A 56207-nucleotide genomic window follows, 5' to 3' on the forward strand; every position below is an offset into this window, starting at 1 on the left:
CGCTGGCGATGATCTTCGTGCCGCACCGCCCGACGCCGCTCACCACTCTGCCCGCCGATTACGAGATTCCCTCAGGGGCGGGGGAATATGCGATGTATCTGGGGGATTGCGCCGCATGTCATACTGCCGACGGCGGTGAGCGCTTCGCGGGAGGGCGACCGATAGACAGCCCGCTCGGCACGATCTACTCCACGAACATCACGCCCGACCCCGACACCGGTATCGGGCGCTATACGCTCGATCAGTTCCGCGCGGCGCTCTACGACGGCATCCGCGCGGATGGCGCGCATCTGTACCCCGCGATGCCCTATGAGAACTACCGCAAGCTGACGGAGGAGGATGTCCGCGCGCTCTACCACTACTTCACCGAAGAAGTGGTCCCCGTGCACCATCAGGGGCCCGAGACGAGCCTACCCTTCCCCTTCAACCAGCGTTGGGGCATCCGGGCCTGGAACTGGGTGGCGCTGGAGCAGCCCGGCTTCCGTCCCCATACGGAGGATCCACAAGTTGCCCGCGGCGCCTATCTCGTGGAGGGGCCGGGCCATTGCGGGGCCTGTCACACCCCCCGGAACCTCGTCATGGCGCAGGACGGCACGGATGCCTCGAGCGAGAGCTTCCTGCGCGGCGGAGAGATCGACGGTTGGACAGCGCCCGACCTGCGCGGAGCCAAAAGCCCCGTGGCTCTCTGGAGCGCGGAGCAGCTCAAGATGCTCTTTGCCAGCGGCCGGAGCGCCCATGCGGCGGTGACGGGAGAGATGTCGCTTGTGGTGGAAGAATCGACCCAGCACTGGACGGAAAGCGATCTGGACGCGATGGTCGCCTATCTGAAGTCCATTGCAGATCCGGCCGATCCTCGTCCCGTACGGGATCCCGCACCGACGGTCGCTCTGCTGACCCATCCGACGCGGGACATGCCCCTTGGCGCGCGGCTCTACCTAGACAATTGCGGGGCCTGCCATTTCGTCAGCGGCAAGGGCGCGGATGAGGTCTTCCCGGAGCTTGATGGCAATTTCCTGGTCAATGCGCCCTCTCCCACCGGGCTCATCGAGGTCATCCTGCACGGCTCCACCGCGCCCTCCACCGAGATCAGGCCCTATCGTCTGCGGATGCCCGACTTCGGCCATCGCCTGTCGGATGCCGAGGTGGCGGAACTCGCGACGTTCCTGCGCCAGGCCTGGACGAACGACGCCGCGCCGGTGACCGCCGCCATGGTGGCGTCGTTGCGGGAAAGCCGAACGGGAGAGGCTTCGGCCTCCAACTGAAAAAAGCCTTGAGGACATGAAAAAGCCCCCATCTGGGGGCTTTGATCTTATTGAACCTTGCTGGCGGGAGTGGAGGAGACACCTACCTGAGCCGGTCGCAGCAGACGATCATGGATCATGAAGCCTTCGCCCATGACCTGGATGATGCCGCCGGCGGCGACATTGGGGACCGGCGCCTCGAACATCGCCTGATGGATTTGCGGATCGAAGGTGTCGCCCACAGCGGGGGAAATCACCGTGATGCCGTGTTTGGAGAAGATGTTGCGCAGCTCTCGCAGCGTCAACTCCACCCCCTCGATGAAGGCGGCCGACGTCGTGCGCTGTTCATCCGTCACATGGTCGAGCGCCCGCTTCAGGCTGTCATAGACCGGCAGCATGTCACGGGCGAGCTTGGTGCCGCCGTAATGCTCCGCCTCCCGGCGATCCCTTTCAGAGCGCTTGCGGGAATTCTCCGCATCCGCCAAAGTTCGCATGAAGCGGTCGCGGAATTCGTCACGCTCGGCTTTCACCTGCTCAAGCTCTGCCTCGAAGCTGGCTTCCAGCGCCTCATCCGCGCCGTCCGTCACACCATCGATCTTTTCTTCTGCCATTCCCTATCCTTTCGCCCGGTCGGACATGAGCTTGCCGACGAGCTGCGCCGTGTAGTCCACAATCGGGACGATCCGGCCATAATTCAACCGCGTCGGGCCGATCACACCCACGGCGCCGATGATCTTACGGTCAGCGTTCATATAGGGAGACACCACGAGAGAGGAACCCGAAAGTGAGAAAAGCTTGTTCTCCGATCCGATAAAGATGCGCACGCCCTCCCCCTCCTCGGCAAGCTCCAGAAACTCGGCCAGATCGCGTTTCCGCTCCAGATCGTCGAACAGGCTGCGAATCCGTTCCAGGTCGTCTGAGTTCGACAGGAGGTTGGACTGGCCCCGCACGATCAGCCGCTCATAGCTCTCGCCATGATCGTCCCAGAGCGCGACGCCGCTTTCCACCAGCTCACGCGAAAGCGTGTCGAGTTCCTGCCGCCGCGTCTCCATCTGCTGACGAATGCTGACCCGCAATTCCGACAGCGTCCGGCCCTCCAGCAGCGCGTTCAGGAAATTGGCCGCCTCCCGCATGGAGGAAGGGGTCTGACCCGCCGGTGGGGTGAAAATGCGATTCTCCACCTGCCCGTCGGAGAACACCAGAACCACCAGCGCCCTGTCCGGTGCCAGGCTGACGAAATCGATGTGACGCACCGGCGCTTCATGCTTCGGCATCAGCACGAGGCTCGCCCCCTGCGTGATCCCCGAGAGCGCGAAACCCACCCGGTCCAGCACACTGCTGACCTCACCGGAGCCGGGGGCGAAATTCGCTTCGATCCGCTGGCGGTCCGCCGTCTCCACCGTGCCGATTTCCATGAAACCGTCCACGAACATCCGAAGGCCAAGCTGCGTGGGAATGCGCCCCGCGGAGACATGTGGACTGTCCAGAAGTCCGAGCAGCTCCAGGTCCTGCATCACGTTGCGAATGGTCGCGGCAGAGATCGGCTGACTCATGGCGCGGGTCAGCGTGCGTGACCCGATGGGCTCGCCGTTCTGCAGATACGACTCCACAACCCGCCGGAACACCTCCCGCGAGCGATCATTGAGTTGAGAGAGAATTTTCGATCCGTCCTGCATGGCACTTCCGCAGACGATTTAAGAATCGACGCGGCCGATCGTCAATCGGCGATACGTCGATCGGGGTTGCATAGTGAGGGGGGCGCCCTGTAACTGGCGCGGAAACCAGCCCGACATGAGATGACGAGAGGATTTTCCATGCGCCCCTCCGGCAGACAGGTAAGCGAATTGCGCCCGATTTCAATCGAACCGGGTTTCACGCGACATGCAGAAGGCTCCTGCCTCATCAAGGTCGGGAACACCCATGTGCTCTGCACCGCCTCTGTAGAGGACAAGCCGCCGCCCTTCCTGCGCAACACGGGACTGGGTTGGGTGACGGCGGAATACGGCATGCTCCCCCGGTCCACCCACACCCGCTCGCGCCGGGAAGCCGCGCAGGGCAAGCAGTCCGGCCGCACGCAGGAGATCCAGCGGCTGATCGGCCGGTCGCTCCGCGCAGCGGTTGACCGGGTGGCTCTGGGAGAGCGGCAGATCACGGTGGATTGCGATGTGCTTCAGGCAGATGGCGGCACCCGCTGCGCCGCAATTACCGGCGGCTGGGTCGCGCTCCGCCTCGCCGTCAACAAGCTGCTGAAGGCGGGTGTGATCACAAGCGACCCGATCATGGATCATGTCGCCGCCGTGAGCTGTGGCATCTATGCGGGTCAGGCCCTGCTGGATCTCGACTATGCGGAAGACAGCGAAGCAGGCACCGACGGGAATTTTGTGATCACGGGCAAAGGCCGCCTCGTCGAGGTTCAGATGTCGGCGGAAGGCGCCACCTTCTCTCGGGAGGAGATGTTCGGCCTGCTCGACCTCGCAGAATCCGGCGTCAAAACCCTGATAGAAGCGCAGAAAGTCGCGGTCGCATGAGGAAGTTCACCTCCGATCGCCTTCTGGTCGCCACGCATAATTCCGGCAAGCTGGAAGAAATCGCGGAACTGCTGCGCCCCTATGGCGTGGCGGTCACCGGCGCGGCGCAGATGGCCCTGCCAGTGCCCGAGGAGACGGAGGAGACTTTCGTCGGCAACGCACGGATCAAGGCCCATGCGGCGGCAAAGGCAACCGGTCTTCCGGCGCTTGCAGACGATTCCGGCGTTCAGGTTGATGGCCTCAATGGGGCGCCGGGCGTACATACAGCCGATTGGGCAGAGACGGAAAATGGCCGGGACTTCCCGATGGCGATGCGGAAGGTCCATGACCTGCTGGAGGAGCGGAATGCTCCACAGCCCTGGACGGCGCGCTTTGTCTCCACGCTCGTTCTGGCCTGGCCGGACGGGCATGACGAGGCCTTCGAGGGCGTGATGCCCGGGCAGATCGTCTGGCCCCCGCGGGGCGACAACGGCCATGGCTACGACCCCATCTTCCAACCGACGGGCCGGGACACCACATTCGCAGAGATGGAGACGTCGGAAAAGAATCGCATCAGCCATCGTGCCGAGGCGTTCCGCAAACTGGTGGAAGGGTGCTTCACATGAAAAAGCGTATCAGCAGCGGCTCCCCCTATGAGGCGGTGATCGGCTATTCGCGCGCTGTCGTGGCCGGTGACTGGTGCTTCGTTTCCGGCTGCACCGGGGCGGAGAGTGACGGACGCTTTCTGCCCGATATCGCGCGGCAGGCAGAAAACGCCCTGAACGTCATCCGGCAGGCGCTTGCCGACGCCGGGTTTGACCTCTCCGATGTCGTCCGCGTTCAATATACCGTGACCAACCGGGGGCTGGTGGATGATCTCGCTCCGGCGCTGGCTGCGGCGTTTGGTGAGATCCGCCCTGCGGCGACCATGGTCTTTGCAGACCTCATCCATCCCGAAATGCTCGTGGAGATTGAGGTCACGGCGCTGCGCGGATGAGCTTCACCGCATCGGAAGACTGGCGAAACGCGGGCTTCGGGCTGTATGTCCATTGGCCGTTCTGTCAGGCGAAATGTCCCTACTGCGACTTCAACTCCCACGTGGCGCGGGAGGTCGATCAGAAGAGATGGCTTGCCGCCTACGAAAGCGAAATCCGGCGTTTGTCGCAAGATGCCCCGGGGCGTGTCCTCAACACCGTGTTCTTCGGAGGCGGAACACCGTCGTTGATGGCACCAGAGACGGTCGCCGGTGTGCTGGAAGCGGCCCGTAGCGTCTGGCCCTTTGCCAATGACATAGAGATCACACTGGAGGCGAACCCGACTTCTGCAGAAGCCGATCGCTTCCGTGGCTACCACGAGGCCGGGGTAAACCGGCTTTCAATGGGTATCCAGTCGCTGAATGACGAGCATCTGCGCCGTCTGGGACGGCTGCACACGGCGAGCGAAGCGCGCAAGGCGTTCACCATTGCGCGGGATACCTTCGACAAGGTCAGTTTCGATCTTATCTATGCCCGTCAGGATCAGGGTCTGTCCGAGTGGCAGGCCGAACTTGGCGAGGCGCTTTCCATGGCGATTGATCACCTGTCGCTTTACCAGCTCACCATCGAGGATGGTACGGCTTTTGGGGCACGGCACGCTGCGGGCGGTCTGCGCGGCCTGCCCGATGAAGATCTCTCCGCCGATCTGTATGCCGCGACGCAGGATACCTGCGCCTCGGCCGGTCTTCCGGGCTATGAGATTTCCAATCACGCCGCAGAGGATGCGCAATCCCAGCACAACCTGATCTACTGGCGTTACGGCGACTATGCGGGTGTCGGCCCCGGCGCCCATGGCCGGTTGAGCAATCAGGCAGGCCGATTCGCCACAGACACGCCTCTCCAGCCCGGCGCGTGGCTGGAAAAGGTGGAAAGGTTTGGAAACGGTGAAGCGTCCCGCATCCCTCTGCCCGCAGAAGAACAGGCGGCCGAGTATCTGATGATGAGCCTCCGACTGGCGGAAGGGATGGACTCTCTACGCTATGAGAATCTCATGGGCAAACCGCTCGATGAGGCGGCAATCCTGTCGTTGGAGGAACTCGGATTGCTCGAACGACAGGGCGGTCGCCTGCGCGCTACGGTGCGGGGCCGAATGGTGCTGAACGGCATTATCCGCGACCTGTTGCCGGGGTAGCGATGCGCATCTTGTGGCTGATATTCGGCGGGTTGTTCGTGCTGCTGGGCTTTGTGGGCGCGGTCCTGCCGATCATGCCGACCGTTCCCTTTCTGATTGTGGCAGCCTTTTGCTTTGGCCGCTCCTCAGAGCGGATGCATGCGTGGCTGATGACTCATCGCATCTTCGGCCCGCCGCTCAGAGACTGGGAGGCGAACCGGGCTATTCGACGTCAGACGAAATGGATAGCCGTGCTGTCCATGGCGGTCGGCTTCGCCTTTGTCAGCGCCTTTGTCGGATTGCCTGCCTGGGCACTCGTGGCGCAGGGAGCAATCCTGACACTTGTCAGTATATTCATATGGACTCGGCCGGAGCCGAAGACGTAAGAATACGGCAGAGATCGTCCAGCTGCTCAAGCGAAGCGTAGCGAATGGTAAGTTGCCCGTTCCCCTGCCCCGTGCGATGGGCGATTTCGACTCGCATTCCCAAAGTTGCACCAAGATCCGTTTCCAGCGCACGAGTGTCGGCATCTTTTTCCGAACGCGGACGGGCCTCTTTGGGAGTTGCCTGTTTCTGTGCCAGCTTCTCTGTTTCGCGAACCGACAGCCCTTCAGCAATCACACGACGGCCCATCGCAATGGGATCGGCCACCGTGATCAACGCGCGGGCATGGCCAGCGCTGAGCAGACCTTCTCTCACCCATTTCAGCACTTCTTCAGGTAGTTGAAGAAGGCGCAACAGGTTCGCGATATAGCTGCGGCTCTTGCCAAGGGCTTCTGCCAGGCGCTCCTGAGTATGCCCGAAACGGTCCATGAGTTGCCGATACCCAAGAGCCTCTTCCACGGCATTCAGATCCGCGCGCTGTATATTCTCAATAATAGCGACTTCCAGAACCTCTGTGTCGCTAAAGTCCCGAATTATAACTGGAATTTCGTGAAGCTGCGCAATCTGCGCGGCTCGCCAGCGGCGCTCCCCCGCAACAATTTCATATGTGCCCCCCGGCCGCTCCCGCACGATAAGCGGCTGGATGATGCCCTTTTCCCGAATTGAGTTCGCCAGATCTTCCAGCGCCTCGCCCGAAAAATCCCGGCGAGGTTGATCCGGGTTGGGTACGATTTTCTCGACCGGAATCAATAGTTCCGCACGACGCTTCACCGATTGAGGCTCAACCTGAACATCCGCCATCAGCGCCGAAAGTCCACGACCAAGGCTACGTTTGTTTTCCTTCATGCCGCCTCCTTCAGACCCCCGCATGACGATCTGCCATTTCTTGTGCTAATGACCGATAAGCCACACTCCCGCGTGAATTGCTGTCATATGACAATACCGGCATGGCAAAAGACGGCGCTTCGCTCACCCGCACATTGCGCGGAATAATGGTTCTGAACACCAGTTCCCCAAGGTTTTCCCGCGCATCAGCTTCAACCTGCTGAGAAAGATTATTGCGTCCATCATACATCGTGAGCAATACACCTTCGATTCGCAAATCAGGATTGGCAGTTTGCCGCACCTGACGGATCGTCAGCATGAGTTGAGAAAGCCCCTCAAGCGCGTAGAACTCGCTCTGAAGAGGGACGAGGACGGAATCTGCGGCAATCATCGCGTTGACGGTCAGCAAGCTCAGCGAAGGGGGGCAGTCGATAAGAACGTAATCAAAGTCGAACTGAGGCAGACCTTCGCGAAGAGCGTCCCGCAAAAGCAGGCTTCGCTTCTCATTTGCTACGAGTTGAATATCTGCCGATGCGAGGTCCTGCGTCGCACAACAGATAGATAATCCGTCAATGCGAGTGGTCATGACGATATCACCCAGAGGCATGGCTTCGATGAGAAGGTCGTATGTCGTGAAATCCCGCGCCTCGGGCGACACACCCAATCCGGTAGAAGCGTTTCCCTGCGGATCAAGGTCAATCACCAGAACCTTTTTGCCTTGCTCCGTCAACGCTGCGGCGAGATTGATGGCAGTCGTAGTCTTTCCCACTCCACCTTTTTGGTTCGCAATGGCAATAATGTGTGCTTGGCCGGTATCAGACACGGGAAAGCCCCTTGATTTTCAGGATAACACCGTTGGGATCGGTTTCGCTCGGAAACTTTTGCACGTCAAACCGGAACTTTTCAAGGGCTTCGTGTATCTCCTGATCTACCCCCCTCCCCTTCGGGAGAAGCGCGACACCGTCTTCATACAGATGCCGCTCAACCATCGAAAGTAAGCGAGGCAAAGGGGCGAGGGCACGCGCCGAGACAACATTGGCTTTTAACGGTGGCACCGATTCTGAGCGCGTCGCTATGATATTCACTTTTACATATGCTTCTCTGGCCACTGTCGACAGAAAAGCCGCTTTGCGTTGATCGCTTTCCACTAGAGTAAAGGAACGATCCTGACCCGCGCCGAGGATCGCAACCACCATCCCCGGGAAACCGCCACCGGATCCGAGGTCAACCCAGGCCTTGAAATCGCTCGAGTACGTCAGAAGTTGCGCAGAATCACGGAAGTGACGGCTCCACAAATCATCCAGCGTGTTCATCGACACAAGGTTGATCTTGGGGTTCCACTTCCGAAGCAGTCTCTCGTAAACTTCTAAACGCTCCCGCGTTTCACGTGAAACATCGTTGAATTCAAGGCTTCTCTTCATGCAGACGCCCTATGTCGCTGGCCGCGCTTCAAGCGGAGAAGGATGAGCGCGAGCGCAGCTGGCGTCATCCCTTCAAGCCGACTTGCTTGCGCGAGTGTATCCGGCCGCGACGCTTTCAGTTTCACCTTCAATTCATTGGATAGACCGTCAAGAACATCATAATCGAAGTCGGAAGGTATTACCCACGCTTCGTCCTTCTTCAGTGCCTCCGCGACGGAAACCTGCCGATCCAGGTACTTTGCATAGAGCGCGTCCCGCTTAAGCTGCGTTTGAACGGCCAAGGAAAGCGTGCCCAACTCCGGTAGAAGAGGCAGAAGATGATGGGGTTCGACTCCAGGAAACGCCAGAAGATCGCCCCCCGTACGGCGAACTCCGTCTTGACTCACCTCGATGCCCACTGCCTGGGCTTCACGGGGGCTTGTGCGCATACATGACAGGAGTGCCCTACCCCGCTTCAGTTCGCCCATTTTTTCTTCAAAAATGGCTTGCCTAGTCTCGCTCACACAGCCCGCACCAATCCCCAGAGGCGTCAATCGCTGGTCAGCATTGTCTGCCCGGAGCGAAAGGCGAAACTCGGATCGAGATGTAAACATGCGATAAGGCTCACTGACACCCCGCGTCACAAGATCATCTATCATCACGCCGATATAGCTCTCAGTCCGACTGAATAGGATCGGATCTCGATCAAGAGCCTTCAACGCTGCATTTATGCCGGCTACCAGACCTTGAGCGCCTGCTTCCTCATACCCGGTCGTGCCATTTATCTGACCCGCGAGGTAAAGACCATCGAGTGCGCGAATTTCCAAGCTCGCTTTCAAAGCACGGGGGTCTACGTAATCATACTCGATAGCGTACGCCGGTTGAAGAATGGTCGCATTCTCCAAGCCTTCAATCGAATGAACATACTCTTCCTGAACCTCGACCGGAAGAGAAGAGGATATCCCATTGGGATAAACGGTATAGTCGTCCAACCCCTCAGGCTCTAGGAATATCTGGTGAGACGATTTGTCGGCAAATCGAACGACCTTATCCTCTATCGAAGGACAGTATCTGGGGCCAACGCCTTCGATCATCCCCCCGTACATGGCCGAGAAGGTTAAGTTTTCTCGAATGATGTCATGTGTCTTCTCATTTGTATGCGTTATTCCGCATGACACCTGCCGAACTGCGGGATGAGAGGAGCAAAAGGAAAACATCGTCGGTTCTTCATCGCCGAGTTGCCGCTCCAGAATATCCCAATTTATCGTTCGACCGTCGAGCCTTGGGGGAGTACCGGTCTTCAACCGACCCAAGTCAATTCCGAGATCAATGATCCGCTCTGCCAATGCTATTGAGGGACGAGCGCCCATTCGCCCCCCCGAATGGCGCTTATCCCCTATATGTATCACGCCGCGAAGAAAGGTCCCGGTCGTCAGGATTACTGTCTTGGAAAGTATCGTTGCTCCGTCGGCAAGCCTCACTCCACGAACCTGAACGCCTTCCACCGATATATCAGCAACCTCACCCTCAAGAATGCTTAGATTCTTTTGGCTCTCCAGTTCCTTCTTCATTCCACGTCGATAAAGCGCCCTATCGATCTGGGCGCGCGGACCTTGTACAGCCGGACCTTTGCGACGATTGAGAAGGCGGAATTGTATGCCAGCGCTATCAGCGACACGCGCCATAGCGCCGTCAAGAGCGTCTATCTCGCGGACCAAATGACCCTTGCCAAGTCCACCGATCGCGGGATTACAGGACATTACGCCGAGATCGTCTCTGCGAATAGTGATAAGAGCGGTACTCGCGCCCATCCTCGCCGCGGCGTGCGCGGCCTCTGCACCAGCATGCCCACCGCCGACGACAACGACATCGAATTGTTTCACGTGAAACACTCCTACTTACCGATGCAGAAACTTGAGAAGATCTCTCCAAGAAGATCTTCAACATCAACCCGTCCAACCAGAGATTCAAGCCTCCGAAGAGCAAAGCGGATGTGCTCAGCGACAATTTCCGCCTGACCACCTTCCAATTCCGCCGTGGCAGCGCTTAACGATAGCTCTGCGCTTTTCAGCGCTTCACGGTGTCTTTCGCGCACCATGAGTGATGCGCCAACAGCCATTCCCTCCAGGAGGTTGGCGATTTGATCGACAAGACGATCAATACCCTGCCCCGTCAATCCTGATACCGCCTCCCCATCGCCGCTGCGCAGGTCTCCTTTTCCACGCACGACGATATCATCCGGTTGTCGATCAACGCCCGGAGGAAGGACGTCATCCTCAACCAGAAAAACGCGAAGATCCGCTTTGCTTGCGCGTACCTGGGCGCGTTCAATTCCTATTGTCTCTACTATATCGCTCGTGTCCCGCAGACCAGCTGTGTCCAGCAGTGTGACCGGGAGTCCCTTAAGATCCATCCGGACTTCAATGACATCGCGAGTGGTTCCCGCAATCTCCGAGGTGATGGCTGCTTCCCGACCGGCCAAGGCGTTCAGGAGAGTAGACTTACCGGCGTTAGGTACCCCAATGATCGCTACTTCGAAGCCATCCCGGATTCTCTCGGATACCGAGGCTCCTTTGAGATCATCCCGAATATCGGATACAACGCTACCAATGAGCTCCGTGACTTCTGGACTCACGTCCACAGGAACGTCCTCGTCAGCGAAGTCTATTGTTGCTTCCATCAAGGCGGCGGCCCTGATGAGCTGCGCCCGCCATACTTCCGTTTTGGCTGATATTGCGCCTGAAAATATCCTAAGAGCTTGTTTTCTTTGAATTTCTGTTTCCGCATCGATCAAATCCGCAAGTCCTTCGACCTGCGTCAGATCCAATCGGCCATTCTCCAGAGCCCGCCTTGTAAACTCCCCCGCCTCTGCAGGGCGAAGGCCGGGCTGCTTGCTTAAGGCTGATAGAACTGCGGAAACGACGGCGATGCTGCCGTGCAGATGGAACTCTACAACCCGTTCGCCGGTGAAACTCCGCCCCGTGTCAAATACCAGCACGAGGGCTTCATCGATCAGATCGCCCGCCCACGTCAGCCGCCGAAGCGCGCTGCGCCGTGGTTCAGGCAGCGTCCCGGCAAGCGCGGCCGACGCCTCCCAGGCCAAAGGCCCGGAAATGCGTATGACCGCGACACCCGCACGTCCCCGTGCTGTCGCCAAGGCGTAGATCGTATCCATAACTCATTGATTCTAAATTATAAATCACGCGTTCATAGACTCGAAGAATTCCGAATTCGACTTTGTTTGCTTCAGCTTCGAAATCAGGAATTCAACCGCATCGGTGGTCCCCATGGGATTCAGGATGCGGCGCAGCACATAGGTTTTCTGCAGGTCGGACTTATCAACCAGCAGGTCTTCCTTCCGGGTGCCGGATTTGAGGATATCCATGGCCGGGAACACCCGCTTATCGGCAACCTTCCGGTCAAGCACGATCTCGGAGTTGCCCGTGCCTTTGAATTCTTCGAAGATCACCTCGTCCATCCGGCTGCCCGTGTCGATAAGGGCGGTTGCGATGATGGTCAGCGAGCCCCCCTCCTCGATATTTCGAGCGGCGCCGAAGAAGCGTTTCGGCCGCTGGAGCGCATTGGCATCCACGCCGCCCGTCAAGACCTTACCGGAGCTGGGAACAACGGTATTGAAGGCCCTGCCAAGACGCGTGATCGAGTCCAGCAGGATCACCACATCCCGCTTGTGCTCCACCAATCGCTTGGCCTTTTCGATAACCATTTCCGCAACGGCTACGTGACGCGTCGCAGGCTCATCGAAGGTGGATGAGATGACCTCGCCACGCACGCTCCGCTGCATGTCGGTGACCTCCTCCGGCCGCTCGTCGATCAGCAAGACGATCAGATAGCATTCCGGGTGATTACGCTCGATCGAATGGGCGATGTTCTGAAGCAGCACGGTCTTGCCCGTGCGCGGCGGAGCCACGATGAGACTCCGCTGCCCCTTCCCGATCGGCGCGACAAGGTCGATGATCCGCGCTGAACGGTCGCGGATGGTCGGATCCTCGATCTCCATCTTCAGACGCTCATCGGGATAAAGCGGTGTCAGGTTGTCGAAATGCACCTTGTGCCGTGCTTTCTCCGGGTCGTCGAAGTTGATCCGGTTGACGGCAACCAGACCAAAGTAACGCTCGTTCTCACGCGGAGCCTGGATCACACCCTCGACCGTGTCGCCGGTGCGCAGGGAATATTGGCGGATCATCTCGGGCGAGACGTAGATGTCATCCGGCCCGGATAGGTAGTTCGCTTCGGGCGAACGCAGGAATCCGAAGCCGTCCTGAAGCACTTCCAGAACGCCGTCCCCCCCGATCTCCCAGCCTTCCTCGGCATGTTCCTTGAGGATCTGGAACATCATTTCCCCCTTCCGCATGGAAGAGGCGTTCTCGATCTCCCACTCCTCCGCCATGGCGAGGAGGTCAGCGGGGCTCTTTGCCTTGAGATCGGCGAGGCTAAGACGTTCTTGGGTCATGGGGATAGGTTCTCGAAGGCGCCGGACGGCACGTTTGACAAAATTGTCTGCGGAAAACGCGAAGGACCGGACGGTCACGCAATGCGGCATATAGAGATCCGTCGCGGTCGAGTCAACGTTTTCAGTATTTCACGATGACCGAAATGACGATGACGATCATCAGCAGCGTCGGCACCTCGTTCATGATCCGATAGCTGCGCCCGCTGACGCTGTTGGTCCCTTGCACGAAGTCCTTCCGTCGTGCGGCCAGCCAGCCGTGAAAGGCGCTCATGGCCAGCACCGCACCCGCCTTCACCCAGGGCCACCCCAGCGACCAGTTAACGACCCCTGGCGTCATCACTAGGCAAAGCCCGAACAGCCATGCCGCGATCATTGCTGGGTTGATGATGGCTCGCAGCAGCCGACGCTCCATCGTCTGGAACAGCAGATCCGTCTCACCGCCCGGCGGAACGCTCTCGGTGTGATAGACGTAGAGCCGCGGCAAATAGAACAACCCGGCCATCCAGGCGATCACGCTGATGACGTGAAAAGACAATGTCCATGGATAAAGGGTGGCCAGCAGCTCGCCCATCGGAACCTCGCTCTCATACCTTCTACTCTTAAATAAGAAAATAAAGAGAAGATGAAGTTGATGTAGGGCCTTGGGATAACTGAATCCCGGACGTTGCCCCGGATCTGTTCCACAGGACGACGGATCTGTCGATAAGAGTCACGGATCCCGGAACATGATTGTGGATAACACTAAATCAACCCGCAGGATCAAGGGGATGGCTTGTGATTTTTTTGTGGATAGCTGTAGCAAGCCAAAACGAATCGCACGGATCCCGCGAGTCGTCCACCGGCCCGTGACGGATCCGTCCCACTGTGGGAAAGCGGGCTGTTGCTTGACAGCGGATCTGGATTTCGTGGATCGGTGTGGATCACCTGCATGCCTTCCACAGAACTATAACGCGGTTGTCCACAGGATAATACATGATGATGCCTCTTGTCCTCGCCTCAGTTTCGGAAATTCGCGCGACGCTTCTGCGCAACGCAGGCGTGACCTTTGAGACTGTTCCTGCCCGGATCGATGAAGTGACCATCCGGGCTGCGCTGGAGGCAGAAGGCGCGAAGCCGCGCGACGTGGCCGATGCGCTGGCGGAGTTCAAGGCGCGCAAGGTGGCCGAGAAGCGGCCCGACGCGCTGGTGATCGGCTGTGATCAGGTGCTGGAGTGCGAGGGAAGGATCTATGGCAAGCCAGAAACCCGTGATGCAGCGAAAGCACAGTTGCTGGAGCTTCGGGGAAGGCGGCACCGGCTTCTTTCGGCAGCCGTGGTATATGAAGCCGCTGCGCCTGTCTGGCGGCAGATCGGAGAGGTCAGGCTGACGATGCGGACATTCTCCGACGATTGGTTGGACGGGTATGTCGCGCGGAACTGGGAGAGCATCCGGCACGCGGTCGGAGCCTACAAGCTGGAGGAAGAGGGCGTTCGCCTCTTCTCCCGGATCGAGGGAGATTACTTTTCGGTGCTTGGTCTGCCACTTGTCGAACTTCTGAACTATCTCGCTGCGCGAAAGGTCATCCCGTCATGACGGAGGGTGGAATTCCTCTCGCCGGGGTGATCGGATCACCTGTCGAGCACAGCAAATCGCCGGTTCTGCACGGTCACTGGCTCAGGACATACGGCATCCGGGGCTTCTATATTCCCATGAATGTCGCCCAGGCCGATCTGGTCGAGGTGATCCGCAGCCTGCCGAAGGCGGGATTCGTGGGTGTGAACGTCACCATCCCGCACAAGGAAAGCGCGTTGAAGCTGGCGGATCTCGTCACCGACCGGGCGGCCTTGATCGGCGCCGCGAATACGTTGATCTTTCGTCGGGATGGCAAAATCCACGCGGATAACACCGATGGCTATGGCTTCATCGCGAACCTGCGTCAGAATGCGCCCCTCTGGGATCCGAAGGCCGGGCCGGCCGCGGTGTTCGGTGCAGGTGGTGCAGCCCGCGCCGTCATTGCCTCTTTGATCGAAGTGGGCGTGCCCGAGATCCGCCTCTCCAACCGCTCCAAGCCGCGTGCAGAGGCGCTCCGGCACGATTTCGGTACCCGGATCGTCGTTCATGACTGGGTGCAGGCAGGGGCGATGCTGGAGGATTGCCTGACCGTGGTCAACACGAGCTCGCTGGGCATGGTCGGCAAGCCGGAACTGCGGGTGCCGCTGGACGCGCTCTCACCCAGGGCGCTGGCGACAGATATCGTCTACACGCCGCTCCGGACCGGGTTCCTGCTGGAGGCAGAGGCCCGGGGGTGTACGGTGGTGGACGGGCTGGGCATGCTCCTTCATCAGGCCGTTCCGGGGTTTGAGCGCTGGTTCGGGCGACGGCCGGAGGTGGATGAGGAAACGCGGGAGGCAGTGCTGGCATCATGACGACGCCTTTCGTTCTCGGGCTGACCGGCTCCATCGGGATGGGAAAATCCACCACTGCCGCGTTTTTCGCAGACGCCGGGATTCCCGTATGGGATGCCGATGCGGCGGTACACCGTCTCTATGCGGCGGGAGGGCAGGGGGCCGAGGCTATCCGGTCACTCCATCCCACGGCGCTGGTGGATGGCGCAGTGGACCGGGACCGCCTGAAGCATTGGATTTCCGAAGACCCGCATGCGCTGGTTCAGATCGAAGCCGTCATCCATCCGCTGGTGGCGGTCGATCGTGCGCGTTTCATGGAGCAGGCGGAAGCAGCCGGCGCGGATATGGTCGTGCTGGACATTCCCCTGCTTTTCGAGACCGGCCACGACACCTGGATGGATGCCGTGGCAGTCGTCACCGTCGATCCTGCGGTTCAGCGGGATCGGGTGCTGGCTCGCGGTACGATGACGCCTGCCCAGTTCGACGCGATTCTGGAAAAACAGATGCCGGATGCACAGAAACGTGGCCGCGCGGACTACGTTATCGAGACCAATAGCCTTGAAGAAGCCCGCAATGCTGTGCTTTCCCTGATCGAGCAGATCAGGAAAAGCCAGCATGCGTGAGATCGTTCTCGATACCGAAACCACCGGTTTTGAACCGGAGCAGGGCGACCGCATCGTCGAAATCGGTGCGGTTGAGCTGTTCAATCACATGCCCACGGGGCGGACGTTCCATGTCTACATCAATCCCGAACGCTCCATGCCGCCGGAGGCGTTCGAGGTTCATGGGCTGGGCGACGATTTTCTCCGCGACAAGCCGGTCTTCCGTGAAGTGGCGCAGGACTTTCTGACGTTTGTGGGAGACGCGCGGCTTGTCATCCACAATGCCGCCTTCGACATGAAGTTTCTCAATGCGGAACTGGGGTGGCTCGGTCTGCCGAGGATACCCTTCGAACAGGCGGTGGATACGCTCGCCATCGCAAGACGGCGGTTTCCGGGGTCACCGGCCTCGCTGGATGCTCTCTGCCGCCGGTTCGGCGTGGACAATTCGGCGCGGGAAAAACACGGCGCGCTGCTGGACAGCGAGATACTCGCCGAAGTCTATCTGGAGCTGATCGGCGGGCGGCAGCCGGACTTCGCGCTTGGTGTCGCTCAGGAAACGCGGCAGAGAACGGAGATCCGTGTCTGGCGCCCGGGCCCGCGTCCCGGGGCCCTCCCTCCGCGACTGACTGCGGAAGAAAAGGAAGCCCATGCCGCCTTTGTGGCGGGCATGGGCGAGGCTGCGCTCTGGCGCCGCTATACCTGACTTCAGTTCGGCGTCATCGCCGGCGGTTGCGTCGCCCGCCGCGCCAGTTCCTGCCGGTAAAGGGCAAGGAAGTCGATGTTGTCTAGCGACAGCGGAGGGAACCCGCCGTCACGGGTCACGTCGGAGACGATGCGGCGCACGAAGGGGAACAGCATGCGCGGACATTCGATGAGCAGGAACGGATGCATCTGGTCCTCCGGCACGCCCTCGATCGCGAAGACCCCGGCGTAATCCAGCTCCAGCAGGAACAGCGGCTCGTTGTTGGATTTGTTGCGCGAGGTGATCTTGAACTTGGTTACCACCTCATAGTGGTTGGTCGTCCCGCGCTTGCGGGCATCAAGGCTCACCTGCACCTGAATGTCGGGCTGCATCTCGCCGTTCTGCGCACCCTTCTGGGCGACGACATTCTCGAACGACAGGTCGCGCGTGTACTGTGCGAGCACCTGCATCCTGACTTGCGGCGCCTCGGGGGCCCCGCCATTCGCCACTTCAGCCATCAGAACCTCCTCAAGGTCGTTTGGGTTCGTGACTATCAGGTCGCAGAGCCTGCCTCAATGCCGCGTCCAGCCGGAATTTCCATGCGTGGGATTCTTGCCGGGAGGAATTTCCTCAAACTCCGCATCGATGACGATATCCTTGGGGCTCTGCTCATTCGGACGGCGCGCGTCACCTGCCGTGCGCATCCCGAAAGTGCGCACCTGGATGCGCCGCGACGCCTCTCTCAGAATGAAGCGCCGGACCGGCGGAATGAGCAGCAGGATACCCATCGCATCGGTGAAGAAGCCGGGAAGCATCAGCAGGAATCCCGCCATCATGATCATCGCGCCATGCGCCATCGGCGCGGATGGATCGCCCAGCGTCTCCAGCCGCCGCCGCATATCGTTGAGCGCGCCCTGGCCCTGCCGCCGCACGACGGCCATGCCTGCCAGCGCGGACAGGACGATCAGGCCGAGCGTTGGCCACACGCCGATCCATCCTCCGACAAGAATGAACAGCGCAATCTCGACCAACGGAAGGAGGACAAGGGCGAGGAGCAGATACATATCCGGTTCGAGGCCTTTAAGATGGGGTTGCGGCATTTGATCCGGGGCGCTGCGGTGGACTCAGGCCCCATGCTCCCCTACATAGGTAGAACAGCCGCCGAATGCCATGTTCCGACCTCTTTTGACGCACCCCGAGGTATAAATGAGCTCCGCCGTTATCCAACTCATCGTTCTTGCCGGGATCGCCGTGTTCCTGATCCTGAGGCTGCGGAGCGTTCTGGGCAGCCGCGAAGGATTTGAAAAGCCGCCGCTTCCTGTGGGAGATGAGGCCCGCCCGACGCCCCGCCGGAATTTCGAGGTCATTGATGGTGGTCCCGATCAGGACATCACGGATCACGTGCCTGAAGGGTCTCCTGCTGCCGTCGCGCTCGCCAGTATGAAGAAGGCTGATCCCGCCTTCAACGTGGGCGAGTTCCTGCATGGGGCCCGTGCGGCCTATGAGATGATCCTCATGGCATTCGAGCGCGGCGAGATCGAAACCGTGAAACCTTACGTTTCGGATCAGGTGTACGCCACCTTCGCGGATGTGATCGAAAGCCGCAGGCGGGAGGGGCTGACCGTTCAATCCACCTTCGTCGGTATTCGCGAGCTTTCACTGGCCGACGCGACCTTCGATCAGGGGAGCGGGGAAGGGGCGGTCACCGTGCGGTTCACCGGCGAGCTGACCTCCGTCGTCCGTGATGCGGCGGGGCAGATCGTTGAGGGCAATCCGAACGAGATCCGCCGTCAGCGCGATGTCTGGACTTTCGCTCGGATCATGGGATCGAATGACCCCAACTGGCAGCTTGTCGCGACCGGAGAATGACGGAGCGCTTGGCTGGGGCAGGGGCGGGATTGTCACCCGACGCCCTGCCGGGATGGAATGATGACGATCATGAGGCGGCCCTGGCCGCCTTTTTGGTCACTTCGGCGGCGGGGCACGGTCCCGCGCGACGCTATTGGGAGCAGGGGTTCCGGGCCGTGGAGCTTGCCGGAGACTGGATGTTCACCGGCTACTATGAGCCTGAACTTCCGGCGCGCAGCCAGCCGGATGCCCGTTTCCGCTATCCGGTTCACCGCCTGCCCGAAGGTTTGTCCGCAGGGAAACCGTGGTTCAGCCGTGCGGAGATCGCTGCAGGCGACCTGCTCCGGGGGCAGGAGATAGCGTGGCTGGACGATCCGCTCGAGGCGTTTCTCCTGCAGGTGCAGGGCTCCGGGCGGCTGGTGCTGGAGAATGGCCGCGTCCTGCGCCTCGGCTACGGCGGTCGGAACGGCCATCCCTATGTTTCCATCGGCCGGCAGCTTGTTCTCAGGGGAGAGATCCCGCTGGAGGCGATGTCCACCGAAGCCATTCGCGACTGGGCGCGCCGGAACCCTGACCGGTTGTCCGACCTTCTGAATACCAACCCGTCCTACGTCTTCTTCCGCCTGCTGGACCTCCCCCCGGCGACAGGTCCGCTGGGCGCGATGGAGCGACCGCTGACGGCTGGCCGGAGCCTTGCCGTGGACCCTTCTGTCGTGCCGCTCGGCGCGGCGGTCTGGGTGCGGGTGGAGGAGGTGGCCCGCCTGATGGTGGCGCAGGACACCGGCAGCGCGATCAAGGGGCCGCGGGGTGACATCTTCTTCGGCTCGGGTGCGGAGGCAGGGCGGCGCGCGGGGCGGCTGCGGCACCCCGGGCAGGCTTTCCTGCTTCTCCCGCGGGAGGGCTGAGATGGCGCGCAAACGGCGGGATATCACCCCCGAGGAGGCGAAACTCTGGCAGAGCGTGGCGCGCTCCACCCTGCCGATGCATCGCATCGAACCCCTGCCCGAGCCCGAGGAACGTCCCGTGCGGCCCATCGTGCCCCGTGTGGAGGAGCCTCCACCAGTCGCGATACCGGCCGCGATTCAGGCGTTCCGGGTCGGGGAGAGGGCGGACGCAAGACGGCCCCATACCTTGCTTGGCTCTCTGCCGGAGCGGTTGGCCTCGGGTGGCGTCAGGATGGACCGGCGCACCTTCGACCAGATGAACCGTGGCAAGATCTCGCCCGAAGGGCGGCTCGACCTGCACGGGATGACGCTGGCAGAGGCGCATGGTGCCCTTGTCCGCTTCGTGATGGATAGCCACCGTCGGCAGCGTCGGCTGCTGCTGGTGATTACGGGAAAGGGTCGAAACCCGAGCGATGAGGGCCCTATTCCCGTCCGCGTGGGGGCGCTTCGCCATCAGGTGCCGCAGTGGCTGACGCTGCCACCGCTGGGCGGACTCGTCTTGCAGGTGACCCCGGCGCATATCCGCCATGGCGGTGCCGGGGCCTATTATGTCTATCTGCGCCGCAACCGGGCCTAGCAGGCGGCTGAAAAACCATTCCGGGTCGTCCTGAGGCGGAGATCTTCCCAACATTGTTGAAGAGTGCCCCGGACACCGCGAGTTTTGGCTCGTGACCGGAGCGATTTCCTGACCCTCAGTGCAAGCCCGGGTAGATACCCGGCTTTTTCAGCGCTATGCCAAGCGTCAGGCGGCTTTCATCACGGCTGCCTCGATCGAGGCTTCGATGATATCCAGCGCCTCATCCACCTGCGCCCAAGGCGTCGTCAGCGGCGGCAGCAAACGGATGACGTTGTAGCGCGTCCCGCAGGAGAGGAGGATCAGCCCCCGCGTCTCCGCTTCCGCCACGATCCGGCCGGTAAGTGCGGCATCGGGGGCGCGGGTCTCCCGATCCGTCACGAGTTCAAACGCGTTCATCGCCCCAAGGCCCCGCACATTGCCGATGCACTCCATGCCCTGCCGTCGGGAGATGGCCTCCAGCCGGGCGCGGATCCGCTCTCCCATCTCGGCAGCGCGGAGGCAGAGCGCCTCCTCTTCCACGATGTCGAGGACGGCGTTCGCGGCAGCCACGGCCAGAGGATTGCCCGCATAGGTGCCCCCGAGCCCGCCCGCGCCCGGCGCATCGACGATCTCTGCCCGGCCCGTGACCGCAGAGAGCGGGAACCCTCCCGCCAGCCCCTTGGCCATCGTGACGAGATCGGGCGCCACGCCCGCATGTTCAAAGCCGAACATCTTGCCGGTGCGCGCGATACCGGCCTGAACCTCATCCCCGATCAGGACGATGCCATGGCGATCACAGACCTCCCGGACCGCACGAAGGAAGCCGAAGGGCGCGATGTTGAAACCACCCTCACCCTGCACCGGCTCCACGATGATCGCGGCCACCCGCTCGGGATCGACGGAGCTGGCAAACAGCCGCTCCAGATCGGCCAGAGCCTGCGCCTCGCTGACGCCGTGGTACTCGTTGGGGAAGGGGGCGTGGACAACTTCCGCCGGCATCGCGCCGAAACCCTTCTTGTAGGGCGCGACCTTGCCCGTCAGCGCCATGCCGAGCAGCGTCCGGCCATGGAATGCGCCGGAAAAAGCGATGACACCCGACCGCCCCGTATAAGCGCGCGCCATCTTGACCGCGTTCTCCACCGCTTCCGCGCCGGTGGTGACAAGCATGGTTTTCTTGGGAAAATCGCCGGGCGCGGCAGCGTTCAGCCGCTCGGCAAGCCGAAGGTAGGATTCGTAAGGTGCGACATGGAAGCAGGTATGGGTGAAGGACTGCGCCTGCTCTGCGACGGCGGCCATGACCTTCGGATGGCGATGCCCGGTATTGTTGACGGCGATACCGGCTGCGAAGTCGATGTAGCGCCTGCCATCCGCATCCCAGAGTTCGGCGTTTTCCGCGCGCACCGCATAGATGCCACGGGTGGAGACGCCGCGGGCGACGGCGGCCTCCTTGCGGGACGAAAGCGTTCTGCTGTCAGTCATCGGCGATCTCCATGTTAGGTGGAAATATGTAAGAGCGCTTCAAATTTTGAGCAACAGATTCGTTGGTGAAATTCACAGATAGGGGGGTGTGCAGGCGGATATCACCACCGTCCGTCCGGGATGGACATTGCGGAAACGGTGGGGAAGGCGGCTGTCGAACAGGTAGGAATCGCCGGGAAGAAGGACCCGCACGTCCTCCCCCACGGTCAGTTCGAGCGCACCTTCGATCACATAGCCGCCTTCGTTTGAAAAATGCTCCAGCATTGTGTTTCCGGTATCGGCGCCCTGCTCATAGACCTCATGCAGAATCTGGAGGTTGTGCCGCCGCGCATTGCCGATCTGACGGAGGGCCATCCGCCCCGTGAACTCCGCCCCGCCCGATACGGGCAGCTTGGAGGTGAGGTCCACAAGCTCCGCATCCGTGAAGAAGGGGCCTTCCGCCTCCTGCCGCTCCGCTTCAAAGAAATCCGCCATGCTGAGGCTCAATCCGCTTAATACTTTGCGCAGAGTTGAGACGGATGGGCTGGAGCGGTTCTGCTCGATCACGGAGATCTGCGCATGCGGCACTCCAGCCCGCTCGGCCAGTTGACGTTGCGACAATCCCGCCGCACGACGCATCGCCAGCAGCCGCGCGCCGATGTCGAACTGTCTCTCCCCGTTCACGTCGCATCTCCCATATTCGTCTTGCCGGACCCTAGGCCGAACCACTCCCGGCGTCCATTAACCGCCGCTTGCCGCCTGCGTTCCCTCTGCCGGTGCAAGACGGAGAGAGCGGTTGACTTTTGCCCCGAAGTTTTATTTACGAACGGTCGTCTTTTAAAAATCTGGAACCCTATGGGCCGCAAGCAGACCATAGACCGGGCGGAAATTCTTCGTGCCGTGGAAACCGTCGTTGCCCGTGATGGCGCGGCGGGGCTGACCATCGGCGCCGTGGCCGCCGAAATGGGCATCAGCAAGGCTGGTGTCCTTTACGACTTCGGGTCGAAGGAAGGGCTGATCCTTGCCTATACCGAAAGCCGCATCGACGGCTGGCGGGAGGAGGTCCGCGAGCGTGAGATCGCCCGAGAGGGCGAGGCGAACCAGCGGCTGAACAGCATCCTCGACAAGTATCAGGCCTGCGCGGGCGTGGACGATTCCCAGATCGCGCTGGCCATTTCGGCGGCGATGGTGGCAAGCCACGGCTGTCGGGACATCGTGCGCCGTGCGCATGAAGATGACATCCAGACCATCATCTCCGAAGCGGTGCAGGATGCCGGAGACCCGGCTCCTGCCCTCATCGCCTATCTCGCACTCTGGGGGCTCAAGTCGCTTGAGTTTCAAGGCGTGTCGGGATGCGATCCCGGCCTGCGGGACAAGGTTGTCGCCGCCCTTCGCGCCCTTCCCTCTCTCTCTCTTCCCTCCCCCCTCGCATCGGAAAATACAGGCACCGAATGATCCGCTCATCCCTTGACCGCGCCTGGCGCGGAATTGCACTCGTCGCGATGCTCTGCCTGCCCCTCCCCGTGGCGGCTCAGCAGGGACAGATGCCCCCAACCTCCGTCAGCGTCATCACCATGACGCCGGAGGCCCTGCCCGTGGTCAACGAACTGCCGGGGCGCGTCTCCGCCACACGTATCGCCGAAGTGCGCCCGCGCGTTTCCGGCATCGTGGTGGACCGTGTGTTCGAACAGGGGAGCATCGTGAAGGAGGGCGATGTCCTCTACAAGATCGACCCCGCCCAGTTCGAGGTGCGTGTCCGCGCCGCCGAGGCGCAACGCGCCCGGGCCGAGGCCACCGAAATGAACGCCGAAATCGAATATCGCCGTCAGCAGCAGCTCCGCGAGCGGAACGTTTCTGCCCGCGCCGATCTGGATACCGCCGAAACCGTGCTGGCGCAGGCCCGCGCCGATGTCGCCGCCGCAGAGGCGGCGCTGCAGGAGGCGAAACTCAATCTCGACTATACCCAGGTCAGGGCGCCCATCGCGGGCACGATCGGCCGCGCGTTGGTGACGGAGGGGGCGCTTGTCACCTCGCAGAGTGATATCATGGCCCTGATCCAGCAGCTCGACCCGCTCTATGCCGACTTCACCCAATCCTCCTCCGATCTGCGCCGGCTCCGGCAGGCGATGGCGGCAGGCCAGTTGGTCGCGACCGCTCCGAACGAGGCGCAGGTGACGCTGTTCTTCGATGACGGCACGCAATACGAGCATCCCGGCAAGTTGCTGTTCTCCGAAGCCACCGTCGACTCGACCACCGGCCAGGTGCTTCTGCGCGGTGAATTCCCGAACCCCAACGGGGAGCTTCTGCCGGGGCTTTATGTCCGCGTCCGTATCGAGCAGGCGATCCGTGACAATGCGCTCGCCATCCCGCAGATGGCCGTCCTGCGCGATGCGCAGGGCAATGCGCAGGTCTATGTCGTCCGCGATGACGATACCGTGGAGCTTCGCACCCTCCAGCTTGGCCCGACGATCGGCAACCGCTGGATCGTGGACGGCGGGTTGCAGGCGGGCGAGCGTGTCGTGGTCGTCGGTTCCCAGAAGCTTTTCCCGGATGCCAAGGTCGTGCCGCAGCAGTGGTCGCAGGCCGAAAACGGCGCGAACTGAGGACGTCAGATGCCGCATTTCTTCATCAAGAGGCCCGTCTTCGCCTGGGTGATCGCGATTTTCATCGTGCTCGCCGGTGTGCTGGCGCTGCCCTCCATCCCGATCTCGCAATATCCCCGCGTCGCTCCGCCGCAGATCCAGATTTCCACCAGCTATACCGGTGCCTCGCCGGAGGAAATCTACCAGTCCGTCGCTCGTCCCATCGAGGAAGAGCTGAACGGCATCAGCGGGATCATGTATTTCGAATCCACCTCGGATACCTCCGGCCGGATCGCGATCACCGCCACCTTCACCCCGGAAACGGATGTCGGCAGTGCGCAGGTGGACGTGCAGAACGCGGTTGCCCGTGTGCAGCCGCGCCTGCCCTCGCAGGTCGTGAACCAGGGGATCACCGTGCGGGAGGCCGGTGCGGGCTTCCTGCTCATGGTCGCGCTGACCTCCACCGACAACAGCTATGACGTGGTCGGACTGGGGGACTACATCAACCGCAACATCGTGGGCGAACTCCGCCGTATCAACGGCGTGGGCGAGGCGCAGATCTTTGCCGCGCAACGCGCCATGCGGGTCTGGCTGGACCCGGACAAGATGACCGGGCTCAACCTCTCCTCCGCGGATGTCGTGGCAGCGATCCGGGCACAGAACGCGCAGGTGGCGGCAGGCTCCGTTGGTGCCGCGCCGAACCCGATAAACCAGCAACTCACCGCAACCGTTCTCGTCAAGGGCCAGCTTTCCACCCCCGAGGAGTTCGGCGAGATCATCCTGCGCGCCAATCCCGACGGTTCCGCCGTGCGGCTCCGCGATGTCGCCCGGGTGGAGGAGGGGGGGGAGAGCTACACCTTCGCCTCGCGCCTGAACGGGCAGCCTTCCGCCGCCGTCGGCATTCAGCTTTCCACCACCGGCAATGCGCTGGCGACGTCTGAGGCCATCCACGCCAAGATGGCTGAACTGTCCGGTTTCTTCCCGGAAGGCATCGAATACTCGATCCCCTATGACACCTCTCCCTTCGTGCAGGCCTCCATCGAAAAGGTGATCCACACGCTGATCGAGGCGGTCATTCTGGTGTTCCTGGTAATGTTCCTGTTCCTGCAGAACATCCGCTACACCGTGATCCCGACCATCGTCGTGCCGATTGCGCTGTCCGGGACGCTGGCGGTGATGTGGGCGACCGGCTTTTCGGTGAACGTGCTGACCATGTTCGCGATGGTTCTGGCCATCGGCATTCTGGTGGACGACGCGATTGTCGTGATCGAGAACGTCGAGCGCATAATGGTCTCCGAGGGTCTGCCGCCCCGGGAGGCCACCGAAAAGGCCATGCACCAGATCACCGGTGCGATCGTCGGGATCACGCTGGTGCTGTCGGCCGTGTTCATCCCGATGGCCTTCTTCCCCGGCTCGACGGGCATCATCTACCGCCAGTTCGCTTTGACGATGGTGGTGTCGATCCTGTTCTCCGCCTTCCTTGCCCTTACCCTGACACCGGCGCTCTGCGCGACCTTCCTGAAACCCGTCACGCATGACCATCATGCCAAGAAGGGGTTCTTCGGCTGGTTCAACCGGGGCTTCGACCGGACGACCGAGGGCTATACAAGCGGCGTGCGGCGGGTGGTGAACCGGCCCTGGCCGATGATGCTGGTTTACGTGATCCTCTGCGCGGCGGTCGGTTACGGCTTCCTGCAACTGCCGACCTCCTTCCTGCCGAACGAGGATCAGGGCTTCATCATCGCCGATGTGCAGGCGCCTCCCGCGGCCTCCGCCAACCGCACGAGCGCGGTGCTGGAGACGGCGGAGGGCATCTTCAGCGAGATGCCGGAGGTGGAGAACGTGGTGAGCCTTCGCGGCTTCTCCTTCTCCGGCTCCGGGGCGAACGCCGGGCTCATGTTCGTGACCTTCAAGGACTGGTCGGAGCGGGATCGTTCTGCCCAGCAGATCGCCAACGCCGCGAATGCGCAACTCTTCGGTGTGCAGGATGCCCGCGCCTTTGCCCTGTCACCCCCTGCGATCCAGGGCTTCGGCACCTCCTCCGGCTTCAGCTTCCGGCTTCAGGACAGGGTGGGCCACGGCCAGCAGGCGCTGCAGGCGGCGGCGAACCAGCTCATGAGCATGGCGGGCCAGAGCCCGATCCTTGCGGGCCTGCGCGCAGAGGGCCTGCCGGATGCCGCGCAGGTGCAGGTGACGATCGACCGGGAGAAGGCGAATACCTTCGGTGTGACCTTCGCCGACATCTCCTCCACCATCTCGCAGTATCTTGGGTCGCTCTATGTCAACGACTTCCCGAACAACGGGCGGATGCAGCGCGTGGTGGTGCAGGCGGGCGAGTCCGCCCGCATGCAGGCAGAGGGGCTTTTGGACCTGACGGTGCGCAATAGCCACGGCGGCATGGTGCCCTTCTCCTCCTTCGCGACGCTGCATTGGGAGCGGGGTCCGGCACAGGTGGTGGGCTACAACGCCTATCCCTCCATCCGCATCGCCGGTCAGGCCGCACCCGGCCATTCCTCCGGCGCCGCCATCGCGGAGATGGAGCGGCTGGCTGGCGAACTGCCGGAAGGCTTCGGCTACGAATGGACCGGGCAGTCGCTGGAGGAGATCTCCTCAGGCAACGCCTCCACCCTCCTGTTCGGCATGTCGATCCTGTTCGTGTTCCTGCTGCTCGCCGCGCTTTACGAAAGCTGGTCGATCCCGATCTCGGTCATGCTCGTCGTGCCGCTGGGGGTCATCGGCTGCGTGATCGCGGTCATGCTGCGGGACATGCCGAACGACGTGTATTTCAAGGTGGGTCTTATCGCGATCATCGGTCTATCGGCCAAGAACGCGATTCTCATCGTGGAATTCGCGAAGGCGCTGCGGGAGGAGGGCAAGACTGCGCTCGAGGCGGCGGTGGAGGCGGCGAAGCTGCGCTTCCGCCCGATCCTGATGACCTCGCTCGCCTTCACGCTGGGCGTGGTGCCCCTCGCCATCGCCACGGGGCCATCGGCGGCCAGCCAGAACGCCATCGGCACGGCGGTGATCGGGGGCATGGTCGCCGCCACCGTGCTGGCCGTGTTTTTCGTGCCGGTGTTCTTCGTAGTGGTCATGGCGCTCTTCGAACGTCGCAAGAAGGCGCCCGTCGCAGCCTGAGTGCTTGGCCGGCAACGCTGCCGGCCCCATACTCCACAGGGCGTCCGGGGAACCGGGCGCCCCTTTCGTTTCCGGGAGCCGCCCATGACGCGCCGTATCCTCGTCGCCGGAACCTGTCTGCTTCTCATCCTGCTGTCGGTCTGGCAGGCGGGGCGCATCGCGCTCCGACACTATCTGGAAGCGGACCGTCAGCGGGCCGAAACGGCGCTCCGTCTGACCACCGGCGCGATGACCGGCTATCTCGCGCGCTACGAGGTGGCGCCTGACCTGCTCGCCGCTCTGGATCAGGTGCGGGCGCTGGCGGCCGATCCCGCAAACCCTGCCCGCACCGCCGAGATCAACGCGATGCTTACGGAGCGGAACGCCGCGCTTCAGGCATCCGAAATCTATGTCATAGGGCGCGACGGCGTGACGCTGGCCGCCAGCAACCACGACCGGCCCGACAGTTTCGTGGGCCAGAACTTCAGCTACCGGCCCTATTTTCAGGACGCGATCTCCGGGCGGCTCGCACGCTTCTACGGGATCGGCACCACCTCGGGCCTTCGGGGATACTACTTCTCCGCGCCGATCCGCCGGGGCGGGGATATTCTGGGCGTGGTGACGGTGAAGATCGGCCTCGACGCGCTGGAGGAGAGCTGGTCCGGCAGCGAATACCGCATTTTCGTCACCGACCCGGAGGGGGTCGTCTTCATGTCTTCCGTGCCGGAGTGGCTCTACGGCGGCCTGATGCCGCTGACGCCGGACCGGGTGGCGCGGGAAGAAGCCTCCCGCCGCTATGCGGGGGAGCGGCTGTTCCCCCTGCCGCTCACACGGCAATCGGTGGCGGGGGTGGAGACGCTGCGCGAGGCAGGCGGACGGCGCAACGATTACACTGCCGTGGCGCAGGTCTCGTCCGACGCCGGATGGCAGGTTCATGTCCTGCTCGACAGCGCCTCCGCCCGGGCACAGGCGGCGCTGGCGGCGCTGGCCACGGGGCTTCTGCTCTGCCTGCTGCTTTCCGCGGCCATGGTCATCCGGCAGCGCAGCGCGGGCCAGCGGGAACGGCTGGCGCTGCAGGAACGCGCCCGCGCGCATCTGGAGCAGCGCGTCGCACGCCGGACATCGGCGCTCAATGCCGCGAACCTTCGGCTGGAGGCGGAGATCGCGGAGCGCCGCGAGACGGAGAACGAGCTTCGCCGCACGCAGGCGAGCCTCGTTCAGGCTGGCAAGCTCGCCGCGCTGGGCCAGATGGCCGCGGCCCTCTCGCACGAACTCAACCAGCCGCTGGCCGCGGCGCGGAACTATGCCGATAACGCAATGACCCTCATCGACAGGCAGGATCTTCCCCGGGCGCGCGACAATGTGGGCCGCATCTACGCCCTTGTGGATCGCATGACCTCCATCGGTCAGCATCTGCGCAATGTCGCCCGCAACCCGGAGGAAAAGCTCGCCCCGGTCGATCTTGCGCCGCTCATGGACGAAACCCGCGCCATCGTCGCCCCCCGGCTGGAGGCGGCGGGTGCGGTACTGGAAGTGGAGATCGCGCCCGACCTTCCCGCGCTCCGTGCCGGGGCGACGCGCCTTCAACAGGTGCTGGTCAACCTCATCGGCAATGCCGCCGACGCGGCAACGGAGGCGGAGGACCGCCGCATCCACCTGACGGCGCATCTGGAGGAGGGCCTCGCCATCATCCGCGTGCGCGATCACGGGCCGGGAGTGCCGGCGGCGATCATCGACCGCATTTTCGATCCGTTCTTCACAACCAAGCGGGTGGGGGCGGGCCTTGGGCTGGGGCTTTCCATCTCCTATAACATCGTCAAGGATTTCGGCGGCGATCTCCGGGTGACGGACACCGGCCACGGCGCGGAATTCGCGGTCATCCTGAACGTGGCGGAGCGGCGGGGAGCGGCGGCGTGAGCATCATGCGGATATTGCTGGCCGACGATGACGCGGAGATGCGTCATTCCACGGCGGAAGGTCTGGACCTTGCAGGTTTCCGGGTCGAGGCATTTGCGTCTGCGGAGGAGGTTCTGGCCCTTGCCGCCCCGGGGTTCAACGGCGTCATCGCCAGCGATATCCGCATGCCCGGCATGGATGGCATGACCCTGCTGGACCGCGTGCGGGAGATCGACGCGGAAATCCCCGTGATCCTCATCACCGGCCATGCGGAGGTGCAGCTTGCCGTCGAGGCCATGCGGCGCGGGGCCTACGACTTCATTGAGAAGCCCTTCACCATGCAGGCGCTGGTGGCGGTGCTGCGCCGCGCGCTCGACCACCGGGGGCTGGTGCTGGAGAACCGGCGGCTCCGTGCGGCGGCGGGCAAGCGGGACGATATCGAAACCCGCGTGCCGGGCCGCTCCCAGGGGATGGTGGACCTGCGCTACCGGCTGCGCGCCATCGGCGCCTCGGATGCCGATGCGCTCATCATCGGGCCGACGGGGGCAGGGAAGGAGGTCGTCGCGCGGGCGATGCACGACCTGTCCTCCCGCGCGCAGCGGCCGTTTATCGCCATCGATTGCGCCGCGTTGCCCGCGACGCTGATCGAAAGCGAGCTGTTCGGCCATGAGATCGGCGCCTTCCCCGGGGCGCTGCGGTCGCGGTTCGGCAAGTTCGAACATGCCCGCGGAGGGACGATCCTGCTCGATGAGATCGGCTCCATGCCCTTCGATCTTCAGGCCAAGCTGCTGCGGGTGCTGGAGGCGCGGGCCATCACCCGGCTGGGGTCGCACGATGCCATCCCCCTCGATGTCCGCTTCATCGCCACCAGCAAGGTCGATCTGGCGGAGGAGGTGGCCGCAGGCCGCTTCCGGGAGGATCTCTACTACCGGCTGAACGTCGCGACGATCCGGCTGCCTTCGTTGATGGAGCGCCGGGAGGACATACCGCTCCTCTTCCTCCACCTCGCTCGCGAAGCGGCGGCGCGGCATGGCGTGGCGGAGCGGGAGGCGCCTCCCGGCCTGCTGGCCAGGCTCTCCACCCGCGACTGGCCCGGAAATGTGCGCGAGCTGCGCAATGCCGCTGAACGCTTCGTCCTCGGCATCGACGGCATGGAGAGCGCGACGGGCGAGGGCTCCCGGCTGTCGGACCGGGTGGCGGAGTTCGAGCGGAGCCTCATATCCGGCGCGATCAGCGCCCACGGGGGCCGGTTGAAGCCGGTCTATGAAGCGCTCGGCATCTCTCGCAAGACGCTCTATGAGAAGATGCAGAAATACGGTCTGGACAGAAAGCTTCTGTCGGAAACGGCAGAAGCCACGGAGCTGGAACCCGAATTTTCCGCCCGGCAATAACATTTTGGTGACCTGTCGTTCCGGAAATGCCATCCTTTCCCGGAGGGTGCGGCCAATCAGCGCCCCTGAGGGAGGATACCATGACGAGGAAACTCATCGGCGGCTTGGCTGCCGGCTTTGCGATGCTTGCCGGTGCGGCAATGGCGCAGGACTATCCCACGCGGCAGATCACGATGATCGTGCCCTTCTCGGCGGGTGGCCCGACCGATACCGTCGCGCGGCTTGTGGCGGAGTCCATGTCCCGCGATCTCGGCCAGCAGGTCATCATCGAGAACGTGGGCGGTGCCGGTGGAACGCTTGGCGCGGGCCGGGTTGCGACGGCGGATCCTGACGGCTACACGCTGCTGCTCCACCATATCGGCATGGCGACCTCGGCCACGCTGTATCGCAAGCTGGCCTATGACACGCTGGGCGACTTCGAGTATGTGGGCCTCGTCACCGAAGTGCCCATGACCATCGTTTCCCGCAAGGACATGGAAGCCGCAGACCTCAAGGGCCTGATCTCCTACGTCAAGGAACACGCGGACGAGGTGACGCTCGCCAATGCCGGGATCGGCGCGGCCTCGCATCTCTGCGGGATGATGTTCATGTCGGCCATCGACACGCCTCTGGTGACGGTGCCCTACAAGGGGACGGGCCCGGCGATGACGGATCTGTTGGGCGGGCAGGTGGATCTGATGTGCGACCAGACCACCAACACCACCCAGCAGATCAAGGGCGGCACGATCAAGGCCTATGCCGTGACCTCGCCCGAACGGCTGGCGATCTTCCCCGATCTGCCCACCGCGTCCGAGGCGGGCCTTGACGGCTTTACCGTGGGCATCTGGCACGGCATCTATTCGCCGAAAGGCACGCCGGCCGCGATCAACGTGCGCCTCTCCGTGTCGCTGCAGAAGGCGCTGGCCGATCCGAACGTGATTGCACGCTTTGCGGAACTTGGCACCACGCCCTCCTCCGCCGCGGAAGCGACTCCAGCGGCCCTCAAGGAGAAGCTGGAGACGGAAATCGCCCGCTGGAAGCCGGTGATCGAGGCTGCCGGCGTCTATGCCGACTGACCCCCGATGGTCGATCTGCTGCGTCCGACCCTGTCGGGCGCTCCCCATCCGGAGATCCGAATGTCACGTCATCTGAACGCCAGCAGTCTGATCGGCGGCGCGCTGCTGGTCCTCACCGCCCTGTTCTTCGCGCTGGAATCGCTCGACCTGGAGCTTGGGACATCGCGGCGCATGGGGCCGGGTTACTTCCCGTTCGTCCTGTCGCTGGTGCTTGGTCTCCTGGGGCTCATCATCCTTTTCGACGGCTTTCGCACCAGGGGCGAACCGATCGGCGAAATCGCGTGGAGGGGCATGTTGTTCATCCTTCCCGCGCCGATTTTCTTCGGGCTGACGGTGCGGGGGCTGGGCTTCGTGCCGGCGCTGTTCGTCACGGCGCTCATCGCCTCCTTCGCCTCCACGCGGATGCGCCCTCTGGGCGCGGTGGTGCTCGCCGTTGCCATCACCGTGTTTTCGACCCTTGTGTTCAGCTATGCCCTCGGCCTGCCGTTCCGGCGCTTCGGCCCCTGGCTCCCGTTCTGAGGCCCGAAGATGGATCTGCTCTCAAACCTCGCGCTGGGCTTTGCCACGGCATCGACGCCTGCGAACCTGCTGTTTTGCCTGATCGGGGCGCTGCTCGGTACGCTGGTGGGCGTGCTGCCGGGGATCGGCGCCACGGCGACCATCGCCATGCTGCTGCCGATCACGTTCCAGCTGGAACCCGTCTCCTCGCTCATCATGCTGGCGGGCATCTACTACGGCGCGCAATACGGCGGCTCGACCACGGCCATCCTCATCAACATGCCGGGCGAATCGTCCTCTGCCGTGACGGCGATCGACGGCTACCAGATGGCGCGCAAGGGAAAGGCGGGCACCGCCCTTGCCGTCGCCGCATTGGGATCCTTCTTTGCCGGGACGGTTTCCACCTTGCTGGTGGCGATCTTCGCGCCGCCGCTCACCGCCGTTGCCCTGCGCTTCGGTGCGGCGGAGTATTTTTCGCTGATGCTCCTCGGCCTCGTTATGTCCATCGCGCTTGCGCATGGCTCGGTGCTCAAGGCGCTGGCCATGGTGGTGCTCGGGCTGCTGCTCGGGCTGGTGGGCACCGATATTTACACCGGCACGCCGCGGTTCACTCTGGGCATCCGCGAATATGCCGACGGGCTGAACTTCGTCGCGCTTGCCGTGGGTGTTTTCGGTATTGCGGAGATCCTGCGCAACTTGGAATCGGAGGGGAGCCGCTCCATCCTGCGCACCGCGGTGGACAGGCTCCTGCCCAACCGGGAGGAGTTCCGGCGCATGGTGGCGCCGGTGTTGCGCGGGACGGCGCTTGGCTCGGTGCTGGGCATCCTGCCGGGGGGCGGGGCGATCCTTGCCTCCTTCGCCTCCTACACGATGGAAAAGCGTCTCGCGAAGAACCCTGCGGAATTCGGCCACGGTGCGCTGGAGGGCGTGGCGGGGCCGGAATCCGCCAACAATGCCGGAGCGCAGACCTCCTTCATCCCTTTGCTTACGCTGGGGATTCCCGCAAACCCCGTCATGGCGCTGATGATCGGCGCGATGATCATTCAGGGCATCGTTCCCGGCCCCAATGTGGCGACGGAGCAACCCGCGCTCTTCTGGGGGATCATCGCCTCGATGTGGATTGGCAACCTGATGCTCGTCGTGCTGAACCTGCCGCTGATCGGGCTGTGGGTAAAGTTGCTGACGGTGCCCTATTACGTGCTGTTTCCCATCATCATGGCCTTCTGCTCCATCGGTGTTTACAGCGTCGCCTCCAACACCTTCGACCTCTATGCCGTCGCGGCCTTCGGTCTGCTCGGCTATGTCATGGCCAAGCTGGGGTTCGAGCCCGCGCCGCTGCTGCTGGGCTTCGTCCTCGGCCCGATGATGGAGGAGAACCTGCGCCGGGCCATGATCCTGTCGCGGGGCGATCCCATGACCTTCGTCAACCGGCCGATCAGCCTGACGCTCCTGTTGCTGACGCTGGCCGTGCTGGTGGTGCTGTTCCTGCCCAACATCCGCCGCAAGCGGGAAGAGGTGTTCGTCGAGGAATGAACCCGATCCGGCCCTGCCTCGGGCTTGGGTCTTTTCCCCGGGGCCGGGCCTGTGGTAGCACGGGCCCGGATTTTCCCGGAGAGATGACATGGACGGTTTGGACGCACTGAGGGGCAGGTATCTCGACGGCATCGCCGGGGCGTCGGATGAGTCGTCGCTGGAGGATATCCGCCTTGCCGCGCTGGGCAAGAAGGGCGAGATCAGCCTGAAGATGCGCGAACTGGGCAAGATGACCCCGGAGGAGCGCCAGACCACCGGCGCCGCGCTGAACCGCCTGAAGGACGAGATCGACGCCGCCCTTCGCGCCCGCAAGACCGCTCTCGGCGATGCGGCGCTCGATGCCCGGCTGAAGGCGGAGTGGCTGGACGTCACCCTGCCCGCCCGCCCGCGCCGTCAGGGCACGATCCATCCCGTGAGCCAGGTGACGGAGGAGGTCACCGCCATCTTTGCCGACATGGGTTTCGCCGTGGCGGAAGGCCCGCAGGTGGAGAGCGACTGGTACAATTTCGACGCGCTGAACATCGCGCCGGAGCACCCCGCCCGGCAGGAGCATGACACCTTCTTCATGGCGCGCGATCCGGGCGACAACCGCCCGCCGAACGTGCTGCGGACCCATACCTCGCCCGTGCAGATCCGCGCGATGCAGGAACGGGGCGCCCCGCTTCGCGTCATCTGTCCGGGGCGCGTCTACCGCATGGACATGGACCAGACCCACACGCCGATGTTCCATCAGGTCGAGGGGCTGGCGCTCGGCCGCGACATCAACATGGCCAACCTCAAATGGGTGCTGGAGGAGTTCTGCCGTGCCTTCTTCGAGGTGGACAGCGTGGAACTGCGCTTCCGCGCCTCGCACTTCCCCTTCACCGAACCCTCGGCGGAGGTCGATATCCGCTGCTCCTGGGAGGGTGGCCAGCTCAAGATCGGCGAAGGCGACTCGTGGCTTGAAATCCTCGGCAGCGGCATGGTCCACCCGAAGGTTCTGGCCGCGGGCGGCATCGACCCCAACGAATGGCAGGGCTTCGCCTTCGGCATGGGCATCGACCGGATCGCCATGCTGAAATACGGCATCCCCGACCTGCGCGCGTTCTTTGAGAGCGACCTGCGGTGGCTGCGTCACTACGGCTTCGCCGCGCTCGACGTGCCGGGGATTGTGGGCGGGTTGAGCAGGTGAGGGGACAATGAAGTATTTTGGAGAACGCGAAGGACTAGATGCATTCCTTGGTGAGTTAGGGCTTTCCGGTGAGTGGACCGATCAAGGCGCCTATAGCTCCTTCAGGGCCCGCACAGGGGAAATAGTGAACTTCTACAAGACAGGAACCCTTGTCGCGCAAGGTGCTCGACAAGATATTATGAAGGCTAAGCTAGAGCGCCTATGCGACGGGGGCGTTATGGCGCCGGTAGCCAAACCAGAACGAACGGCTCACATTTTCATAGTTCATGGACATGATGAGCCTGCCCGTAATGATCTTGAACTTGTTTTGCGGCGTTTAGGCCTTGATCCCTTCATCCTTCAGAATGAGGGTGGTGGCGGTTTGACTTTGGTGGAGGCTTTAGAGAGAAGTATCTATGAGCAGTCAGCGTTTGGCATCGTTTTGATGACGCCAGACGACTACGGGTACCGCCGAGACCAAACAGAAGCGGATAGGCGTCCACGTACTCGCCAGAATGTCATTCTTGAAATGGGTATGGTTATGGCCTCGTTGGGCCGCCAGCGCATGGCAATTTTGAAGAAAGGCAATTTAGAAATTCCATCAGATGCAGACGGCATAATACGCTTAGAGTTCAATGAACGAGTGCAGGAGATAGTGCCTGCATTGGTGCAGAGGCTTGAGCAAGCTGGTATCCAAATTGATCACACCAAAATAGCTGCGGCGGCGAGATAAATGAAATTCACCCTCTCCTGGCTGAAAGACCATCTCGACACCACGGCCACCGTCGAGGAAATCGCCGAGACGCTGACCGATCTCGGGCTGGAGGTGGAGGAGGTGTCTGATCCTTCCGCCCGGCTGAAAACCTTCACGCTGGCGAAGGTGCTTCACGCCGAACAGCATCCCGATGCCGACCGGCTCCGCGTCTGCCGTGTGCTGACGGATGAGGGCGAGAAGCAGATCGTCTGCGGTGCGCCCAATGCGCGGGCGGGGATCACCGTCGTGCTGGTGAAGCCCGGTGACTATGTGCCCGGGCTCGACATCACGCTCGGCGTGGGCAAGATCCGCGGCGTGGAAAGCCATGGCATGATGGCCTCCGAACGCGAGCTGGAACTGTCGGACGAGCATGACGGGATCATCGAACTTCCCTCGGGCGAGGTCGGCGAGAAATTCGTGGACTGGCTGGCGGAGAACCGTCCCGGCGCGGTCGATCCGATGTTCCACATCAAGATTACCCCCAACCGCCCCGATGCGCTGGGGGTGCGGGGCGTCGCGCGCGATCTGGCGGCGCGGGGCCTTGGAACGCTGAAGCCGCTGGCCGTCGAAAAGGTGCCGGGCGCCTTCCCGAACCCGATCCCGGTGAGTATCGAGGGCAATACGCTCCCCTTCTGCCCGCTCTTTGCCGGGCGGGTGATCCGCGGGGTGAAGAACGGCCCCTCGCCCGCATGGATGCAGGCGCGGCTGAAGGCCATCGGTCTGCGGCCCATTTCCGCGCTGGTGGACATCACCAATTACTTCACCTTCGATCTGAACCGCCCGCTGCATGTCTTCGACGCGGACAAGGTCAAGGGCACGCTCACCGTACGCTCGGCCCGGGAGGGGGAAGACCTGCTGGCGCTGGATGGCAAGAGCTACGCCCTGACGCCCGGCATCACAGTGATTGCCGATGATGCCGGTGTGGAGAGCCTGGGTGGCGTCATGGGGGGCGAGGCTTCGGGCTGCACGGAGGAGACGGTCAGCGTCTATCTGGAGGCTGCGTATTTCGACCCGATCCGCACGGCAACGACGGGTCGCGCGCTCAAGATCATCTCGGACGCGCGTTACCGGTTCGAGCGTGGCATCGACCCGGACTTCACGCTGGAGGGGATGGAGCTTGCGACGCGCATGATCCTCGACCTCTGCGGGGGTGAGGCGTCGGAGGTGCAGGTCGCGGGCGCGGTCCCCGATACCGCCCGCGCCTATCGCTGGCAGCCGGAGCGGATCATCAGCCTCGTCGGCATGGATATCCCCGCGACGGAGCAGAAGCGCACGCTGGAGGCGCTCGGCTTCACCTTCACGGGCGATATGGCCAGCCCCCCCTCCTGGCGCCCCGACGTGCTGGGAGAGGCCGATCTGGTGGAGGAGGTCGCGCGCGTGGCCTCCCTCACCAAGCTGCGGGGTCAGCCCCTGCCACGGGCGACGGCGGGGGTGCCCAAGCCGATCCTCTCCCCCCGGCAGCGGCGGGAGGGCGCGGCGCGGCGCACGGCGGCGACGCTCGGCTACAACGAATGCGTGACCTACAGTTTCATCTCCGAAGCGGCGGCAAAGCTGTTCGGCGGCGCGGCGCCGGCCACGCGGGTGGAGAACCCGATCTCCTCGGCCATGACGCATCTGCGCCCGTCGCTCCTGCCCGGCCTTCTGGAGGCTGCGGCCCGCAATCAGGCGCGCGGTTTCGCCGATCTGGCGTTCTTCGAGGTCGGGCCGGTGTTCACCGGCGGTGAACCGGGCGAACAGGCGACGGAGATCACCGGGCTTCTGGTGGGCGAGGCTGTCGGGCGCGATGTGCACGGCGGCCGGCGCGGTTTCGACGTGTATGACGCCAAGGCGGATGCGGAGGCGATCCTGTCGGCCGCGGGCGCGCCGCAGCGGGTGCAGATCAGCCGCGACGCGGGCGATGCCTTCCACCCCGGCCGGTCAGGCCGCATCGGCCTTGGCAAGAACGCCATCGCCACCTTCGGCGAGGTGCATCCCCGTATCCTGCGCGCCTTCGACGTGAAGGGCCCGGCGGTCGCCTTTACCGTTCATCTGGACGCGATCCCGCTGCCGCGCGGCAAGGGCACGACGCGCCCCGCGCTCGTGCTCTCCGATCTGCAGGCGGTGGAACGGGACTTCGCCTTCGTGATCGACAGCTCCGTGGAGGCCCTGACGCTCGTCAACGCCGCGCAGGGGGCGGACAAGGCGCTGATCGAGGAAGTGCGCGTATTCGACGAATTCTCCGGCGAGAAGGCGGAGGCGCAGATGGGTGCGGGCAAGAAGAGCCTCGCCATCACCGTGCGCCTCCAGCCCAAGGACCGCACCCTGACGGAGGAGGAGATCGCCGCCGTTTCCGCCAGGATCGTGGAGAAGGTCGCAAAGGCCACGGGTGGCGCGTTGCGCGGCTGACCCGCCCCCCGTCTGCCCCCGTCCGGCCCTCCGGCCGGGCGGGGAGCCGCCCGCGGCGGGCGCAAATGTCGCGCAGCCTTGAAGACCGGCGTGGGATGACGCACATCTGGCCCGTGCAACAAGCCCGGATGATGCAATGAAAATCGCCCACCGTGAGATCGGACCCGGTCAGCCGCCGCTGGTGATCGCCGAGATCGGGATCAACCACGGCGGCAGTCTCGCCGTCGCCAAGGAGATGGTCCGCCTCGCCGCCGCTTCGGGCTGCGAATGCATCAAGCATCAGACGCACATCATCGAAGACGAGATGACGGAGGAGGCGAAGTCCATCTTCCCGCCGAATGCCGATGTCTCGATCTGGGAGGTGATGGAGCGGAATGCCCTGAGCCGCGAGGACGAGATCGCGCTGAAGGATTATACCGAGGGGCTGGGGATGATCTATCTCTCCACGCCCTTCTCCCGCGCGGCGGCCGATTTTCTGAACGACATCGGCGTGCCGGCCTTCAAGATCGGCTCCGGCGAGGCCGACAACCTGCCGCTCATCCGCCACATCGCCCGTTTCGGCAAGCCGGTCATCATGTCCACCGGGATGCAGACGATCCAGTCGGTCAGCGCTTCCGTGCGGATACTCGACGAGGCGGGGATCGACTACGCGCTGCTCGAATGCACGAACCTCTATCCCTCCCCGGCGGAGATCGTGTCCCTGAAGGGCGTGACGGAGTTGCGCGCCGCCTTCCCGAAGGCGGTCGTGGGTTTTTCCGACCATTCCATCGGGCCGGAGATGGCGCTCGCTTCCGTGGCGCTCGGCGCCTGTATCCTGGAGCGGCACTATACCGATACGCGCTATCGCATCGGGCCGGACATCATCAACTCCATGGATCCGGCGGAGCTGCGTTTCCTGATCGACCGGTCCCGCGAAATCTGGATCGCCGCCAACAACCCGAAGGAACGCACCCAGGCGGAGGAATCCGTCTATGCCTTCGCACGCGGCAGCGTGGTGGCGGATCGCGACCTTCCCGAAGGCCATGTCATCGCGGAGGCCGACATCTGGGCCCGCCGCCCCGGTTCGGGCGAAGTTCCCGCCTATGAGTTCGACAGTGTGGTGGGCAAGCGGCTGACCCGTGCCGTCACCCGCAACACGCAGCTGAAATGGGCGGACCTCGCATGAGTCTCACGCGCGCCGATATGGGTTGCTGGCTCATCAACCTGCCCCGCGCGGTGGAGCGGCGGCGGAAGATGGAGGCGCAGCTTGCCGGGATGGACCTGCCCTATACCGTCTTCGACGGTGTGGATGGCAAGGCGCGGGCGGAGGAGCTTCTGAAGACCGTCGATCTGGAGCAGTTCGAACGCAACCTCGGGCGCAGGATTCTGATGGGCGGGATCGGCTGCTACCATTCGCATCTGGGCGTCTGGGGGGAATTTCTGGCCTCCGACAAGAAGGTCGCTTTGATCCTTGAGGATGACGTGGTGTTCCACGACGATTTCCTCTCCGCCGTCGATGTGGCGCTGGCGCATGACGGCGCCTGGGACATCCTGAAGCTCAACCGGATCCGGGCCAAGATGCCGATCTGTCAGGGCAGGATCGGGCCGTATCACGTCAACGCCTATCTTGGTCCTGCGACCGGGACTGGAGCATATCTGGTGAAGCGGGAGGTGATCGAGCGCCTTCGCCCGGAAATGATCCCGATCACCCGCGCCACGGATCATGAGATCAACCGGTTCTTCATCCACGACTATCGGCTGTTCGGTCTGGAACCCTTCCCAAGCCATGTGGACGATGGCGGCCAAAGCCTTATCACCGGCTCCGGTTTCGCGGATGTGACGCGCCTGAAATGGTATCAGCGTCTTCCCTATTACCGATTGAAAGCTGCCAATTACTTTCGTCGCGGCTGGTGGTTGCTTAAGAAGGGCTATCTCTGGCCGCGCTGCGGGCGTCAGCTTTAAGGGTGTTGCATTGGAAACACATGCGTGCTGAAACCTGAAACCAGAAAGTTGAATTCAGCCAAAGGTTGCTTGAAATAAAAATCAATGCGCTAGCCGTTGCAGACCTCATTATGGGTGCCGGAGCGCGTTTATCTTTTGGCAACGATGGTTCTGTGGCAATGGCGGACGAGTTTTACGAAATTTCTTCGCTTTCCCTGCCGGAGGATTTCGAGACGTTCAGGCATCCGCCTGCGAGAACCCGGATCAGTGAACCGCAGTTCTGGGATGGATATGACAGGACGACGCTGATCTACGATGCCGTGTATATCGCCGACGATAATATCCTGCGGATCTGCTGTCCAAACCCTGTAAATCTTGCACCCATATTGCTGCGCGGCACCTTTTCTATAGATGGAACTGGCGCAAGACCTGAGAGAGTACGTCGACAGGGGCAGTTCTGGACGCTGGATTTCCGGGTTTCTGCGAGTCCGAAAAGGTTCGGGCTTCGGTATCGGCATTTATCTTTTGATGCTCCGGTTAATGCGACAAATGGTCGCGATTTTGCGGGGAAGAACTGCCTCTATTCCATGGTGAAGAATGGGGATCCGAAATGGATTCACGACTGGGCGCTGTTTCACCGGAATGCCCACGGGGCCAATGCGGCTGTCGTCGTGAATAACGGGAGCAGGGATTTCACCAGCGCTGATATCGCTGCTGCCCTTCGTGATGCGGGACTGACGACGGTGCGGGTAGTGGAGGCGCCGCTTCGCTACGGTCCGGTTTCGGGCGCGCGGCGGGGACTGGGGCGGGCGAAGTTTCTTCAGGTCGCAATGATGAACCACATGCGGGATACGCTGCTTCGCGATGCCCGCGCGGTTCTCCCCGTCGATATCGACGAACTGGTGGTTTCGGAAACCGGGGAAAGCATCTTCGATCATGCGGTTCGCAGCCGGAGCGGTTATGTCACCATCCCGGGCCGGTGGCGTCATTCCGGCGGGCAGGAGAGCCGGCCGCGTCACGCATCCCACCGCTTCCGTGACCCGCAGGAGGAGCAGTGTGAGCCGAAATACTGCATCGTTCCGGGGTCTGTCCTGGGACGCTGGGTCTGGGGTGTGCACAGCCTTGCGGCGGTTCCGCGGAACCTGTTTCGCGGCCGGGGCTTCCACTTTCTTCACTGCCGGCAGATTTCCACATCCTGGAAGTTCGCTCGCGCCTTCGATGCGGACCGGGCGCTCGAGGCCGATCCGGCCGCAGGGGCCGTGCTGGGCCGATTTCTGCCCGCGATGTCTTCAGAAGCGCCGCCAATGCGTGCCGCCCGCGAAGACGCGGCCTAGACCTCCTCTCCCGAGACGCCATATTGGGGGCCGCGAACGGCGCTGAGGGAACGCATGGCTGTGAAATCGGGACTGGGCTGGCGCGGCAAGGCGCTGCGGGAGATCAACCGGCTGCGTCATCAGGTGACCGATGCGTTGAGCGTTCTGCCCGATCGCTCCGCGACCCGGCGGCATGACGCGCGGTTCCCGGCGGCTGTGACGCTTCAGAAGGGAGCACAGGTGGCCGGGAGCCGGGTGGCGCTGGTGCTGCTCTATCAGCCTGCGGGGATCGCGCCCTCGACCCTCGCGATGCTCGATCACCTGCTCGGGCGGGGCTACGTGCCGCTGGTGGTCTCCAACGCCCCGCTGGACGGGGGTGCGGAGGCTGTCCTCGCCCGCTCGGCCTTCGTTATGGAGCGGCCGAACTTCGGTTATGATTTCGGTGGCTACCGGGACGGGCTGAGAGTGCTGGAGGAACAGGGGCTGGACCCGGAGTGGCTGCTTATCCTCAACGACAGCATCTGGTTCCCGCTGCGCGAGGATGAGACGATGATCGCGCGGATGGAGGCCTCCGGCAGCCCCTTCCTTGGAGCGATGTATGAGTTGAAGGGCAACCGCGTCCATCGCTCCCATTACGAGAGCTACTTCTTCCTCGTCTCCCGCGCCGCGCGGCGGAGCACGGCTTTCCGCGACTACTGGCGCGATTACCTGATGTCCTCCACCAAGCGGAAGGTGCTACAGCGGGGCGAGAAGGGCTTCTCGCAGGCGATGTTCGCGGGCGGCTTTGCCCCCTCCGGGCTTGCCTCGCGGCAGGCGTTTCTGGACCATGCCGCGACGGCGGATGACGGATGGCTCCGCAAGACGCTCGACTACGCCGCCTATTCGGAAGATGCGCTGGAGCAGGAGCGGGACGCGATCCTCGCGCTGCCCGATGGGAATGGCTTCCGTGACCGGGCACGGGACCATATCCGGCGCGCTTCCGCGGGCGGCACCTATCACGACACGTTCCACTGGGGGGCCGCGGTGCTGTTCGGCCTGTCATTCATGAAGAAGCGCAACCGGGCCCAGACGGTGGAGATGCGGCGGCAGTATCTCCGCGCCGTCGCGGCGGGCGATCTGGCCCCGCCGTTACCGGTCATGCTTGCCGAGATCCGGGCTTCCGTGCCAGAGGGCAGGGCATGACCCGCTCGCTCCTCTTCGTCACCGGCACGCGCGCCGATTTCGGCAAGCTCGAACCGCTCGCCGTCGCGGCGCGGGATGCGGGCTTCCGCGTGTCCTTCTTCGTGACCGGCATGCATATGATGGACCGCTACGGGCGCACGAAGATCGAGGTGCATCGTCTCGCCGGGGTCGAGGTGTTCGAGTTCCTGAACCAGCGGGAGGGCGATCCGCAGGACATGATCCTTGCCAAGACCGTCGTCGGCTTTTCCGATTTCCTGGCGGAACACCGGCCCGATCTGGTCATCGTCCACGGTGACCGGGTGGAGGCGCTGGCCTGCGCGCTGGTCTGCGCCACGAATTACGTCCGCTGCGCCCATATCGAAGGCGGAGAGGTGTCGGGGACGATCGACGAGATCTTCCGCCACTGCAACACCAAGCTCGCCTGGTGCCATTTCGTCTCCTCCGAACAGGCAAAGGCGCGGGTCATGGCTCTGGGAGAGGCGCCGGAGGCAATCTATGTCATCGGCTCGCCCGAACTCGACAAGCATGGCGCGCCCTCCGGCGTGACGCTGGCGGAGGTGAAGGCGCGCTACGACATTCCCTTCGCCGATTACGGCATTGCGGTGTTCCATCCCGTCACCTCCGAAGCGGCGACCATCGGTGCGCAGGCGGAGACCCTGTTCGGAGCATTGGCGAAGTCGCGGCGGAATTTCGTCGTCATCCTGCCCAACAACGATCCTGGGTCGGAGGATATCTTCCGCGCCATCGACCGGCTTCCGGCGGAGCGCTTCCGGCGCATCCCGTCCATGCGCTTCGCCTATTTTTCCGAGCTGATGAAGAATGCGGCCTGTCTCGTGGGCAATTCATCGGCGGGCGTGCGGGAGGCGCCGTTTCTCGGCATCCCGTCGCTGGATATCGGCACGCGGCAGACCAACCGCTCGGAGGCGCCCTCCATTGTCCATACGCCTGCGGATCGGGCCGCCATCCTCGATTTTCTCACCACGGAGTGGGGGCGCCGGTTTCCGCCGGACACGGCCTTTGGCGAAGGCCGCGCGGCGGATCGTTTCGTGGCCATCCTGAATGACGAGAGCTTCTGGGCGCGCGGCTTCCAGAAGGCCTTCCGCGACGTTGGCTGATCGGGGGAAGGGCGTGACGCAACACACCGGCCTGGCTCTGCGGGGCTACCTTGCCGTCTCCGCGCTCATGGCCCCGCTGGCGCGGCGTCATCTGAAGAAGCGCCTCGCCCGCGGCAAGGAGGATCCGGCCCGCTGGCGCGAGAAGCTGGGAGAGGCCAGCGTGCCCCGCCCCGAGGGGGTTCTGGTCTGGATGCACGCCGTGGGCGTGGGGGAGCTTCTGGCGCTGCCGGGGCTGGTCAACCGCATCCGTGCGCTCCGGCCCGATGTGACGGTGCTGCTCACCTCCTCCTCCCGCACATCGGCGGAGGCGATCGCGAAGAACCTGCCTGCCGGTGCGATCCATCAGTATCTGCCTCTGGATGCCCTTCCTTTCGTGCGCGCCTTTCTGGATCACTGGCGGCCCGACCTCTCCGTCTGGGCGGAGCGCGATGTCTGGCCTGCATTCATCCGGGAGATCGCGCGGCGGGATATTCCGCTGGCCATCGTCAACGGCAAGATGAGCGCGGCCTCCTTTCGGCAGAAGGCCCGGGCGCGGGCGCTGTTCTCCGATCTCTACACCCGCTTCGCCTTCATCGGTGCGCAGGAGGAGGAGAGCGCCCGCCACTTCGCCGCCTTCGGCGGGGAGCCGTCGCGCATCCATGTCACCGGCTCGCTGAAATCGGCGGCGCCCCCGCTCGCAGATCAGCCGGAAAGCCGCCATGCGGTGGAGAACGACCTTGGCGGTCGCCGCCTCTGGCTCGCGGCCTCCACCCATCCGGGCGATGAAGGAGCGGTGATCGAAGCACACCAGAGGCTCCTGCGGCGCGACCCCGGTGCAGTGCTGGTCGTCGCGCCCCGCGCGCCGGATCGCGCGCCGCAGGTGGTCGCGACCTGCCGCGCTGCCGGTCTGGCGGCGGAGCTGCTTCCGCCCGACAACCGCCTGCCCGCTCGGGCGGAGGTCTATGTCTTGCAGCGGATCGGCCAGCTCGGCCTGTGGTATCGGGTGGCCGATACGGCCTTCGTCGGCGGTTCCATCGCCGCGGTCGGCGGCCACAATCCCTATGAGGCGGCACGGCTGGATTGCGCCATCCTGCACGGACCGAACGTGTGGAACTTCGAGGAGGATTACGATGCCTTCGACCGGGCGGGGGCCGCGCGGCTGACCCTTCACGCCGAGGCGATGACGGAGGCGCTTTCCGATCCCGCAACGCTCGCCATGCGCCCCCGCGCGGCTGCGCTGGCCGAACGGGGAGAGGCGCAGCTTGACCGCACGGCCCGGCACCTCATCGCGATGATGGGGGCACCATGACCCTGCGCCAGCGTCTCGCCCTTCGCCTCTACCGGGCGCTGTGGTATCCGGCCCTGCCGTTCGTGCGGGCCTATTTCCGGCGGCGCGGGCGAAGGGATCCGGCCTATCTCGACCATATGGAGGAGCGTTTCGGGCAGGGCGAGCCATTTGCGGCCACCGTCTGGGTCCATGCGGTGTCGCTCGGCGAACTCCGCTCCGCCGTGCCGTTGATCCGTGCCTTCCTTGACCGCGGGGAAAGGGTGCTCATCACCCATCTGACCCCGGCAGGCCGGCGCGGCAGCGAAGCCGCCTTTGGCCCGGAGATCGCTGCGGGCGATGTCGCCGTGCGCTATCTGCCGCTGGAGCTTGCGGGGGCATGGCGGCATTTCTTCCGCAACTGCCATCCGCGCCTCGGCCTCGCGATGGAGATCGAGATCTGGCCCGTGATGATCGACGAGGCCCGTCTGGCAGGCGTGCCGCTCTGGCTCGCAAACAGCCAGATACCGGAGCGGAGCTTTGCGCGCGCCCGCCGCTGGTTGCCGTGGATCGGCCATCCCGTCCGGGGCGTGGCCGGGGTTCTGGCCAAATCGCGGATCATGGCGGAGCGGTTCCGAGCCCTCGGCGCGCCCAATGTGCATGTCGTGGGGGAGCTGCGCTTCGATCAGCCCATTCCCGCGCGCCTGACAGGGGCTGCCGCCCGGCTTCTCGACGGGCCAACCGGCATGGTGCTTCGCGGTCGGCATGTCGTGGCGCTGGCCAGCGTGGTGGAGGGCGAAGACGACCTGTATCTCGACGCCTATCGTCTCGTGCAGGAGCGGTTTCGGGCGGCGGGGCGGGTGCCGCCGCTCTTCATCCATATCCCCCGCGCGCCGGAGCGGTTTGCGCAGGTGGGCGACATGCTGGAGGCATCCGGCCAGCGCGTCCTGCGGCGCTCCCGCGCCTTCGATGCGGATCTTGCCCTCACCGATCCGGGAGTGGCAGAAGCCGATATCCTGTTCGGTGATTCACTGGGAGAGATGTATTTCTACCTCGCCCTGTCCGATCTGGCGGTCGTGGGCGGGGGCTTCGTGGAGAAGGGGGCGCATAACGTGATCGAACCGCTCGCCCTGCGCAAGCCGGTACTCGTCGGGCCGCATGTCTGGACGATCGAATATCCTGGCCGGGAGGCGGAGGCCGCGGGCGTGCTGCGCATCTGCCCGACGATCCCCGATCTCGCGCAGGTCATGGGCGATCTGCTGCTGGATCCCACCGCGCTCGCCGCCATATCCCGCCGGACGGAGAGCTTCTTTGCCGACCACAGCGGCGCGACGGCGCGCAGCATGGCCATCCTCGAACCGTTGCTGGACACCGCGCCATGACAGACCTGCCGCTTATCGCCATCGTGCCCGTCCGGGGCGGGTCCAAGGGGCTGCCGGGCAAGAACGTCCGGCCGCTCGGGGGGGTGCCGCTCTACCGCCGCGCGGTGGATCAGGGTCTTGCAGCGGGCGCGCAGGAAGTCATCGTCTCCACCGACATTCCCGAGATTCTGGCGGCTCCACAGCCCGGAACACGGCTGATCGCCCGGCCCGAGGCGCTTGCGGGCGATGGCGTGCCGATGGATCCGGTGTTGCTTCACGCGCTGCGCGACGCGGGGCCTGCCCTTGTGGTGCTGCTGCAGGCCACCTCACCGCTCCGGCAGGTGGAGGACATCAGACGCGGCGTGGATGTCTGGCGGCAGGGCGGGTTCGACCTCGTCATGTCGGTGACGGAGGCGCCCTCGACCGTCCTGAAATACGGTCTTGCCGAGGGTGATCGTTTCGTGCCTGTCGCCCGGCCGGAATACTGCTTCATGAACCGTCAGCAGCTTCCGCTGGTCTGGCGGCCCAATGGCGCGGTCTATGTCTTCTCCGCCGAATGGTTCCGGCAGAACGGCGGCCTGGCGACGGATCGGATCGGCATGGTGCCGATGCCGGCCGAGCGGTCGATGGATATCGACACGCTCGCCGATTTTGAACGTGCCGAGGCCGCGCTCAGCCGCTCAGAGCGATGAGACGAGGTGCCCGCCGTCCACCGGAATCGCGGCGCCGGTAACATAGGCTCCCGCGTCGGAGGCCAGTAACAGCAACGGCCCGTCGAGATCCTCCATGCGGCCCAGCCTGCGCTGGGGTATCCGTTTGACCAATGCCTCTCCGGGGGGGGAGGCGAAGAAGTCGCGATTCATTTCCGTTTCAAAATATCCCGGGCAAAGCGCGTTCACCCGGATGCCGTAGCGCGCCCATTCGAGCGCGAGCGCCGAGGAGAGCTGCACCACCCCCGCCTTGGACGCGGCGTAGGAGGCGACTGCCCCCGCAACCCGGACCCCCAGAATCGAGGCCACGTTGATGATGGATCCGCCCTGTTTCGCCTGCCGCATCCGCCGCGCCGCCGCCTGCGCCACGAGGAATACGCCACGCAGATTGGTATTGACGACACGGTCCCAATCCTCGGCGGTGATGTCCAGCGCGGGGCCGGGCATGCTGATACCGGCGTTATTCACCACGATCTGCGGTGCGAGGGCGAGGCCGGTGAAGCACTCCGTAATGGCGTCCGGTTCGGTAACGTCGAGGGAGACGGCCTCAGCCTTGCCGCCCGCAGCCGCGATACGCTCGCACAGCGCCTCCAACGCTGCCGCGCGCCGGGCCGCGACGATGACATGCGCCCCCGCACCTGCAAGAAGCTCGGCGAAATGGGCGCCCAGCCCGCCCGACGCGCCGGTGATCAGCGCGGTTTTGCCCTTCAGATCCTCGAACATCCTCATCCCTTTCGCGGTTCTCCCTCCATCATTGCGATTGTCGGACGATTTTTCCAGCCCTGACCGTAGAACACCTACATGTAACTGCGTACCAGCGCGCCGGAGATCAGGGTCCAGCCATCCGCGACCACGAAGAAGGCCAGCTTGAATGGCAATGCAACGATCGCGGGCGGAACCATCATCATCCCCATCGACATGAGCACCGCCGAAACGACGAGGTCGATGATCAGGAACGGCAGAAAGATGACGAAGCCGATCTGGAAGGCGCGGGCGATCTCGCTCAGCAGAAAGCTCGGCACGAGCAGGGGCAGCGGCGCTTCCATTGCGGGGGGAGGCGGCAGCCCCGGAGCGCGGAGCGTCGCCAGTTCCGCCAGGGTGGAGGGGTTCACGCGATGGGCCATGAAGCCCTGAAACGGCCCGATGATATGGGGAAGCGCTGCCTCCACCGTCGTTTCTCCGCGGGAGAGGGGGCCGATCCCGGTTTCCCACGCTTCCGTCAGCACGGGGTCCATGACGAACCAGCTCAGGAAAAGCGCCAGCGTCACCATGAGCATGTTCGGCGGTGCCTGCTGCAGGCCGATGGCCTGCCGAAGGATGGAAAGCACCGTGACGATGAAGGGAAAGCAGGTCACTGTGACCGCCAGGCCGGGCACCAGGCCCAGAAGCGTTATCACCGCGATGAGTTGCACCGCCCGCCCGGCGAGCGAGGCTCCATCCGCCGGGATCAGGCCGTCCTGTGCGAAGGCTGCCCCCGCGAACAGGGCGAAACCCGCGGTCCAGATGAGCAGCGCCGGATCAGGCGCCCCCCGCCACATCGATGACCTCCGTCAGCTTGACGGCGAGTTGGCCGGCCTGGTCGCCCTCAAGCTCCTGAAGCTCGCCGCGCGCGATCAGCCGCTCACCCACGTAAAGCTCCACGAGATCGTCCACGCGCCGGTCCAGGGGCAGGACGGTATCCTGCTGGAGGCGGAGCAGGTCGCGCACCAGCGGGCGCGCCTTGCCGACCGAGACGGTGATCTCGATGGGGATCTGTCCAAACAGGCGCTGCTCGGGAAAGGCCTTGTCATCCATGGGCGCGAAGCTCCGGTCTTTGGGGGTAATGATTGCGGATTTCCTCGGTCAGCCTGCGGGTGAGGCCGTCGAGATCGAAGAGCGTCTCCGCCGCGGAGCGCAGGACGCACTGGCCGGGCAGGAGGGTGTCGTCGGCGACGATCTGGAAGGGCAGGTCGTCATGGTCCAGAAGCCGCTCCTGAAGCGCTGCGACATCCTCGGGGCAGACGGCAAGGGCCACCGGCTTCCGGGTTGCCTGCCTGGCGATCGGTGTGAAATGTTCGAGGATCAGGTCCGCAAGCACGGACCGCGCCACGGCGGGCAGGACTTTCGCGACCAGCGCATCCAGCACCGGAGAGAGTGCGTTGAGAGCGTGGTCCCGCGCCTCCTGCCAGGTGAGAGACAGATCCTGAAGCCGTGCGTCCATATCCGTGCGCAGCCGCGCGCGCTCCGAAACTTCGGCCGCCACGGCTTCCTCCCATCCCGCGGCGAAACCCTCGTCATAGGCGAGGGCGCGCGCCTTCGAAGCGTCTTCCTCGGCCAGCTGCGGGTATGTGGCGAAGTTCTCCAATGTGAGGGCGAGGGGTTTCATACGCGCTCCTTGCGGTCTTCAAGCCAGCCTCTAAGGATTTCCACCGTTTCGTCCTGACGCTCCGCGATGAGTCGGCGCAGGCGGTGAACGGGCTCCTCGGGTTCTGAAATATCCGTGGGGGCAGGGAGACCCGGACCAGCCAGCGTCTCTCCCGCCGCGAGTATCCGGACGGGGCGGCTGTCGTCCAGCTCGCGACTGGTCTTTCTGGTGCCGGTGAGGATCGGTCGGATGACGAACAGCCCGATGAGCAGGGCAAAGAGGCCAAGGAGCGCGGGTTTCACCAGCGTCGTGGCATCGAAACCTGAGAACATTCCCGTCTCGGCCGTCATCTCTGGCGTATCGACCGGCTGAAACGGCATGGATTTCAGGGTGATCACATCGCCTCTTGCCTCGTCATATCCGACTGTGGAGGCGACGAGATCGCGGAGCGCCGCGATCTCCGCCTCGGGCAAGGGTTGCCATGTCGTCGTGCCGTCGGTCCCCGCCACCTGCATTCCGTCCACCAGCACCGCGACCGTCAGCCGGCGCAGCGCGCCCGGTGCCCGCTCCACCGCACGTTCGGTCTGGGAAAAGTCGAAATTTGTCCGCTCTCGCGACCGGCTGTCCTGATTGCGTGAACTGCCGCCTTCCGACTGCGCCTCGCCATCGGGCAGGTTGCTGGCCACGCCCACCGGCGCGCCGGGGCTTTCGGAAGAGCTGGCCGTCGTTTCTTCCGCATCGTGGCTGACCGCGATGCGGGAGGCCGGATCGATCCGCCGTTCGGTGATGGTCTCACGCTCATTGGCGATGTCGAGGCTGACTTCCGCAACGGCCCGGCCCGGGCCCAGACGGGCTTCCAGAAGCCTGAGGATGTTGTGACGCAAGGCCTCTGTCCGCTCCGCCATCGGACCCGCTCCGGGAGGCTCTACGCCGGAGAGGACCAACCCGCGCTGACTGTCGATGACCGAAACCGCTTCGGGGGGCATCCCCGGCACGGCGGAGGAGACCAGAAACCGCATCGCCCGCGCCTGATCGCCGCCGAGCGGCATGCCGGAGGTCGTGACCGTGACGGAGGCCGTGGGCGGCATATCCTGCCGGAAGGGTTGGGCGCGCGCGGTGGCGATATGCACACGCGCCGCCCGGATACCGTTGCTTGACAGAATGGTCCGGGCCAGCTCCCCCTCCCGCGCGCGCCAGTAGGCCGCGTCGAACATCTGCGACGTCGTCCCGAAGCCGGAGAGCGAATCGAGTATCTCATAGCCCCCGCTGCTGTTCGCCGGCATCCCCTCTGCGGCGAGAGCCATGCGGAGCTGGTCGCGCGCCTGTTCGGGCACAAAGATCGCGTCGCCCCGCACGTCATGGACGATCCCACGCTGGGCCAGCGCATTCACCACCTGTCCCGCCGCCGCCGGTTCCAGCCCGGAATACAGCAGGGTCATTCGCGGACTGGCCACCCCGCGTGCCATCAGGAGTATCGCCGCGAACATGGTGAGCGTGGCTGCCGCCACGGCCACACGACGCGCCAGTGTCAGCCCATTCCAGATGGCCACGATCTGCTGCACGACGATTCTCCCTGATCCGGTCTGCGTGACTCTGGTTTTGCATTCGCAGCCTTAAGAAAGCGTTAGTCGGCTTGCGCTATGACGATGTGGTGCAGATTCGGAGGCAACATGTCGGACGTGGCCGATCGTGGGACGGAAGATGCGCCCCGAAAGGGGGGCAAACGGGGGCTGATTCTCGCCGGGGTGCTGGCGCTGGCATTGGCAGGCGGGGGGTTCATGGCCGCCCGGACGGGGTTGATACCGGCCTTTTCCCCGAAGACGCCGGAGAGCGGTCTGGGCGATATCGCCTATGTGACCATTCCGCCGCTCGTCCTGTCTCTCGGGCCGGGAATGGCGGGCCGCCACCTGCGATTCGCCGCCGATCTGGAGGTGAGACGCGCGGATGCGCGGGAGGTTACGCTGGTGATGCCCCGGATTCGCGACGTGCTGAACGGCTATCTCCGCGCAGTGGAGCCGGAGCGGCTGGAGCAGCCCGCCATGCTGATGACGCTGCGAGCCCAGATGCTGCGCCGCGTTCAGATCGTCGCGGGTGAAGGTCGCGTGCGCGACCTGCTCGTTTCGGAATTTGTCATAAACTGAGGAGACGGGCATGGATTTCATCGCCGATCTGCTATTGGCGACGGGCGCTTTCGGCGCGGGTCTCTATTGCTTCGTGCTCTCCCGCCGTCTGAAGCGCTTTTCTCAACTGGAAGGCGGAATGGGGGGGGCGGTCGCCCTGCTGTCCACGCAGGTCGATGACCTGACGAAAGCCGTCGCGCTGGCGCGGGAGACGGCGGGAGCGTCGGAGCGTTCGCTGGAGGAGGTGACGGTTCGTGCAGAGGCGGCAACCCGGCGACTGGAGGTCGTTCTGGCCGCGATGCACGATCTGCCCGCTCCCAGGCCGCAGCGACGCCGGCTTCGCCTTCGCCAGCGCAGGGACGATATCCTTATGGCCGCGGAATGAGACGGCCCGGCCCGCTCTCCCTGGTCACGGTGATGTTCCTCGCCTCCGCGGCGATCCGCCTTGCGGGGTGGGGCGGAAGCGCACTCGCGCTGGAGGCGTCGCCCGCGCTGGTCGAAACATCCTGCACCTCGCTACCGGGTGCGGCAGAACTTCTGGCAAATCTCCGTGATCGCGAGGCCCGCGTGGTGGAGACGGAACGCGCACTCACTGCCCGCAAGGAGGCGCTCGACCGTGCCGAGATGGACGTTCGCCAGCAACTCGCCCGGCTCGAGGCCGCAGAAGATAGTCTTGATGCCCGAATCGCCGCCTCCCGCCAGGCGAGCGAGGCGGACCTTGCCCGCTTGACCGCTGTCTACGAGGCAATGAAGCCCAAGGAGGCGGCACTGCTTTTCGAAGAAATGGAACCCGATTTCGCCGCTGGATTCCTCGCACGCATGCGTCCGGAGGCGGCCGCCTCCCTCATGGCGGGCCTCAACCCCCGCACGGCCTATTCTTTCAGCGTCCTGCTTGCGGGCCGTAATGCGCTTGCGCCGATTGAGTGACGTCGCAAGCGAATATTAACCCGCGTCCTCTATTCTGGGGATCACGCTGGAATGGAGGCTTCAGGAATGCTCGGCATCATCGGGATCGCTGTGATCTTCGTCATGGTCTTTGGCGGCTACATCCTCGCAGGCGGCAAGATGTCGATCATCCTTCATTCGCTCCCCTATGAGATGGCGATGATCCTTGGCGCGGCCGTGGGCGCCTTCCTGCTGTCAAGCGACATGGCGCTGGTGAAGGCAACAGTTCGCGATATCGCGCGCGCCTTCAAAGGCCCGAAATGGCGCCAGACCGACTATCAGGATCTTCTTTGCCTGCTGTTCGAACTGGTGCGCCTTGGGCGTCAGAATCCGGTGGCGCTGGAAGAGCATGTGGAGGCGCCGGAAAGCTCCTCCATCTTCGCGCGGTATCCGCGGATCGTCGCCGATCATGAGGCGGTGGATCTGATCTGCGACACGCTCCGCTCTGCCGCCATGAATTATGATGACCCCCATCAGGTGGAGGAGATTCTGGAAAAGCGGATGGAGGTAAGTCTCCATCATGCGCTTCACACCAGCCATGCACTCCAGACGATGGCCGATGGGCTGCCCGCGCTCGGCATCGTCGCGGCCGTGCTGGGCGTCATCAAGACGATGGCCTCCATCGACCAGCCGCCGGAAGTCCTGGGCAAGCTGATCGGGGGCGCGCTTGTCGGCACATTCCTTGGTGTATTCCTCGCCTACGGAATCGTCGGTCCCCTCGCCGCGAGGCTGAAGGCGGTGACGGAGGAGGATGCGCAGTTCCATCGCCTGATCCGGGAAGTTCTGGTCGCCAACCTCCACAACCACGCGGCCAACATATGTGTCGAAGTCGGGCGACAGAACGCGCCGCATGCGGTTCGCCCGTCCTTTGCCATGCTGGAGGGTGCGTTGCGCGAATTGAAGCCGGAGGTCGCCTGATGCGCCTGCTGCTTGCCGCCCTGCTTTTGCTGCCGTGCCTTGCCTCGGCCCAGTCGATCCGTGTGCGCTCGGGCGAGCATGAGACATTCAGCAGGATTGTCATTGCTCTCCCAAAGCCTTCCGCATGGTCGCTCATGCGGGATGGAGAGGGGTATCGGCTCGACATGGCGGCGAAGCCCCAGCTCGACATCAGCCGCGTGTTCGATCTCATTCCGCGCCGGAGGATCGCCGATATCCGCAAGACGCCCGAGGGGCTTCGCCTGTCTCTCGGCTGCGAGTGCCATGCTGTCGCGACGGAGATGCGGCCGGGGCTCATCGTGCTCGACGTGACGGATGTCCCCCCGCCGGAGACACCGGTGGCCGCCGTCATGCCCCGTCTTCCGCTTCCTCTCCGACCTCCGTCCCCGCTGCCTCTGCCGCTCGCGCCAGATCAGCCGCTGGCCAAAATGCGTTCGCTGATCGGCGCAGAGCTGACGAGGGCGGTGGACCAGAGGTTGGTAGAACTTGAAGGAGCGCCCGTCACATCCGAAACCCCGGTGACCAACAACGACGCCCCGGGCCTTGCCGTCATTACCGCGTTCGACAGGGATGTTCGTGACGATGGGCCCGCTGCTCCGGGGCTGTCCGCATGTCCGGCTCCTGAACTCCTTGACCCCACGGCCTGGATGAAGGCCGAGCCCCTTGCCGAGACGTTGGGAAAGCTGCGTGCGGAACTGGTTGGGGAATTCGACCGGCCCGGCATAGAGGCCGTGAACACTCTCGTACGATATTACCTCGCCATGGGCTTCGGACACGAGGCACTGGCGGAAATGCAGCTCAACCCCGATCTCATCGCCGACCGCGAGTGGCTTTTGCCGCTTGCTGCGCTCGTCGATGGCGAGATCCCCCGGGACATCGGGCCGCTTGCGGGAATGGCGGCCTGCGACGGCTGGACGCCGCTTTGGGCGCTCCTTGCCGACCCCCGCCTTGGGGCGGGTCGCGAGGTGAACAGGGGCGCTGTCCTGCGCAGCTTTTCACGGCTTGCCCCGTTTCAACGCGACCTGCTTGGCCCCCGGCTGGTTGAGCGGTTCCTCGCGCGCGATGACGATGAGGCAGCGCTCTCGGTGCGTTCGGCCATGGCTCGCGCCGATGAGGGACCGTCGGTCGCGATCGCGGACGGGCTGATTGCCCGTGAGGAGAGGGAGCCTCCCGGCCTCGCGCCGACCTCCCGGACCTCGGGAGTGCTTGGGGCGGAAGCGCTAGCGCTGCTTATTGAAGGCCGCGTCGCGCGCGGTGAGCCGGTGGAACATGAGCGCGCCGTTCAGGCCGCTGCCCTCGCGATGGAGATGCGCGGGGCGCAACTGGGAGACAGATTGGCGCGTGCGGAAGTCCTTGCACTCGCTTCCACGGGCGATTTCGACGCGGCCTATGGCGCGTTCGACCGCTTGCCAGCCTCGCTCCGGCGTGAGACCGGGGAGACGCTGGCAACACTTCTTCTGCGGATCGCCGATGACGTGACTTTCCTCCGTTTTGCACTCGGTTCCCGGCTGACCGCGCCTGATCTGCCAATTTCGGTGCAGGTCGGGGTGGAGGAGCGGGTGACCGCGCTTGGTTTCGGCAGAAGCGAGACAGGGCCGGGCAGGGCAGAGACCCCGGCCACGGGTGCTGTGCAAGCAGGAACCTCTCGGGCAGGAACTTCTGCGGCCCAACCCTCCCTGAGTCTTGCGGGAGCCGGAGCTCTTCTGGAAGAAAGCAGGGCTTTCCGGCGGGAGCTCGTTCTGATCTTGAATGATCCGGCAAACGGGTCATGAAAGTGACATGCGAAGAGCATAGAGGATGCGGATTGCCGGACCTCCGGCGCCATGATCAAGAATATGACAGACCATACGCGATACGCCATTTACTGGACGTCCCCTCCCGGCCCTCTCACCGATTTTGCGGCGGCTTGGCTGGGATGGAATCCCTGGACATCGGTGGAGACCCCACCCACCCCCGGGCCCGGCCAGCCGCTCGGATTGGCGCAGATCACGGAGGAGCCGCGGCGTTATGGCTTCCACGCCACACTGAAAGCCCCCTTTCGTCTGGCTGAAGGGCGCGATCGCGTAGGGCTGGAGGCTGCACTTCAAAGCTTTGCGGAAGATCAGGCAGCCGTCAGACTGGATGGTCTGGCTTTTAGCCTGCTGTCAGGATTTGTCGCGCTCCGGCCAACGGGAGATGTGGCGGAGCTGAACAGATTTGCGATGAGGGTCGTGGAGTTCTTCGATGATTTCAGGGCCCCGTTGACCGAGGCGGAAATCGCGCGCCGCAGGCCGGAAACACTCTCGCCGCCGCAGCGCCAGAAGCTCCTTGACTGGGGCTATCCCTATGTCGGCGATGACTTCCGGTTTCATCTCACGCTCACCGGCAGAGTGTCGCAGGACGTCGGCGTGGAGGTGATCGAGAAGCTCGAACCACATCTTGCGCCGCTTCTGCCGGAGCCGCTGATCATTGATCGCATCTATCTCTTCGGCCAAAGGCCGGATGGAAAATTTGAAGTTCTCAAGGCGTGCCCACTAACAATGCGCTCTCCCCTGGTTTGAGAACACCTCATCTTCGACATGTTCTGTCTCGGGAAGCACGGGGATGGAGGGATTTATTTCTTCGGCCCGCTGTCTTTGGCCGGCGAAAAGGTCGGATATGTCTGACGCAGTGGCTTTGAATCGCGTTGAAAGCCCTCTGGATTGATCAGCGGGAGGTGGTGCACCAAAGCCCGGCTCCAGCCTTCGCTGTCCACGCACCAGCCTCGGTTCAGCCAAGCGTGTAGCCTGACCACGGGATCTAAGGGCCTCCCAGACTCAGGTGACGGGCCCGATCTGCGGGGTGCCCGGCATGAAGGCGAACCTCATATTACCTCACGCGCAAAAAAAGCCTCCGCCCTCTTCGGGATGTCAGGCTCCGCCCGATTCCGGGTGACCTTTTTCTTCATGGCGCAATCTTGGCCAGGTTGGCCCACATCTGACCGTTCCAGGGGCGTTGTTGCGCTAATCGGCAGGAGGCCGATCTTCCCCTTTCCCGGGTGACCTTCATCCCACGTCAGTGATCTCGGCGGTGCCGAGAGCATTATATTTGTTCATGATGGCAATTCGGATCTGGACCTCTGCGGTCTGTCGATCCGGGTGGCGGGAGGCGATGCGTTCGCCGAACGCCTTGAGGCAGTTCATCCGCGCCTCGACCCGACTTCGGACGTGGTAGCCGACCGAGCGTTTCCAGTTG

General features: G+C 63.7%; 56 protein-coding genes and 1 pseudogene (1 of these 57 only partly in view). 38 read left to right on the forward strand and 19 right to left on the reverse strand.

Annotated features, from left to right (window positions below):
* Positions 1–1262 carry the 3' portion of a cytochrome c gene (locus CDV49_RS13285; RefSeq protein ID WP_088215912.1) on the forward strand. 55 nt of this gene lie to the left of the window's left edge, so the window shows 1262 of its 1317 coding nt (coding positions 56–1317); its start codon lies beyond the left edge, outside the window; it ends in the stop codon at positions 1260–1262.
* A 47-nt stretch (positions 1263–1309) separates the two neighbouring features.
* On the opposite strand, the gene CDV49_RS13290 is transcribed toward CDV49_RS13285, so the two are convergent.
* On the reverse strand, positions 1310–1852 hold the full coding sequence (locus tag CDV49_RS13290) for a nucleotide exchange factor GrpE (protein ID WP_088215913.1): 543 nt from the start codon (positions 1850–1852) through the stop codon (positions 1310–1312).
* 3 nt (positions 1853–1855) lie between these two features.
* Entirely contained in the window at positions 1856–2917 is a 1062-nt protein-coding gene (hrcA, locus tag CDV49_RS13295; protein ID WP_088215914.1) for a heat-inducible transcriptional repressor HrcA, read from the reverse strand.
* Positions 2918–3055: 138 nt separating this feature from the next.
* On the opposite strand from hrcA, the gene rph reads away from it, so the two are divergent.
* From rph to CDV49_RS13320, 5 genes are read left to right on the forward strand one after another with little or no spacing between them, the layout of a single operon-like run.
* On the forward strand, positions 3056–3769 hold the full coding sequence (gene rph / locus CDV49_RS13300; RefSeq protein ID WP_035743380.1) for a ribonuclease PH: 714 nt from the start codon (positions 3056–3058) through the stop codon (positions 3767–3769).
* Positions 3766–4374 (forward strand): RdgB/HAM1 family non-canonical purine NTP pyrophosphatase, encoded by a 609-nt coding sequence (gene rdgB / locus CDV49_RS13305; RefSeq protein ID WP_088215915.1) that lies wholly within the window; start codon positions 3766–3768, stop codon positions 4372–4374. Before rph ends, rdgB begins: the two co-directional genes overlap by 4 nt.
* Positions 4371–4745 carry a RidA family protein gene (locus CDV49_RS13310; RefSeq protein WP_088215916.1) on the forward strand — a complete coding sequence of 125 codons (375 nt, stop codon included), beginning with the start codon at positions 4371–4373 and terminating at the stop codon, positions 4743–4745. Before rdgB ends, CDV49_RS13310 begins: the two co-directional genes overlap by 4 nt.
* On the forward strand, positions 4742–5914 hold the full coding sequence (gene hemW / locus CDV49_RS13315; protein WP_088215917.1) for a radical SAM family heme chaperone HemW: 1173 nt from the start codon (positions 4742–4744) through the stop codon (positions 5912–5914). Before CDV49_RS13310 ends, hemW begins: the two co-directional genes overlap by 4 nt.
* Before the next feature lie 2 nt (positions 5915–5916).
* Complete coding sequence (locus tag CDV49_RS13320; RefSeq protein WP_088215918.1) at positions 5917–6279, forward strand: YbaN family protein; 363 nt, start codon at positions 5917–5919, stop codon at positions 6277–6279.
* Here the strand turns inward: CDV49_RS13320 and CDV49_RS13325 are convergent.
* The 7 genes from CDV49_RS13325 to hemJ form a co-directional block, all read right to left on the reverse strand.
* Positions 6248–7123 (reverse strand): ParB/RepB/Spo0J family partition protein, encoded by an 876-nt coding sequence (locus CDV49_RS13325; protein ID WP_088215919.1) that lies wholly within the window; start codon positions 7121–7123, stop codon positions 6248–6250. The two genes, CDV49_RS13320 and CDV49_RS13325, sit on opposite strands and share 32 nt — an antisense overlap.
* Positions 7124–7133: 10 nt before the next feature.
* The gene (locus CDV49_RS13330; RefSeq protein WP_088215920.1) at positions 7134–7925 is read right to left on the reverse strand and encodes a ParA family protein; all 792 of its coding nucleotides are present in this window, start codon (positions 7923–7925) and stop codon (positions 7134–7136) included.
* Positions 7918–8523 carry a 16S rRNA (guanine(527)-N(7))-methyltransferase RsmG gene (rsmG, locus tag CDV49_RS13335; RefSeq protein WP_088215921.1) on the reverse strand — a complete coding sequence of 202 codons (606 nt, stop codon included), beginning with the start codon at positions 8521–8523 and terminating at the stop codon, positions 7918–7920. The genes CDV49_RS13330 and rsmG overlap by 8 nt, the downstream gene beginning before the upstream one ends.
* Positions 8520–10394: a tRNA uridine-5-carboxymethylaminomethyl(34) synthesis enzyme MnmG gene (gene mnmG, locus CDV49_RS13340; RefSeq protein WP_088215922.1), complete on the reverse strand. Its 1875-nt coding sequence runs from the start codon at positions 10392–10394 to the stop codon at positions 8520–8522. Before mnmG ends, rsmG begins: the two co-directional genes overlap by 4 nt.
* A gap of 2 nt (positions 10395–10396) precedes the next feature.
* Positions 10397–11677 carry a tRNA uridine-5-carboxymethylaminomethyl(34) synthesis GTPase MnmE gene (gene mnmE, locus CDV49_RS13345; RefSeq protein WP_088215923.1) on the reverse strand — a complete coding sequence of 427 codons (1281 nt, stop codon included), beginning with the start codon at positions 11675–11677 and terminating at the stop codon, positions 10397–10399.
* Positions 11678–11701: 24 nt separating this feature from the next.
* The gene (gene rho, locus CDV49_RS13350) at positions 11702–12973 is read right to left on the reverse strand and encodes a transcription termination factor Rho (RefSeq protein WP_088215967.1); all 1272 of its coding nucleotides are present in this window, start codon (positions 12971–12973) and stop codon (positions 11702–11704) included.
* 121 nt (positions 12974–13094) lie between these two features.
* The gene (hemJ, locus tag CDV49_RS13355) at positions 13095–13544 is read right to left on the reverse strand and encodes a protoporphyrinogen oxidase HemJ (RefSeq protein ID WP_088215924.1); all 450 of its coding nucleotides are present in this window, start codon (positions 13542–13544) and stop codon (positions 13095–13097) included.
* A 407-nt stretch (positions 13545–13951) separates the two neighbouring features.
* Between hemJ and CDV49_RS13360 the strand changes: the two genes are divergently transcribed.
* Genes CDV49_RS13360 through dnaQ form a run of 4 tightly spaced genes read left to right on the forward strand, consistent with a single transcriptional unit; the run spans position 13952 to position 16662 of the window.
* Positions 13952–14545 (forward strand): Maf family protein, encoded by a 594-nt coding sequence (locus tag CDV49_RS13360; RefSeq protein ID WP_179209207.1) that lies wholly within the window; start codon positions 13952–13954, stop codon positions 14543–14545.
* Positions 14542–15378 carry a shikimate dehydrogenase gene (locus CDV49_RS13365; RefSeq protein ID WP_088215926.1) on the forward strand — a complete coding sequence of 279 codons (837 nt, stop codon included), beginning with the start codon at positions 14542–14544 and terminating at the stop codon, positions 15376–15378. The genes CDV49_RS13360 and CDV49_RS13365 overlap by 4 nt, the downstream gene beginning before the upstream one ends.
* On the forward strand, positions 15375–15980 hold the full coding sequence (gene coaE, locus CDV49_RS13370) for a dephospho-CoA kinase (RefSeq protein ID WP_088215927.1): 606 nt from the start codon (positions 15375–15377) through the stop codon (positions 15978–15980). The genes CDV49_RS13365 and coaE overlap by 4 nt, the downstream gene beginning before the upstream one ends.
* Entirely contained in the window at positions 15973–16662 is a 690-nt protein-coding gene (gene dnaQ / locus CDV49_RS13375) for a DNA polymerase III subunit epsilon (RefSeq protein WP_088215928.1), read from the forward strand. Before coaE ends, dnaQ begins: the two co-directional genes overlap by 8 nt.
* 2 nt (positions 16663–16664) lie before the next feature.
* Here the strand turns inward: dnaQ and secB are convergent, their stop codons facing one another.
* Both secB and CDV49_RS13385 read right to left on the reverse strand, forming a co-directional pair.
* A complete protein-coding gene (secB, locus tag CDV49_RS13380; protein ID WP_088215929.1) occupies positions 16665–17159 on the reverse strand; it encodes a protein-export chaperone SecB in 495 nt (164 codons plus the stop codon).
* A 54-nt stretch (positions 17160–17213) separates the two neighbouring features.
* Positions 17214–17705 (reverse strand): FxsA family protein, encoded by a 492-nt coding sequence (locus CDV49_RS13385; RefSeq protein ID WP_088215968.1) that lies wholly within the window; start codon positions 17703–17705, stop codon positions 17214–17216.
* Positions 17706–17847: 142 nt separating this feature from the next.
* Here CDV49_RS13385 and CDV49_RS13390 point away from each other — a divergent pair, with 142 nt between their 5' ends.
* Genes CDV49_RS13390 through CDV49_RS13400 form a run of 3 tightly spaced genes read left to right on the forward strand, consistent with a single transcriptional unit; the run spans position 17848 to position 20010 of the window.
* Complete coding sequence (locus CDV49_RS13390) at positions 17848–18510, forward strand: Tim44/TimA family putative adaptor protein (protein ID WP_088215930.1); 663 nt, start codon at positions 17848–17850, stop codon at positions 18508–18510.
* Between the two features lie 29 nt (positions 18511–18539).
* Positions 18540–19394, forward strand: coding sequence for a murein transglycosylase A (gene mltA, locus CDV49_RS13395; RefSeq protein WP_256947342.1), 855 nt, complete (start codon positions 18540–18542; stop codon positions 19392–19394).
* A gap of 1 nt (position 19395) precedes the next feature.
* Positions 19396–20010, forward strand: coding sequence for a Smr/MutS family protein (locus tag CDV49_RS13400; protein ID WP_088215932.1), 615 nt, complete (start codon positions 19396–19398; stop codon positions 20008–20010).
* A gap of 165 nt (positions 20011–20175) precedes the next feature.
* Here the strand turns inward: CDV49_RS13400 and gabT are convergent, their stop codons facing one another.
* Together gabT and CDV49_RS13410 are read right to left on the reverse strand one after the other, a co-directional pair.
* Positions 20176–21468 (reverse strand): 4-aminobutyrate--2-oxoglutarate transaminase, encoded by a 1293-nt coding sequence (gene gabT / locus CDV49_RS13405; protein ID WP_088215933.1) that lies wholly within the window; start codon positions 21466–21468, stop codon positions 20176–20178.
* Positions 21469–21540: 72 nt separating this feature from the next.
* Complete coding sequence (locus CDV49_RS13410) at positions 21541–22131, reverse strand: cupin domain-containing protein (RefSeq protein ID WP_256947343.1); 591 nt, start codon at positions 22129–22131, stop codon at positions 21541–21543.
* 171 nt (positions 22132–22302) lie between these two features.
* On the opposite strand from CDV49_RS13410, the gene CDV49_RS13415 reads away from it, so the two are divergent.
* The 19 genes from CDV49_RS13415 to CDV49_RS13505 all read left to right on the forward strand — a co-directional run bounded on the left by CDV49_RS13415 (position 22303) and on the right by CDV49_RS13505 (position 46631).
* On the forward strand, positions 22303–22902 hold the full coding sequence (locus CDV49_RS13415) for a TetR/AcrR family transcriptional regulator (protein WP_088215934.1): 600 nt from the start codon (positions 22303–22305) through the stop codon (positions 22900–22902).
* Positions 22899–24050 (forward strand): efflux RND transporter periplasmic adaptor subunit, encoded by a 1152-nt coding sequence (locus tag CDV49_RS13420; RefSeq protein ID WP_088215935.1) that lies wholly within the window; start codon positions 22899–22901, stop codon positions 24048–24050. The genes CDV49_RS13415 and CDV49_RS13420 overlap by 4 nt, the downstream gene beginning before the upstream one ends.
* 9 nt (positions 24051–24059) lie before the next feature.
* Positions 24060–27164, forward strand: a complete 3105-nt coding sequence (locus CDV49_RS13425) for an efflux RND transporter permease subunit (protein ID WP_088215936.1) — start codon at positions 24060–24062, stop codon at positions 27162–27164.
* A gap of 84 nt (positions 27165–27248) precedes the next feature.
* Positions 27249–29060, forward strand: a complete 1812-nt coding sequence (locus tag CDV49_RS13430) for a sensor histidine kinase (RefSeq protein WP_088215937.1) — start codon at positions 27249–27251, stop codon at positions 29058–29060.
* 5 nt (positions 29061–29065) lie between these two features.
* Positions 29066–30430, forward strand: a complete 1365-nt coding sequence (locus CDV49_RS13435) for a sigma-54-dependent transcriptional regulator (RefSeq protein ID WP_218821973.1) — start codon at positions 29066–29068, stop codon at positions 30428–30430.
* Between the two features lie 80 nt (positions 30431–30510).
* A complete protein-coding gene (locus CDV49_RS13440; RefSeq protein WP_088215939.1) occupies positions 30511–31485 on the forward strand; it encodes a tripartite tricarboxylate transporter substrate-binding protein in 975 nt (324 codons plus the stop codon).
* Between the two features lie 60 nt (positions 31486–31545).
* Positions 31546–32004 (forward strand): tripartite tricarboxylate transporter TctB family protein, encoded by a 459-nt coding sequence (locus tag CDV49_RS13445; RefSeq protein WP_088215940.1) that lies wholly within the window; start codon positions 31546–31548, stop codon positions 32002–32004.
* Between the two features lie 9 nt (positions 32005–32013).
* Positions 32014–33516: a tripartite tricarboxylate transporter permease gene (locus tag CDV49_RS13450; protein ID WP_088215941.1), complete on the forward strand. Its 1503-nt coding sequence runs from the start codon at positions 32014–32016 to the stop codon at positions 33514–33516.
* An 88-nt stretch (positions 33517–33604) separates the two neighbouring features.
* Positions 33605–34687, forward strand: coding sequence for a phenylalanine--tRNA ligase subunit alpha (gene pheS / locus CDV49_RS13455; protein WP_088215942.1), 1083 nt, complete (start codon positions 33605–33607; stop codon positions 34685–34687).
* Positions 34688–34694: 7 nt separating this feature from the next.
* Complete coding sequence (locus tag CDV49_RS13460) at positions 34695–35399, forward strand: TIR domain-containing protein (RefSeq protein ID WP_218821971.1); 705 nt, start codon at positions 34695–34697, stop codon at positions 35397–35399.
* A complete protein-coding gene (gene pheT, locus CDV49_RS13465) occupies positions 35400–37805 on the forward strand; it encodes a phenylalanine--tRNA ligase subunit beta (protein WP_088215943.1) in 2406 nt (801 codons plus the stop codon). It begins immediately after the preceding gene.
* A gap of 136 nt (positions 37806–37941) precedes the next feature.
* Positions 37942–38970, forward strand: coding sequence for an N-acetylneuraminate synthase family protein (locus CDV49_RS13470; RefSeq protein WP_088215944.1), 1029 nt, complete (start codon positions 37942–37944; stop codon positions 38968–38970).
* A complete protein-coding gene (locus CDV49_RS13475; RefSeq protein ID WP_088215945.1) occupies positions 38967–39746 on the forward strand; it encodes a glycosyltransferase family 25 protein in 780 nt (259 codons plus the stop codon). Before CDV49_RS13470 ends, CDV49_RS13475 begins: the two co-directional genes overlap by 4 nt.
* Positions 39747–39904: 158 nt before the next feature.
* Positions 39905–41059: a glycosyltransferase family 2 protein gene (locus tag CDV49_RS20265; RefSeq protein ID WP_218821972.1), complete on the forward strand. Its 1155-nt coding sequence runs from the start codon at positions 39905–39907 to the stop codon at positions 41057–41059.
* Between the two features lie 54 nt (positions 41060–41113).
* Positions 41114–42220: a rhamnan synthesis F family protein gene (locus CDV49_RS13485; protein WP_088215947.1), complete on the forward strand. Its 1107-nt coding sequence runs from the start codon at positions 41114–41116 to the stop codon at positions 42218–42220.
* A complete protein-coding gene (gene neuC / locus CDV49_RS13490; protein WP_088215948.1) occupies positions 42217–43335 on the forward strand; it encodes a UDP-N-acetylglucosamine 2-epimerase in 1119 nt (372 codons plus the stop codon). Before CDV49_RS13485 ends, neuC begins: the two co-directional genes overlap by 4 nt.
* Before the next feature lie 13 nt (positions 43336–43348).
* Positions 43349–44623 (forward strand): 3-deoxy-D-manno-octulosonic acid transferase, encoded by a 1275-nt coding sequence (locus CDV49_RS13495; protein ID WP_179209206.1) that lies wholly within the window; start codon positions 43349–43351, stop codon positions 44621–44623.
* Positions 44620–45960, forward strand: coding sequence for a 3-deoxy-D-manno-octulosonic acid transferase (locus CDV49_RS13500; protein ID WP_088215950.1), 1341 nt, complete (start codon positions 44620–44622; stop codon positions 45958–45960). Before CDV49_RS13495 ends, CDV49_RS13500 begins: the two co-directional genes overlap by 4 nt.
* A complete protein-coding gene (locus CDV49_RS13505) occupies positions 45957–46631 on the forward strand; it encodes an acylneuraminate cytidylyltransferase family protein (RefSeq protein WP_088215951.1) in 675 nt (224 codons plus the stop codon). Before CDV49_RS13500 ends, CDV49_RS13505 begins: the two co-directional genes overlap by 4 nt.
* Here the strand turns inward: CDV49_RS13505 and CDV49_RS13510 are convergent.
* From CDV49_RS13510 to fliF, 5 genes are all read right to left on the reverse strand, one after another.
* Entirely contained in the window at positions 46620–47378 is a 759-nt protein-coding gene (locus CDV49_RS13510) for an SDR family NAD(P)-dependent oxidoreductase (RefSeq protein WP_088215952.1), read from the reverse strand. The two genes, CDV49_RS13505 and CDV49_RS13510, sit on opposite strands and share 12 nt — an antisense overlap.
* A 68-nt stretch (positions 47379–47446) precedes the next feature.
* Positions 47447–48187 (reverse strand): flagellar type III secretion system pore protein FliP, encoded by a 741-nt coding sequence (locus tag CDV49_RS13515; RefSeq protein ID WP_088215953.1) that lies wholly within the window; start codon positions 48185–48187, stop codon positions 47447–47449.
* The gene (locus CDV49_RS13520; protein ID WP_035743437.1) at positions 48168–48443 is read right to left on the reverse strand and encodes a FliM/FliN family flagellar motor switch protein; all 276 of its coding nucleotides are present in this window, start codon (positions 48441–48443) and stop codon (positions 48168–48170) included. The genes CDV49_RS13515 and CDV49_RS13520 overlap by 20 nt, the downstream gene beginning before the upstream one ends.
* Entirely contained in the window at positions 48436–49014 is a 579-nt protein-coding gene (locus tag CDV49_RS13525; protein ID WP_088215954.1) for a FliH/SctL family protein, read from the reverse strand. Before CDV49_RS13525 ends, CDV49_RS13520 begins: the two co-directional genes overlap by 8 nt.
* The gene (gene fliF / locus CDV49_RS13530) at positions 49011–50555 is read right to left on the reverse strand and encodes a flagellar basal-body MS-ring/collar protein FliF (RefSeq protein WP_088215955.1); all 1545 of its coding nucleotides are present in this window, start codon (positions 50553–50555) and stop codon (positions 49011–49013) included. Before fliF ends, CDV49_RS13525 begins: the two co-directional genes overlap by 4 nt.
* Before the next feature lie 108 nt (positions 50556–50663).
* Here fliF and CDV49_RS13535 point away from each other — a divergent pair, with 108 nt between their 5' ends.
* The 6 genes from CDV49_RS13535 to CDV49_RS13560 all read left to right on the forward strand — a co-directional run bounded on the left by CDV49_RS13535 (position 50664) and on the right by CDV49_RS13560 (position 55534).
* Positions 50664–51134 (forward strand): flagellar basal body-associated FliL family protein, encoded by a 471-nt coding sequence (locus CDV49_RS13535; RefSeq protein ID WP_088215956.1) that lies wholly within the window; start codon positions 50664–50666, stop codon positions 51132–51134.
* Positions 51135–51144: 10 nt separating this feature from the next.
* The gene (locus CDV49_RS13540) at positions 51145–51498 is read left to right on the forward strand and encodes a hypothetical protein (RefSeq protein ID WP_088215957.1); all 354 of its coding nucleotides are present in this window, start codon (positions 51145–51147) and stop codon (positions 51496–51498) included.
* Complete coding sequence (locus CDV49_RS13545; protein ID WP_088215958.1) at positions 51495–52040, forward strand: MotE family protein; 546 nt, start codon at positions 51495–51497, stop codon at positions 52038–52040. Before CDV49_RS13540 ends, CDV49_RS13545 begins: the two co-directional genes overlap by 4 nt.
* Positions 52041–52106: 66 nt before the next feature.
* Positions 52107–52976 (forward strand): flagellar motor stator protein MotA, encoded by an 870-nt coding sequence (gene motA, locus CDV49_RS13550; protein WP_088215959.1) that lies wholly within the window; start codon positions 52107–52109, stop codon positions 52974–52976.
* On the forward strand, positions 52976–54766 hold the full coding sequence (locus CDV49_RS13555) for a hypothetical protein (protein ID WP_088215960.1): 1791 nt from the start codon (positions 52976–52978) through the stop codon (positions 54764–54766). The genes motA and CDV49_RS13555 overlap by 1 nt, the downstream gene beginning before the upstream one ends.
* Positions 54767–54817: 51 nt before the next feature.
* A complete protein-coding gene (locus CDV49_RS13560; protein ID WP_256947344.1) occupies positions 54818–55534 on the forward strand; it encodes a DUF1045 domain-containing protein in 717 nt (238 codons plus the stop codon).
* 483 nt (positions 55535–56017) lie between these two features.
* Here CDV49_RS13560 and CDV49_RS13565 read toward each other — a convergent pair.
* Positions 56018–56207 (reverse strand): annotated as a pseudogene (locus CDV49_RS13565) (IS5/IS1182 family transposase); the annotation flags it as partial.

It is taken from the genome of Haematobacter genomosp. 1 (genome assembly GCF_002196855.1).
Lineage (GTDB): Bacteria > Pseudomonadota > Alphaproteobacteria > Rhodobacterales > Rhodobacteraceae > Haematobacter.

Excerpts from the sequence above, each read along its gene's own strand:
- CDV49_RS13290 (WP_088215913.1), bottom strand. The coding sequence starts at position 1,852 with ATGGCAGAAGAAAAGATCGATGGTGTGACGGACGGCGCGGATGAGGCG.
- hrcA (WP_088215914.1), bottom strand. The coding sequence starts at position 2,917 with ATGCAGGACGGATCGAAAATTCTCTCTCAACTCAATGATCGCTCGCGG.
- rph (WP_035743380.1), top strand. The coding sequence starts at position 3,056 with ATGCGCCCCTCCGGCAGACAGGTAAGCGAATTGCGCCCGATTTCAATC.
- rdgB (WP_088215915.1), top strand. The coding sequence starts at position 3,766 with ATGAGGAAGTTCACCTCCGATCGCCTTCTGGTCGCCACGCATAATTCC.
- CDV49_RS13310 (WP_088215916.1), top strand. The coding sequence starts at position 4,371 with ATGAAAAAGCGTATCAGCAGCGGCTCCCCCTATGAGGCGGTGATCGGC.
- hemW (WP_088215917.1), top strand. The coding sequence starts at position 4,742 with ATGAGCTTCACCGCATCGGAAGACTGGCGAAACGCGGGCTTCGGGCTG.
- CDV49_RS13320 (WP_088215918.1), top strand. The coding sequence starts at position 5,917 with ATGCGCATCTTGTGGCTGATATTCGGCGGGTTGTTCGTGCTGCTGGGC.
- CDV49_RS13325 (WP_088215919.1), bottom strand. The coding sequence starts at position 7,123 with ATGAAGGAAAACAAACGTAGCCTTGGTCGTGGACTTTCGGCGCTGATG.
- rsmG (WP_088215921.1), bottom strand. The coding sequence starts at position 8,523 with ATGAAGAGAAGCCTTGAATTCAACGATGTTTCACGTGAAACGCGGGAG.
- mnmE (WP_088215923.1), bottom strand. The coding sequence starts at position 11,677 with ATGGATACGATCTACGCCTTGGCGACAGCACGGGGACGTGCGGGTGTC.
- rho (WP_088215967.1), bottom strand. The coding sequence starts at position 12,973 with ATGACCCAAGAACGTCTTAGCCTCGCCGATCTCAAGGCAAAGAGCCCC.
- hemJ (WP_088215924.1), bottom strand. The coding sequence starts at position 13,544 with ATGGGCGAGCTGCTGGCCACCCTTTATCCATGGACATTGTCTTTTCAC.
- CDV49_RS13360 (WP_179209207.1), top strand. The coding sequence starts at position 13,952 with ATGCCTCTTGTCCTCGCCTCAGTTTCGGAAATTCGCGCGACGCTTCTG.
- CDV49_RS13365 (WP_088215926.1), top strand. The coding sequence starts at position 14,542 with ATGACGGAGGGTGGAATTCCTCTCGCCGGGGTGATCGGATCACCTGTC.
- coaE (WP_088215927.1), top strand. The coding sequence starts at position 15,375 with ATGACGACGCCTTTCGTTCTCGGGCTGACCGGCTCCATCGGGATGGGA.
- dnaQ (WP_088215928.1), top strand. The coding sequence starts at position 15,973 with ATGCGTGAGATCGTTCTCGATACCGAAACCACCGGTTTTGAACCGGAG.
- secB (WP_088215929.1), bottom strand. The coding sequence starts at position 17,159 with ATGGCTGAAGTGGCGAATGGCGGGGCCCCCGAGGCGCCGCAAGTCAGG.
- CDV49_RS13385 (WP_088215968.1), bottom strand. The coding sequence starts at position 17,705 with ATGTATCTGCTCCTCGCCCTTGTCCTCCTTCCGTTGGTCGAGATTGCG.
- CDV49_RS13390 (WP_088215930.1), top strand. The coding sequence starts at position 17,848 with ATGAGCTCCGCCGTTATCCAACTCATCGTTCTTGCCGGGATCGCCGTG.
- CDV49_RS13400 (WP_088215932.1), top strand. The coding sequence starts at position 19,396 with ATGGCGCGCAAACGGCGGGATATCACCCCCGAGGAGGCGAAACTCTGG.
- gabT (WP_088215933.1), bottom strand. The coding sequence starts at position 21,468 with ATGACTGACAGCAGAACGCTTTCGTCCCGCAAGGAGGCCGCCGTCGCC.
- CDV49_RS13415 (WP_088215934.1), top strand. The coding sequence starts at position 22,303 with ATGGGCCGCAAGCAGACCATAGACCGGGCGGAAATTCTTCGTGCCGTG.
- CDV49_RS13420 (WP_088215935.1), top strand. The coding sequence starts at position 22,899 with ATGATCCGCTCATCCCTTGACCGCGCCTGGCGCGGAATTGCACTCGTC.
- CDV49_RS13425 (WP_088215936.1), top strand. The coding sequence starts at position 24,060 with ATGCCGCATTTCTTCATCAAGAGGCCCGTCTTCGCCTGGGTGATCGCG.
- CDV49_RS13430 (WP_088215937.1), top strand. The coding sequence starts at position 27,249 with ATGACGCGCCGTATCCTCGTCGCCGGAACCTGTCTGCTTCTCATCCTG.
- CDV49_RS13435 (WP_218821973.1), top strand. The coding sequence starts at position 29,066 with ATGCGGATATTGCTGGCCGACGATGACGCGGAGATGCGTCATTCCACG.
- CDV49_RS13440 (WP_088215939.1), top strand. The coding sequence starts at position 30,511 with ATGACGAGGAAACTCATCGGCGGCTTGGCTGCCGGCTTTGCGATGCTT.
- CDV49_RS13445 (WP_088215940.1), top strand. The coding sequence starts at position 31,546 with ATGTCACGTCATCTGAACGCCAGCAGTCTGATCGGCGGCGCGCTGCTG.
- CDV49_RS13450 (WP_088215941.1), top strand. The coding sequence starts at position 32,014 with ATGGATCTGCTCTCAAACCTCGCGCTGGGCTTTGCCACGGCATCGACG.
- pheS (WP_088215942.1), top strand. The coding sequence starts at position 33,605 with ATGGACGGTTTGGACGCACTGAGGGGCAGGTATCTCGACGGCATCGCC.
- CDV49_RS13460 (WP_218821971.1), top strand. The coding sequence starts at position 34,695 with ATGAAGTATTTTGGAGAACGCGAAGGACTAGATGCATTCCTTGGTGAG.
- pheT (WP_088215943.1), top strand. The coding sequence starts at position 35,400 with ATGAAATTCACCCTCTCCTGGCTGAAAGACCATCTCGACACCACGGCC.
- CDV49_RS13470 (WP_088215944.1), top strand. The coding sequence starts at position 37,942 with ATGAAAATCGCCCACCGTGAGATCGGACCCGGTCAGCCGCCGCTGGTG.
- CDV49_RS13475 (WP_088215945.1), top strand. The coding sequence starts at position 38,967 with ATGAGTCTCACGCGCGCCGATATGGGTTGCTGGCTCATCAACCTGCCC.
- CDV49_RS20265 (WP_218821972.1), top strand. The coding sequence starts at position 39,905 with ATGGCGGACGAGTTTTACGAAATTTCTTCGCTTTCCCTGCCGGAGGAT.
- CDV49_RS13485 (WP_088215947.1), top strand. The coding sequence starts at position 41,114 with ATGGCTGTGAAATCGGGACTGGGCTGGCGCGGCAAGGCGCTGCGGGAG.
- neuC (WP_088215948.1), top strand. The coding sequence starts at position 42,217 with ATGACCCGCTCGCTCCTCTTCGTCACCGGCACGCGCGCCGATTTCGGC.
- CDV49_RS13500 (WP_088215950.1), top strand. The coding sequence starts at position 44,620 with ATGACCCTGCGCCAGCGTCTCGCCCTTCGCCTCTACCGGGCGCTGTGG.
- CDV49_RS13505 (WP_088215951.1), top strand. The coding sequence starts at position 45,957 with ATGACAGACCTGCCGCTTATCGCCATCGTGCCCGTCCGGGGCGGGTCC.
- CDV49_RS13510 (WP_088215952.1), bottom strand. The coding sequence starts at position 47,378 with ATGAGGATGTTCGAGGATCTGAAGGGCAAAACCGCGCTGATCACCGGC.
- CDV49_RS13515 (WP_088215953.1), bottom strand. The coding sequence starts at position 48,187 with ATGTGGCGGGGGGCGCCTGATCCGGCGCTGCTCATCTGGACCGCGGGT.
- CDV49_RS13520 (WP_035743437.1), bottom strand. The coding sequence starts at position 48,443 with ATGGATGACAAGGCCTTTCCCGAGCAGCGCCTGTTTGGACAGATCCCC.
- CDV49_RS13525 (WP_088215954.1), bottom strand. The coding sequence starts at position 49,014 with ATGAAACCCCTCGCCCTCACATTGGAGAACTTCGCCACATACCCGCAG.
- CDV49_RS13535 (WP_088215956.1), top strand. The coding sequence starts at position 50,664 with ATGTCGGACGTGGCCGATCGTGGGACGGAAGATGCGCCCCGAAAGGGG.
- CDV49_RS13540 (WP_088215957.1), top strand. The coding sequence starts at position 51,145 with ATGGATTTCATCGCCGATCTGCTATTGGCGACGGGCGCTTTCGGCGCG.
- CDV49_RS13545 (WP_088215958.1), top strand. The coding sequence starts at position 51,495 with ATGAGACGGCCCGGCCCGCTCTCCCTGGTCACGGTGATGTTCCTCGCC.
- motA (WP_088215959.1), top strand. The coding sequence starts at position 52,107 with ATGCTCGGCATCATCGGGATCGCTGTGATCTTCGTCATGGTCTTTGGC.
- CDV49_RS13555 (WP_088215960.1), top strand. The coding sequence starts at position 52,976 with ATGCGCCTGCTGCTTGCCGCCCTGCTTTTGCTGCCGTGCCTTGCCTCG.
- CDV49_RS13560 (WP_256947344.1), top strand. The coding sequence starts at position 54,818 with ATGATCAAGAATATGACAGACCATACGCGATACGCCATTTACTGGACG.